Annotated in this window: 45 protein-coding genes and 8 tRNA genes (2 of these 53 only partly in view); 10 read left to right on the top strand and 43 right to left on the bottom strand. The window is 59.7% G+C overall.

Going from position 1 to position 57,671, the window contains the following annotated elements; all coding sequences use genetic code 11:
- The 23 genes from BLW70_RS15315 to leuC all read right to left on the bottom strand — a co-directional run.
- Positions 1–1,352 carry the 5' portion of a diaminobutyrate--2-oxoglutarate transaminase gene (locus BLW70_RS15315; protein WP_074880584.1) on the bottom strand. 25 nt of this gene lie to the left of the window's left edge, so 1,352 of the gene's 1,377 nt are visible here — the first part of the coding sequence; its start codon is at positions 1,350–1,352; its stop codon lies beyond the left edge, outside the window.
- 352 nt (positions 1,353–1,704) lie between these two features.
- Positions 1,705–4,128: a TonB-dependent receptor gene (locus BLW70_RS15310; protein ID WP_074875255.1), complete on the bottom strand. Its 2,424-nt coding sequence runs from the start codon at positions 4,126–4,128 to the stop codon at positions 1,705–1,707.
- Positions 4,129–4,195: 67 nt separating this feature from the next.
- Entirely contained in the window at positions 4,196–5,146 is a 951-nt protein-coding gene (locus BLW70_RS15305; protein WP_074875253.1) for a FecR domain-containing protein, read from the bottom strand.
- Positions 5,143–5,652 carry a sigma-70 family RNA polymerase sigma factor gene (locus tag BLW70_RS15300; protein WP_008145604.1) on the bottom strand — a complete coding sequence of 170 codons (510 nt, stop codon included), beginning with the start codon at positions 5,650–5,652 and terminating at the stop codon, positions 5,143–5,145. The genes BLW70_RS15305 and BLW70_RS15300 overlap by 4 nt, the downstream gene beginning before the upstream one ends.
- Positions 5,653–6,045: 393 nt before the next feature.
- Positions 6,046–6,122, bottom strand: a tRNA-Asp gene (locus BLW70_RS15295).
- A gap of 93 nt (positions 6,123–6,215) precedes the next feature.
- Positions 6,216–6,292: transfer RNA gene (locus tag BLW70_RS15290), tRNA-Asp, on the bottom strand.
- A gap of 55 nt (positions 6,293–6,347) precedes the next feature.
- Positions 6,348–6,423 (bottom strand) — tRNA-Val (locus BLW70_RS15285).
- A gap of 159 nt (positions 6,424–6,582) precedes the next feature.
- Positions 6,583–7,359 (bottom strand): SDR family oxidoreductase, encoded by a 777-nt coding sequence (locus tag BLW70_RS15280; protein WP_074875251.1) that lies wholly within the window; start codon positions 7,357–7,359, stop codon positions 6,583–6,585.
- Positions 7,356–8,567 (bottom strand): O-succinylhomoserine sulfhydrylase, encoded by a 1,212-nt coding sequence (locus BLW70_RS15275; RefSeq protein ID WP_074875249.1) that lies wholly within the window; start codon positions 8,565–8,567, stop codon positions 7,356–7,358. Before BLW70_RS15275 ends, BLW70_RS15280 begins: the two co-directional genes overlap by 4 nt.
- A 65-nt stretch (positions 8,568–8,632) precedes the next feature.
- Positions 8,633–10,138 (bottom strand): amidophosphoribosyltransferase, encoded by a 1,506-nt coding sequence (gene purF / locus BLW70_RS15270; protein WP_007905939.1) that lies wholly within the window; start codon positions 10,136–10,138, stop codon positions 8,633–8,635.
- Positions 10,139–10,179: 41 nt separating this feature from the next.
- On the bottom strand, positions 10,180–10,740 hold the full coding sequence (locus tag BLW70_RS15265; RefSeq protein WP_074875247.1) for a CvpA family protein: 561 nt from the start codon (positions 10,738–10,740) through the stop codon (positions 10,180–10,182).
- A gap of 291 nt (positions 10,741–11,031) precedes the next feature.
- Entirely contained in the window at positions 11,032–11,703 is a 672-nt protein-coding gene (locus BLW70_RS15260) for an SPOR domain-containing protein (protein WP_074875245.1), read from the bottom strand.
- On the bottom strand, positions 11,687–12,994 hold the full coding sequence (gene folC, locus BLW70_RS15255) for a bifunctional tetrahydrofolate synthase/dihydrofolate synthase (RefSeq protein WP_074875243.1): 1,308 nt from the start codon (positions 12,992–12,994) through the stop codon (positions 11,687–11,689). Before folC ends, BLW70_RS15260 begins: the two co-directional genes overlap by 17 nt.
- Positions 12,991–13,911 carry an acetyl-CoA carboxylase, carboxyltransferase subunit beta gene (gene accD, locus BLW70_RS15250; RefSeq protein ID WP_074875242.1) on the bottom strand — a complete coding sequence of 307 codons (921 nt, stop codon included), beginning with the start codon at positions 13,909–13,911 and terminating at the stop codon, positions 12,991–12,993. The genes folC and accD overlap by 4 nt, the downstream gene beginning before the upstream one ends.
- Before the next feature lie 182 nt (positions 13,912–14,093).
- Complete coding sequence (locus tag BLW70_RS15245; RefSeq protein WP_074875240.1) at positions 14,094–14,714, bottom strand: phosphoribosylanthranilate isomerase; 621 nt, start codon at positions 14,712–14,714, stop codon at positions 14,094–14,096.
- Between the two features lie 63 nt (positions 14,715–14,777).
- Positions 14,778–15,632: a tRNA pseudouridine(38-40) synthase TruA gene (gene truA / locus BLW70_RS15240; RefSeq protein ID WP_102615223.1), complete on the bottom strand. Its 855-nt coding sequence runs from the start codon at positions 15,630–15,632 to the stop codon at positions 14,778–14,780.
- 198 nt (positions 15,633–15,830) lie between these two features.
- A complete protein-coding gene (locus tag BLW70_RS15235) occupies positions 15,831–18,680 on the bottom strand; it encodes a motility hub landmark protein FimV (protein ID WP_074875238.1) in 2,850 nt (949 codons plus the stop codon).
- A gap of 207 nt (positions 18,681–18,887) precedes the next feature.
- On the bottom strand, positions 18,888–19,898 hold the full coding sequence (locus tag BLW70_RS15230; protein WP_074875236.1) for an aspartate-semialdehyde dehydrogenase: 1,011 nt from the start codon (positions 19,896–19,898) through the stop codon (positions 18,888–18,890).
- 166 nt (positions 19,899–20,064) lie between these two features.
- Positions 20,065–21,177: an aspartate-semialdehyde dehydrogenase gene (gene asd / locus BLW70_RS15225; protein ID WP_074875234.1), complete on the bottom strand. Its 1,113-nt coding sequence runs from the start codon at positions 21,175–21,177 to the stop codon at positions 20,065–20,067.
- Positions 21,178–21,245: 68 nt separating this feature from the next.
- The gene (gene leuB / locus BLW70_RS15220; RefSeq protein WP_074875232.1) at positions 21,246–22,328 is read right to left on the bottom strand and encodes a 3-isopropylmalate dehydrogenase; all 1,083 of its coding nucleotides are present in this window, start codon (positions 22,326–22,328) and stop codon (positions 21,246–21,248) included.
- Between the two features lie 61 nt (positions 22,329–22,389).
- Entirely contained in the window at positions 22,390–23,154 is a 765-nt protein-coding gene (locus tag BLW70_RS15215) for a class I SAM-dependent methyltransferase (protein WP_074875230.1), read from the bottom strand.
- Between the two features lie 137 nt (positions 23,155–23,291).
- Entirely contained in the window at positions 23,292–23,936 is a 645-nt protein-coding gene (gene leuD, locus BLW70_RS15210; protein ID WP_074875228.1) for a 3-isopropylmalate dehydratase small subunit, read from the bottom strand.
- Between the two features lie 10 nt (positions 23,937–23,946).
- Positions 23,947–25,365, bottom strand: coding sequence for a 3-isopropylmalate dehydratase large subunit (gene leuC / locus BLW70_RS15205; protein WP_074875226.1), 1,419 nt, complete (start codon positions 25,363–25,365; stop codon positions 23,947–23,949).
- A 146-nt stretch (positions 25,366–25,511) separates the two neighbouring features.
- On the opposite strand from leuC, the gene BLW70_RS15200 reads away from it, so the two are divergent.
- Together BLW70_RS15200 and BLW70_RS15195 are read left to right on the top strand one after the other, a co-directional pair.
- On the top strand, positions 25,512–26,402 hold the full coding sequence (locus BLW70_RS15200) for a LysR family transcriptional regulator (protein WP_008151271.1): 891 nt from the start codon (positions 25,512–25,514) through the stop codon (positions 26,400–26,402).
- Between the two features lie 63 nt (positions 26,403–26,465).
- Positions 26,466–29,744, top strand: coding sequence for an EAL domain-containing protein (locus tag BLW70_RS15195; protein WP_074875224.1), 3,279 nt, complete (start codon positions 26,466–26,468; stop codon positions 29,742–29,744).
- 47 nt (positions 29,745–29,791) lie between these two features.
- Here the strand turns inward: BLW70_RS15195 and BLW70_RS15190 are convergent, their stop codons facing one another.
- The 11 genes from BLW70_RS15190 to uvrB form a co-directional block, all read right to left on the bottom strand.
- Positions 29,792–30,238 carry an Hsp20 family protein gene (locus BLW70_RS15190; RefSeq protein WP_008151276.1) on the bottom strand — a complete coding sequence of 149 codons (447 nt, stop codon included), beginning with the start codon at positions 30,236–30,238 and terminating at the stop codon, positions 29,792–29,794.
- Between the two features lie 121 nt (positions 30,239–30,359).
- Positions 30,360–31,319 carry a tRNA dihydrouridine synthase gene (locus BLW70_RS15185; RefSeq protein ID WP_074875222.1) on the bottom strand — a complete coding sequence of 320 codons (960 nt, stop codon included), beginning with the start codon at positions 31,317–31,319 and terminating at the stop codon, positions 30,360–30,362.
- Between the two features lie 166 nt (positions 31,320–31,485).
- On the bottom strand, positions 31,486–31,935 hold the full coding sequence (locus BLW70_RS15180) for an acyl-CoA thioesterase (protein WP_074875220.1): 450 nt from the start codon (positions 31,933–31,935) through the stop codon (positions 31,486–31,488).
- A gap of 47 nt (positions 31,936–31,982) precedes the next feature.
- Positions 31,983–32,816: an alpha/beta fold hydrolase gene (locus BLW70_RS15175; RefSeq protein ID WP_074875218.1), complete on the bottom strand. Its 834-nt coding sequence runs from the start codon at positions 32,814–32,816 to the stop codon at positions 31,983–31,985.
- A 31-nt stretch (positions 32,817–32,847) separates the two neighbouring features.
- A complete protein-coding gene (locus tag BLW70_RS15170; protein ID WP_008028313.1) occupies positions 32,848–33,387 on the bottom strand; it encodes a TetR/AcrR family transcriptional regulator in 540 nt (179 codons plus the stop codon).
- Positions 33,388–33,571: 184 nt separating this feature from the next.
- A tRNA-Glu gene (locus tag BLW70_RS15165) sits at positions 33,572–33,647 on the bottom strand.
- A gap of 80 nt (positions 33,648–33,727) precedes the next feature.
- Positions 33,728–33,803 (bottom strand) — tRNA-Ala (locus BLW70_RS15160).
- A 53-nt stretch (positions 33,804–33,856) separates the two neighbouring features.
- Positions 33,857–33,932 (bottom strand) — tRNA-Glu (locus BLW70_RS15155).
- A 79-nt stretch (positions 33,933–34,011) separates the two neighbouring features.
- Positions 34,012–34,087 (bottom strand) — tRNA-Ala (locus BLW70_RS15150).
- A 283-nt stretch (positions 34,088–34,370) separates the two neighbouring features.
- Positions 34,371–35,852 (bottom strand): glutamate--tRNA ligase, encoded by a 1,482-nt coding sequence (gene gltX / locus BLW70_RS15145; protein WP_074875216.1) that lies wholly within the window; start codon positions 35,850–35,852, stop codon positions 34,371–34,373.
- A 147-nt stretch (positions 35,853–35,999) separates the two neighbouring features.
- A complete protein-coding gene (uvrB, locus tag BLW70_RS15140; protein WP_074875214.1) occupies positions 36,000–38,015 on the bottom strand; it encodes an excinuclease ABC subunit UvrB in 2,016 nt (671 codons plus the stop codon).
- A gap of 337 nt (positions 38,016–38,352) precedes the next feature.
- On the opposite strand from uvrB, the gene BLW70_RS15135 reads away from it, so the two are divergent.
- Both BLW70_RS15135 and BLW70_RS15130 read left to right on the top strand, forming a co-directional pair.
- Complete coding sequence (locus BLW70_RS15135) at positions 38,353–39,549, top strand: amino acid aminotransferase (RefSeq protein WP_074875212.1); 1,197 nt, start codon at positions 38,353–38,355, stop codon at positions 39,547–39,549.
- 233 nt (positions 39,550–39,782) lie between these two features.
- On the top strand, positions 39,783–39,983 hold the full coding sequence (locus tag BLW70_RS15130; protein WP_074875210.1) for a hypothetical protein: 201 nt from the start codon (positions 39,783–39,785) through the stop codon (positions 39,981–39,983).
- Here the strand turns inward: BLW70_RS15130 and BLW70_RS15125 are convergent.
- Entirely contained in the window at positions 39,980–40,210 is a 231-nt protein-coding gene (locus tag BLW70_RS15125) for a hypothetical protein (RefSeq protein ID WP_008007186.1), read from the bottom strand. The two genes, BLW70_RS15130 and BLW70_RS15125, sit on opposite strands and share 4 nt — an antisense overlap.
- Positions 40,211–40,437: 227 nt before the next feature.
- Between BLW70_RS15125 and BLW70_RS15120 the strand changes: the two genes are divergently transcribed.
- Positions 40,438–40,513 (top strand) — tRNA-Asn (locus BLW70_RS15120).
- 121 nt (positions 40,514–40,634) lie between these two features.
- On the opposite strand, the gene BLW70_RS15115 is transcribed toward BLW70_RS15120, so the two are convergent.
- Positions 40,635–42,152, bottom strand: a complete 1,518-nt coding sequence (locus tag BLW70_RS15115; RefSeq protein WP_074875208.1) for a nucleobase:cation symporter-2 family protein — start codon at positions 42,150–42,152, stop codon at positions 40,635–40,637.
- 239 nt (positions 42,153–42,391) lie between these two features.
- Here BLW70_RS15115 and BLW70_RS15110 point away from each other — a divergent pair, with 239 nt between their 5' ends.
- Positions 42,392–42,877 (top strand): hypothetical protein, encoded by a 486-nt coding sequence (locus BLW70_RS15110; RefSeq protein ID WP_074875206.1) that lies wholly within the window; start codon positions 42,392–42,394, stop codon positions 42,875–42,877.
- A gap of 3 nt (positions 42,878–42,880) precedes the next feature.
- On the opposite strand, the gene BLW70_RS15105 is transcribed toward BLW70_RS15110, so the two are convergent.
- From BLW70_RS15105 to BLW70_RS15070, 7 genes are all read right to left on the bottom strand, one after another.
- Positions 42,881–43,708, bottom strand: coding sequence for an arylamine N-acetyltransferase family protein (locus tag BLW70_RS15105; RefSeq protein WP_074875204.1), 828 nt, complete (start codon positions 43,706–43,708; stop codon positions 42,881–42,883).
- A 112-nt stretch (positions 43,709–43,820) separates the two neighbouring features.
- Positions 43,821–44,615, bottom strand: coding sequence for an exodeoxyribonuclease III (locus BLW70_RS15100; protein WP_074875203.1), 795 nt, complete (start codon positions 44,613–44,615; stop codon positions 43,821–43,823).
- A gap of 99 nt (positions 44,616–44,714) precedes the next feature.
- Complete coding sequence (locus BLW70_RS15095; RefSeq protein WP_074875201.1) at positions 44,715–47,285, bottom strand: bifunctional diguanylate cyclase/phosphodiesterase; 2,571 nt, start codon at positions 47,283–47,285, stop codon at positions 44,715–44,717.
- A 652-nt stretch (positions 47,286–47,937) separates the two neighbouring features.
- Positions 47,938–49,344, bottom strand: a complete 1,407-nt coding sequence (locus BLW70_RS15085; RefSeq protein ID WP_074875199.1) for a DUF1254 domain-containing protein — start codon at positions 49,342–49,344, stop codon at positions 47,938–47,940.
- Between the two features lie 142 nt (positions 49,345–49,486).
- Positions 49,487–51,058 (bottom strand): sensor domain-containing diguanylate cyclase, encoded by a 1,572-nt coding sequence (locus tag BLW70_RS15080; RefSeq protein WP_074875197.1) that lies wholly within the window; start codon positions 51,056–51,058, stop codon positions 49,487–49,489.
- A 233-nt stretch (positions 51,059–51,291) separates the two neighbouring features.
- On the bottom strand, positions 51,292–52,083 hold the full coding sequence (locus tag BLW70_RS15075; RefSeq protein ID WP_074875195.1) for a lipopolysaccharide biosynthesis protein: 792 nt from the start codon (positions 52,081–52,083) through the stop codon (positions 51,292–51,294).
- Between the two features lie 205 nt (positions 52,084–52,288).
- Positions 52,289–54,037: a L,D-transpeptidase family protein gene (locus BLW70_RS15070; protein ID WP_074875193.1), complete on the bottom strand. Its 1,749-nt coding sequence runs from the start codon at positions 54,035–54,037 to the stop codon at positions 52,289–52,291.
- Between the two features lie 81 nt (positions 54,038–54,118).
- Here BLW70_RS15070 and BLW70_RS15065 point away from each other — a divergent pair, with 81 nt between their 5' ends.
- The 4 genes from BLW70_RS15065 to copC all read left to right on the top strand — a co-directional run.
- Positions 54,119–54,823 (top strand): murein L,D-transpeptidase catalytic domain family protein, encoded by a 705-nt coding sequence (locus tag BLW70_RS15065; protein WP_074875191.1) that lies wholly within the window; start codon positions 54,119–54,121, stop codon positions 54,821–54,823.
- Between the two features lie 110 nt (positions 54,824–54,933).
- Positions 54,934–56,631 (top strand): copper resistance system multicopper oxidase, encoded by a 1,698-nt coding sequence (locus BLW70_RS15060; protein ID WP_074875189.1) that lies wholly within the window; start codon positions 54,934–54,936, stop codon positions 56,629–56,631.
- A gap of 11 nt (positions 56,632–56,642) precedes the next feature.
- Positions 56,643–57,530, top strand: a complete 888-nt coding sequence (locus tag BLW70_RS15055) for a copper resistance protein B (RefSeq protein WP_074875187.1) — start codon at positions 56,643–56,645, stop codon at positions 57,528–57,530.
- Between the two features lie 55 nt (positions 57,531–57,585).
- On the top strand, positions 57,586–57,671 hold the 5' end (the start) of the coding sequence (copC, locus tag BLW70_RS15050) for a copper homeostasis periplasmic binding protein CopC (protein ID WP_074875185.1). The gene runs 286 nt beyond the window's last position; only the first 86 of its 372 coding nucleotides appear in the window; its start codon is at positions 57,586–57,588; its stop codon lies off the right edge, out of view.

Raw genomic sequence — 57,671 nt, 5'->3', positions numbered from 1 at the left:
GCCGCCATTGCATTATCAAAACGCTGGATGACTTGCTGGCATTGTTCATCGTCGATAATCAAGGGCGGCAACAAGCGGATGACATTGCCCTTGCGACCGCCGCGTTCCAGCAACAGGCCTTGTTTGAAGCACTGTTGCTGAATGGCCACGGCCAGCGCCGGGTCCGTCGGGAAATGCCCGTGGCGATCAGCCGACTGGCGCTCATCGACGATCTCGATGCCCAGCATCAGGCCACGACCGCGCACTTGGCCGAGGGCCGGATAATGCGCCTGCAACTCGACCAGTCGGTCCTTGAGCCACTGGCCCTGGCGCTCGGCCTGGGCGGCGAGGTTTTGCTGTTGCAGCACTTGCAACGTGGCCAGCCCCGCGGCCATGGCCATCTGGTTGCCACGGAACGTCCCGGCGTGATTGCCTGGCTCCCAGGCGTCGAATTCACGACGGATGCCCAGCACCGCCATGGGCAAACCGCCACCGACCGCTTTCGACATGACGATCAGGTCCGGCTCGATGCCGGCGTGTTCGAAGGCAAACATCTTGCCGGTGCGACCGAAACCGGTCTGCACTTCGTCGAGGATCAGCAGGATGCCGTGCTTGCGCGTCACCTCACGGATCGCCCGCAGCCAGCCCGCCGGGGCACAGTTGACCCCGCCCTCACCCTGCACCGCTTCAAGGATCACCGCCGCGGGCAGTGACACGCCGCTTTCAACATCTTCGATGAACTGGGTGAAATAGTGGGTCAAGGCCTCGACCCCGGCCTCACCGCCAATGCCCAGTGGGCAACGGTATTCGTGGGGGTACGGCATGAACTGCACCCCGGGCATCAGGCTGGCGATGGCATTTTTCGGCGCCGTGTTGCCGGTCAGGGCCAGGGCGCCGTGGGTCATGCCATGGTAGGCCCCGGAGAAACTGATGATGTTGTTGCGCCCGGTATAGGTCTTGGCCAGTTTCAGCGCAGCCTCCACCGCATCCGCCCCGGACGGCCCGCAAAATTGCAGGCAGTAATCGCGGCCCTGGTTCGGCAACAGGCTGAGCAGGGTTTCGCTGAAAGCGTCCTTGACCGCGGTGGTCAGGTCCAGCGTGTGCATCGGCAGGCCTGAGGCGAGGAAGCTGTCGAGGCTGGCCATGACGGCCGGATGATTGTGCCCCAGGGCCAAAGTGCCGGCGCCGGCCAGGCAGTCGAGGTAAGTATTGCCCTCGACATCGGTCACCCAGAGCCCGTGCGCCTTGGCAATGGCCAGCGGCAACTTGCGTGGATAACTGCGTACATTAGATTCGAACTTGCTTTGTCGAGCCAAATAGTCGGCATTGGTCTTTTGCAAAGGATTAGAGTGCAATACGCCATCATTCAACATCGCTTCACCCTCGTTAAATTCGATATGCAACTTATTCTCATTTGAGAGTTGTTGCAACTAATTCTTACTACCGATTTGGACATTTACATATAGCGATTTGAACTACTTTAAAAATAATCAGGCACGCAAAAAACCAAGTTAATAAACCTGGTATGAATTCCGGAAGTGCCATTGTCTGGCCATGATCTTGTAATGTTACTGACAACTTATATATAGGCTATCGACAAATAGCGACTTATACGCAAGTGTCTTGATTGTTCATTAACTGAGGGTGTGCATATGTCCTTCCTCTATACGAATCAGGTCATCCAACAATGGCGCCCCGCTCCCTGGGGCGCATGACACGGGTGAATCAGAAGTCGACGGTCGCCGAAAGCAGGTAGGTGCGCGGGGTCGACAGCGTCAAGCCAGGCTCGCTGTCATCCGAGGCTCCGGCCGAACTCCAGTAGCGCTTGTCCGCCACGTTCTCGACATTGGCACGCAGGGTGATGTTCTTTTCCTCGACCTTGAACGCATAGCGTGCGCCCACGTCGAAACGCTCCCAGGAGTCGATTTCCTTGTTGTTGGACTGGTCCAGGTACTGCGAGCTGGAATAGATACCGCGGCTGGTCAGGGTCAGGCCCTGTACAGTCGGCACGTCCCACTCGGCGCCCAGGTTGACGTTGTATTTCGGTGTGGCCGGGGCCCGGTTGCCGTCGAAGGTGCCATTGGTGGTGTCATTCAACTCGCTGTCGATGTACATGACGCCGCCGAGCAGGCGGAAGCCATCGAGTGGCTCACCGAACATACTCAGTTCCACACCCGTGTTCTCACGCTTGCCGTTGGGGCCGAAGACGCGGGTCGTGGCGTTGGTCTCGTAGGCCGGCTGCTTGATGCGGAACACGGCGGCGGTGACGGCGAACGCACCGGCGTCGTACTTGGCACCGACTTCGACCTGGCGGCTGATGAACGGCGGGAAGATCTGGTCCTCGTTAATCGAGGTCGACGGCGCGATCTTGCCTTGGCTCAGGCCTTCCATGTAGTTGGCATACAGCGACAGCTTGTCGGTTGCCTTGAACAGGATGCCGCCCGACGGCGAAACCTTTTCCTCGTCGTAAGCGGTATCGCCTCTGACGTTATCGGTCCAGTCGTCAACCTTCACGCGCTGCCAGCGGGCGCCGAGGGTCAGCAGCAAGCGGTCATCGAAGAAACCCAGGGTGTCGGACAACGCCACGCCGGTGGACCGGTTCTCGGTATAGACCTCCGAATCCTGTCGCGTGGGCCTGCCAGGCGTTGGTGTTTCAACGGGGTTATAAATGTTGCTGTTGCCCGCGGCATAACGGGCGCCGCCATTTTCGAAGTCCATGTAGTAATAGCTGGCGGCCAGGTTGACTTCATGGCTTACCGGGCCGGTACGGAACCAGTTGCGCACACCCGCCGTGGCCGTGCGGACATTTTCGTCACGGGTGAAGTCACGGGGTAGAACGCTGAAATTGCCGGCGTCGTTGATGACTGAAACGGCATGTCGGAGGAATTCATGGTTACTTTTGCGCGCGCCCACGCCGCCGTACAACATGACGGAGTCGTTGACATCGAATTCAGCGTTCACCGTGCCGAACGTGTCGTTGGTGCTTGCCTTGCTCCAGGGCTGCGCATAGTTGCGGCGCACATCGCTGGCATGCGGCACCTGCGCGTTCGGGCCAACCTGTACGCGCTCCTGCGGTGCGTCGGTATCCCGCTCGGTGCGCCCGATGTCCGTCGAGAGTCGCAGGCGTTCACCGCGAAAATCCAGGCCCAGCACGGCCATCTCGCGGTCGACATTCTGGTGATCCCATTCGGTGTCGCCGGACTGCTTCACGCCGTTGAAACGAAGACCGAACTTGTTGTCTTCACCAAAGCGCCGGCCGACATCCACGGCACCACCGACCTGGCTGTCGGAAGCGTACATACCGGTAAACGAAGTGATAGGTTTGTCGGTCGCGCGCTTGGGCACCACGTTGATCCCGCCGCCCACGCTGCCCCGCGGCGAGATGCCGTTGATCAGCTGGGTCGGGCCCTTGATGACATCGACGCGGTCAGCCATCTCCATGTCGATCGTATAGGTCGGCAGCACGCCGTAGAGGCCGTTGTAGGAAACATCACTGTTGAACAGGCTCAACCCTCGAATGGTGAACTGCTCATAGCGCCCACCCGCCGGGTTGGTGACACGAACCGAAGGATCGCTGGCGATCAGGTCGCCCAAGGTACGCGCCTGCTGGTTTTTGACCACCTCGCTGGTGTAGGTGGTCATGCTGAACGGCGTTTCCATAAAGTCTTTCGAGCCCAGCAAGCCTTGCGACCCGCGACGCGCGACCTGGCCGCCGACATACGGATCACCGTGCTCCGAGTCAGTGGCACCGACAATCGAGGTGGCGCCCAGTTGCAGGCTGCCGCCTTCTGGCGCCGGGGTCAGGATGTACGCCTCTTCACCCACTGGCTGCAGTTGCAGACCGGAACCCTGCAACAGTCGGGCAAAGCCCTCCTCGACCGCATACTCGCCGGAAAGACCAGGGCTGGTGCGACTGCCCACCAGCGCCGGGTCCACCGACAGATTGACCCCGGCCAGACCGGCGAAACGGGTCAGCGCTGCACTGAGGCTTCCTGCCGGCACCTGGTAACTGCGTCGAGGCGCGTCTTCGGCCCAACCGGCAGTGATGAACAACGGACAGGCACTCAGACTCAGCATCAGACTCAAGTGCAACAACGGGCGCAACCTGGAAGAACCCAGACGCGAATTGCAGGGCATCACTACGGGCATTGAGAATCTCTCTGATTTCGTTTCACTTGCCTTGAATGACAAGCGACTCGAAAAAAGGGGACAAGCTTCAGACATTATTTTTACGCGGCAGTAACGTGACCCAGTAACGGGTTCGTCTCTGCACTTCCAGCGGCAAGCTGGCGGCCAGCAACGTCAGGATGCGATCGGTGTCGTCCAGACGGAAACTGCCGGTGACGCGCAGGGATTCGAGCTCCGGTTCCCAGCGCAACAATCCCGGCCGATGGGTGCTGAGTTCGCGCAGAAAATCGCCCAGGGGCTGGTTCTGCGCCATCAACACGCCGTCGCGCCAGCCTGGAGCAAGCACATCGAAAGGTTCGACGCGCCCTGCCCCCATCGCCTGAAGGCTGACTTGCTGACCTGCACGCAACGAAAAGACTGGTCCGCGCAACGGCTGCAATTGCACCGCGCCTTTAAGCACCGACACCTTGCACCCTGTCTGTCCCTGGCGAACGCACACTTCGCTCTGACTGACGACCACTTGCCCGAAGTGCGTCTGGATCGTCAGTGGCGATGTGCCGGGCACCTTCAGCGCTATTTCGCCTTCCACAAGTGTCAGTCGCCGATTCTTCAGGTCGATATCGACGGCACTCGCGGTATTCAATTGCAGCGAGCTGCCATCGGCCAACTGGACTTTTTTGCCCTCCCCGGTCGCGGTCCGCAGGTCAGCGCGCCAGACATCCAGAGGTAGCTGCCGACTGATCAGCCAGGCAGTTGGCACCAGCGCCACCGCCCCCACGGCGCGCTTGAGCACCGTGCGCCGACTCGTCTGCGGCCGATCCAGGCTGGCCATGGCCAGTGCCGACGGCAGGTCGGCAAAGCGTTGACGCAAGAGCTGGGCTTTCTGCCAGGCCTGATCATGACTGGGATGGCTGTCACGCCAGCGCTGCAGATTGGCGCGATCGCGCTCGTTGGCGGCGCCTGATTCCATGAGTGCCAGCCATTGAGCGGCGGCCCGCACCACTTGCCGGGCTTCAGCCGAAGGTGGCGAACCGATCACAATTCCACCAGCAGGCAATGCTCGTAGGCTTGGGCCATGTAGCGCTTGATCGTGCGCTCCGAGACTTGCAGGCGTTCCGCAATCTCGTGATAACCCAAACCCTCCAACTGGCTCCAGAGAAACGCCCGTCGCACCGCGGTCGGCAATCCATCGAGCAATTCATCCAGGGCTTGCAGGGTTTCCAGCAGCAACCAGCGTTGCTCGGGAGACGGCACGCAATCCTCAGGCAGCAGCGCCAGCGCACTGAGGTAGGCCTGTTCGAGGCTGCGGCGCTTATAGAAGTTGGTGAGCAGTCGCTTGCCGACGGTCGCCAGATAGGCGCGGGGTTCTTGCAGGTCAGCGATGTGCTGGGAGCTGGCGAGTAAACGCACGAACGTATCCTGGCTCAAGTCCGCCGCATCATGGCCATTGCTCATGCGTCGTCTCAACCAGCTTTCGAGCCAGCCACGATGGTCGCGGTACAGGTCGTGAAAGGTTTGCGCCGCCGGCATCGCTGCATCACTCATCTAAAGGAACCCTGCGCGAAGAAATATTTTAAATGCGACTCATTCTAATTAGTGTTGATACTTCAAACCAAGCCCTTTATGCGTTTTGCCCCCAGGAAAAATTTGACTACGCGAATGAAAGACAGGGGTTTCTGCCACGCAGCCACCGGCTAGTCAGGGCTGGGCGTTTATGGCGGGATATCGTCGAGAGGAGGAAGAATTAGACACGCGGCGGCATTTGGCTGGCAGATGCAAATGCCCTTGGTTGCGAAGACAAGGAGAAAAGCCAAATCGCAGGCACAAAAAACCCCGGTCTTTCGACCAGGGTCTTTGCTATCGACTCGAAGTAGGCACTGGCTTTAGCAGTAACTTTCTTCGTAGCTCCAAGGCGTTCAGTGGGCCTTGAGGCAGATATGGCGCAGCGGACGGGACTCGAACCCGCGACCCCCGGCGTGACAGGCCGGTATTCTAACCGACTGAACTACCGCTGCGTATCGCTTTGGACTTGCGTCCAAGTAACTCGTCTGACTGAAAGCTTCGAGGCTTTCAATCTCGAACCAGAATAAACCCTGACTCGGAAAATATGGCGCAGCGGACGGGACTCGAACCCGCGACCCCCGGCGTGACAGGCCGGTATTCTAACCGACTGAACTACCGCTGCGCGTCGGTGGAGGCTTTTAAAAGCTTCCATCTTGCTTTCGCAAGACTCTCGGAAGTGGTGGGTGATGACGGGATCGAACCGCCGACATTCTGCTTGTAAGGCAGACGCTCTCCCAGCTGAGCTAATCACCCGTTTGCATCTCCGAGGCCGCGAAATTTACGCAGGTACCGAAGCTAAGTCAATACCCCGCTTGAAGTTTTTCTGAAAAAGACAAAATCATGTCATTTCCCGCAGCGCTGCCAATGGCGGTCTGCAACCTCAAGACGCCGCTGTCGCGGCCCCTGCCCGAATTACTCGCTGTAAATCATCTTCTTGGTCATGCCGCCATCGACCACGAACTCCTGGCCCGTGACGAAACCGGCGTTCTTGGACAACAGCCAGGCGACCATCGCTGCCACGTCCTCGACCGTCCCTACCCTGCCCGCCGGATGCTGGGCATGATCGGCATCAGTCAACGGTTCGGCACGGCGCGCAGAGGGATCTCGCGCATCGATCCAGCCGGGGCTGACCGCGTTGACGCGAATTTCCGGCCCGAGGCTGATGGCCAAGGCATGTGTCAGGGCCAACAGGCCGCCCTTGCTCGCCGCGTAAGCCTCGGTGTCGGGTTCCGACTGTCCGGCGCGGGTCGAGGCCAGGTTGACGATCGCGCCGCTGTGAGCGCGCAGATACGGCGCACAGTGCTTGGCCAACAGCATCGGCCCACTGAGATTCACCGCCAGCACCCGATTCCAGTACGCCAGATCGAGGCTTTCAAGGGTGATGTTGTGCGGATCGGCAACCGCCGCATTGCACACCAGCGCATCCAGACGCCCAAACTGCCCCAGCACCTCCGCGACGCCCAATGCCACCTGCCCTTCGTTCGAGACGTCCATGGCGATGAACCAGGCATTGTCGCCGAGCACCTTCGCCACTTTCGAACCGCGCACTCGATCAAGATCAGTCAGCACCACCTGCCAGCCTTCGCTGATCAGCCAGGCCGAGATCCCCAGACCTATGCCCCGCGCAGCACCCGTGACCAGTGCAACGCGGCCATTGGTGCCAGTACCCGGCGCGGACAACTCGATCACAAGGCAGCCAACCCGCGCGCCAGATCGGCTTGCAGGTCGGCCACGTCTTCCAGACCGACCGCGATGCGGATCAGGCTGTCACGAATGCCCGCGGCTTCACGCTCTTGCGGCGCCAGACGGCCGTGAGAGGTGGTGCTTGGGTGGGTAATGGTGGTTTTGCTGTCACCGAGGTTGGCGGTGATGGAAATCAGACGGGTCGCGTCGATAAAGCGCCAGGCGCCCTCTTTGCCGCCCTTGACCTCGAAACTCACGACCGCACCGAAGCCTTTCTGCTGACGCAGGGCCAACTCGTGCTGCGGATGGCTTTTGAGACCGGCGTAATGGACTTTTTCGATGCCCTCCTGCTGCTCCAGCCATTCGGCCAGTTGCTGGGCATTGGCACAGTGAGCCTTCATGCGCAGGCTCAGTGTTTCCAGGCCCTTGAGGAAGATCCAGGCGTTGAACGGGCTCAGGGTCGGCCCGGCAGTGCGCAGGAAACCGACGACTTCTTTCATCTGTTCGCTGCGACCGGCCACAACACCGCCCATGCAACGGCCCTGGCCGTCGATGAACTTGGTCGCCGAGTGCACGACGATGTCCGCGCCCAACTTCAGCGGCTGCTGCAATGCCGGGGTGCAGAAGCAGTTGTCGACCACCAGCATCGTGCCTTTGGCATGAGCGATTTTCGACAGCTCGGCGATGTCCACCAACTCCGCCAGCGGGTTGGAGGGCGATTCGACGAACAGCAATTTAGTATTGGCCTTGATCGCCGCATCCCAGCCGGACAAGTCCGCCAGAGGCACGTAATCGACTTCAATGCCAAAGCGCTTGAAGTACTTCTCGAACAGGCTGATGGTCGAACCGAACACGCTACGCGACACCAGCACGTGATCGCCGGCGCTGCACAGGCTCATCACCACCGCCATGATCGCGGCCATGCCGGTCGCCGTGGCCACGGCTTGTTCGGCGCTTTCCAGCGCGGCAATGCGCTCTTCGAACGCACGCACGGTCGGGTTGGTGTAGCGCGAGTAAACGTTGCCCGGCACTTCACCGGCAAAACGTGCGGCTGCGTCGGCGGCAGTACGGAATACGTAGCTGGAAGTGAAGAACATCGGATCACCGTGTTCGCCTTCCGGCGTGCGGTGCTGACCGGCGCGTACGGCCAGGGTATCGAACGCTACGCCTTCGAGGTCGCTGTCCAGCCGACCGGCATCCCAATCCTGACTCATGCTGTCACTCCTTGCCTTGCTCTTTTTAGTAGATACAAAACCGGCCCCTCAGGGCCGGTAGTTACTTAGTTGTTATACAGATCAATGATCGCACTGACTGCCTGCGTCTTGACCTTGGAGGCATCGTTACGGGCCTGCTCGATCTTGTTCAGGTAAGCCTCGTCGACGTCGCCGGTGACGTACTGGCCGTCGAACACCGCACAATCGAACTTCTCGATCTTGATCTTGCCGCCACCGACCGCTTCGATCAAGTCAGGCAAGTCCTGATAGATCAACCAGTCAGCGCCGATCAGATCAGCCACGTCCTGGGTCGAACGGTTGTGCGCGATCAACTCGTGAGCGCTCGGCATGTCGATGCCGTAGACGTTCGGGTAACGAACGGCCGGTGCAGCGGAGCAGAAGTAAACGTTTTTGGCGCCGGCTTCGCGGGCCATCTGGATGATCTGCTTGCAGGTGGTGCCGCGAACGATGGAGTCGTCCACCAGCATCACGTTCTTGCCGCGGAATTCCAGCTCGATGGCGTTGAGCTTCTGGCGCACGGACTTTTTCCGTGCGGCCTGGCCCGGCATGATGAAGGTCCGGCCGATGTAGCGGTTCTTCACGAAGCCTTCGCGGAACTTGACGCCCAAGTGGTTCGCCAGCTCCAGGGCCGCGGTGCGGCTGGTGTCCGGAATTGGGATGACTACGTCGATGTCGTGGTCCGGACGCTCGCGCAGAATCTTCTCGGCGAGTTTCTCGCCCATGCGCAGGCGGGCCTTGTAGACCGACACGCCGTCGATGATCGAGTCCGGACGCGCCAGATAAACGTGTTCGAAGATACACGGCGTCAGGGACGGGTTGGTCGCGCACTGACGGGTGTGCAGCTTGCCGTCTTCAGTGATGTAGACCGCTTCGCCCGGCGCCAGGTCGCGAATAAGGGTGAAACCGAGCACGTCCAGGGACACGCTTTCGGAGGCGATCATGTACTCGACGCCTTCGTCGGTGTGACGCTGACCGAAGACGATCGGACGGATGCCGTGCGGGTCGCGGAAACCGACGATGCCGTAACCGGTCACCATCGCCACGACCGCGTAACCGCCGACGCAACGGTTGTGCACGTCAGTCACAGCGGCGAACACGTCTTCTTCGGTTGGCTGCAACTTGCCGCGCTGGGCCAGTTCGTGTGCGAACACGTTGAGCAGCACTTCCGAATCGGAATTGGTATTGACGTGGCGCAGGTCAGATTCGTAAATCTCCTTGGCCAGCTGTTCAACGTTGGTCAGGTTACCGTTGTGCGCCAGAGTGATGCCGTAAGGCGAGTTGACGTAAAACGGTTGGGCTTCGGCCGAAGTCGAACTGCCCGCGGTCGGGTAACGCACATGGCCAATGCCCATGTGGCCGACCAGGCGCTGCATGTGACGCTGATGGAACACGTCACGCACCAGGCCATTGTCCTTGCGCAGGAATAACCGGCCATCATGGCTGGTCACGATACCGGCAGCGTCCTGGCCGCGGTGCTGGAGGACGGTTAGCGCGTCATACAGCGCCTGATTGACGTTCGACTTACCGACGATACCGACGATGCCACACATGCGACGCAACCCCTACTTAATGGATCTGAACTGAACACAACTCACTGAGGCGTTTTGGCCATCGGCAAGAGGTGCTCCTTGAACGGTATCTCAGCGGGTACGCTGATACCACTGGCAAGCCACTGACTGCTCCACCCGAGAATCAGGTTTTTGGACCAGTCTGCAACCAATAGAAATTTTGGCACGAGCTGTGACTCTTGCCACCACCCGTCCTGCTGTACCGGCCCCAGGCTCAACAGCCCGACCGCCACGACCACCAGCAACACGCCACGCGCGGCACCGAAGGCCATGCCGAGGAATCGATCGGTCCCGGATAGCCCGGTGACGCGAACCAATTCGCCGATAAGATAATTGATCATCGCGCCTACGATTAACGTGGCGACAAACATGATGGCACAGCCCGTGATCACACGGGCCGACGGCGTTTGGATGTATCCGGCGAGGTACTCGGACAATGAACCACCGAACATCCAGGCGACGACTCCTGCGATGATCCAGGTCACCAGCGACAGTGCTTCTTTGACGAAGCCGCGGCTCAGACTGATCAATGCGGAGATGGCGACGATTGCAACGATCGCCCAGTCAACCCAGGTAAATGGCACAGTGCAGCCTACAGACGGATAAGGCGGCGCATTTTAGCAGAGCGCATGGCTATCGGTAAGCTGCGATTGTCAGTGCATTTCAAATCGACGCGATAGTTTTAGCCCCTATCGAGCTGCACTCGTCCTTGTAGCCGCTGGCGAAGCCTGCGTCCGGCTGCGCAGCAGCCGTAAAATCGGGCAATTCGGTCTATCCGGCATACCGTGCAAGCAGGGTTTACGGCTGCTTCGCAGACCGGACGCAGCCTCGCGGGGCTCGACATCTGCTACATCGAGCCGGGGATTGGCGTTTCGTTAGCCACGCTCAGGCTGGAAACGCACCACAAAACCCTTGAGGTTCTGCTGGCGGCTCAACAAGTCACGCAGACGATCGGCTTCCGCCCGCTCGATCAGCGGCCCGACAAACACCCGATTCTTGCCATCGGCAGTTCGAATGTAGGCGTTGTAACCCTGGCTGCGCAGGGATTTCTGCAGGCTTTCTGCACTGGCACGGCTCGACAGGCTGGCCAGTTGCACCGACCAACTGACCGACAGGCCATTGGCATCGACGCGGCTTTGAGTCGTGTCCGGCTTGCCCGGTGCAGCCGTGATGGGCTGGCCAGGTGCAACCGTTGGCTTGTTCGCCGGAGCCGGCGCTGGCGCCACAGTTGGCGCGACCGGTTTGGCGGCAGGCGCAGGCGTCACCGGTACAGTCGGGGCAATCGCTGTCGACGGTGCTTCTTGCTGAGCGATTTCTTCATCACTCGGCACAGGTTCCTGAGGCAGCGCTTGCGGTTCAGGCACCGCCACCGGCTCGACCTGAACTTGCGGCACCACCGGCGCTTGCGGCGCAGCCGGGGCTTCGACCGTCACTTGACGCTGTTCATCCTGGCGGGAAAACAGCATCGGCAGGAAAATCACCGCCAGCGCCACCAGAACCAGGGCGCCGACCATGCGCTGTTTGTATGCCTTATCCAGCAATGCCATTTGCCGCTTCCTCCGTGGAGCGCCGGGACAACCATTCGAGGGCCTCGGCGACACAATAAAATGATCCGAACAACAGAATCTCGTCGTCGCTCGTTGCCAGCGCGCATTGCCCTTCCAGGGCGGCCGCCACGCTGTCATAAGATGTTACCGAGGCGCCAAGGTTATGCAACGCTGCGTGCAAATCGGCAACCGGGCGTGCTCGCGGCGAATCCAGCGGCGCGACGGCCCAATGCTGGACACTAGCACTCAATTCACCGACGACACCATCCAGATCCTTGTCTGCCAACAGTCCGAACACTGCCAAACGCTTGCCGGCCGGTGCACGGCTGGCCAGACGACGAGCCAGATACTCTGCCGCATGGGGGTTATGCCCCACATCCAGCAACAGGTTCAGGCGCTTGCCCTGCCAGTCGAACTGACGGCGATCGAGGCGACCGACCACCCGAGTGGCTTTCAGCGCTTCAATAATGTGTGCATCCACCCAAGGCAACCCGAGCAACAGGTAAGCCTGCAACGCCAGCGCGGCGTTTTCCATCGGCAGATCGAGCAACGGCAGATCATGCAGCTCGACAGCACGCCCTTGAGCGTCAAGACCGCGCCATTGCCAGTTGTGATCGGTGATACCGAGGTCGAAATCGCGCCCACGCAGGAAAAACGGGCAATTGAGCTCGCGCGCTTTATCCAGCAGGGGTTGTGGAGGATTCAGGTCGCCACACAGCGCAGGCGCGCTCTGGCGGAAGATGCCGGCCTTTTCGAACGCGACGGATTCACGGGTATCGCCCAGATAGTCCGCGTGATCCACACCGATGCTGGTGACCAGCGCCATATCGGCGTCGACCACATTGACCGTGTCCAGACGACCGCCCAACCCGACTTCCAGCACCACCGCATCGAGACTGGCGTGTTGAAACAGCCAGAACGCCGCCAGGGTGCCCATTTCGAAGTACGTCAGGGAAGTGTCGCCACGACCGGCCTCGACCGCAGCAAAGGCTTCGCACAGCTCAGCGTCAGTGGCTTCGATGCCATTGACCTGCACCCGCTCGTTGTAACGCAGCAGATGCGGAGAATTGTAGACACCGACGTTCAGACCCTGCGCCCGCAGCAACGAAGCCACGAATGCGCAGGTAGAACCTTTGCCGTTGGTGCCGGTGACCGTGATCACCCGAGGCGCCGGCTTGCCCAGTCCCATGCGGGACGCTACCTGCTGCGAGCGCTCCAGGCCCATGTCGATGGCCGAAGGGTGCAACTGCTCAAGGTAGGCGAGCCACTCGCCAAGGGTACGTTCGATCATAGGTTGGCGGGCACCGGTGGGACCACGATTGGCTCGATTGGCGCCGCGACGAATTGCGGTGTCGGCAGACCCATCATTTGTGCCAGCAGGTTGCCCAGACGCGGACGCAGTTCCTGACGGTGAATGATCATGTCAATCGCACCGTGTTCAAGCAGGAATTCGCTGCGCTGGAAACCTTCCGGCAGTTTTTCGCGAACGGTCTGCTCGATAACGCGCGGACCGGCGAAGCCGATCAGGGCTTTGGGCTCACCGACAATCACGTCGCCGAGCATCGCCAGACTGGCGGAAACACCGCCGTAGACCGGGTCGGTCAGTACGGAGATGAACGGAATGCCTTCTTCACGCAGACGCGCCAGCACCGCAGAGGTCTTGGCCATTTGCATCAGGGAGATCAGGGCTTCCTGCATCCGCGCACCGCCGGAAGCGGAGAAGCAGATCATCGGGCAACGATTTTCCAGCGCGTAGTTGGCGGCGCGAACAAAACGCTCGCCAACGATGGCGCCCATCGAACCCCCCATGAAGGAGAATTCGAAAGCTGCCACCACAACCGGCATGCCCAGCAAGGTGCCGCTCATGGAGATCAGGGCGTCTTTTTCGCCGGTCTGCTTCTGCGCAGCGGTCAGGCGATCCTTGTACTTCTTGCCGTCGCGAAACTTCAGACGGTCAACCGGCTCCAGGTCCGCGCCCAGTTCGGCACGGCCTTCAGCGTCGAGGAAGATATCGATGCGGGCGCGTGCGCCGATACGCATGTGGTGGTTGCACTTGGGGCAAACGTCCAGGGTCTTTTCCAGCTCCGGACGATACAGCACAGCCTCGCAAGACGGGCATTTGTGCCACAGACCTTCAGGCACCGAGCTCTTCTTGACCTCGGAACGCATGATCGAAGGGATCAGTTTGTCTACTAACCAGTTGCTCATGCTTTCTTTCTCCAGTACCGGCGGCCCGAACGCTCTGGTTCGCAGCCCCGCGTATGCCCTTGAGCTAAATTCATATGTGTGGCGATGATCGATGGGTTGCCGGGTCAGTGAAGCGTGACCTGCGTACACCCCAAAAACCCTCAGCCATGCCTGTGGACGGCGGCAGTGTGCCAGCCGTCACATCAGCTTCCGCGTACCGCTTTAATGAATGCCTGAATCTTTGCGTGATCCTTGATGCCCTTGCTCGCCTCCACCCCGCCGCTGACGTCCACGGCATATGGCCGAACCCTTGCAATCGCTTCGGCGACGTTGTCCGGCGTCAAGCCACCCGCCAGGATGATCGGTTTGCTCAAGCCTTGAGGTATCAGAGACCAGTCAAACGCTTCACCGGTTCCGCCGGGCAGGCCTTCAACGTAGGCGTCGAGCAGGATACCGCTGGCGCCTGGAAACGCATCGCAGGCGGCCGCGATGTCGTCACCGGCCTTGACCCGCAGCGCCTTGATGTACGGACGGTGCCAGCCTTCGCACTCCGCCGCGGTTTCATCGCCATGGAACTGCAACAGGTCCAGCGGCACGGCGTCGAGGATTTCTCCCAACTCGCAGCGGCTGGCGTTGACGAACAACCCGACAGTGGTCACGAACGGCGGCAACGCCTCGATGATCGAGCGCGCCTGCTGAAACGTCACGGCCCGAGGGCTTTTGGCATAGAACACGAAACCGATCGCATCAGCCCCGGCCTCAACCGCCGCCAACGCATCTTCCATGCGGGTAATCCCACAAATCTTGCTGCGAACGGCCGACATGTCGATAGAACCCCAAGGTAAATCCGAGAAAGTCCCGGATGGTAACAAAAGCGTTCGAGGGCGTCAGCCGTCAAGTTCCGAGAAACCGGTCAGGAAGTGCGGCCCGATGTAACGCTCGGGCAATTCGAACTCGTCGCGGTACTCGACCTGCACCAGGTACAGGCCGTACGGGTGCGCCGTCACCCCACCGGAACGACGAATACGACTCTCCAGCACTTCTTTCATCCACTCCACAGGACGCTCGCCAGCACCGATGGTCATCAGCACGCCAGCAATGTTGCGCACCATGTGATGCAGGAAGGCGCTGGCGCGGATGTCCAGCACGATCATCTTGCCGTGGCGCGTGACGCGCAGGTGATGCAGCTCCTTGATCGGCGACTTGGCCTGACACTGGCCGGCACGGAACGCGCTGAAATCGTGGGTGCCGACCAGGTACTGCGCGGCCTCGGCCATGCGCTCGACGTCCAGCGGACGGTGATTCCAGGTGATTTCTTCGTTCAGGTGCGCCGGACGGATCTGGTCGTTGTAGATCACGTAGCGATAGCGCCGGGCAATAGCCTTGAACCGCGCATGAAAATGCGCCGGCATGACCTTGGCCCAGCTGACACTAACGTCGTGAGGCAAATTGATATTGGCGCCCATGACCCAGGCTTTCATCGAACGCTCGACCTGAGTATCGAAATGCACCACCTGACCGCACGCATGCACGCCGGCATCCGTACGTCCGGCGCAGAGCAGTGACACCGGTGAGTCGGCGACTTTGGACAAGGCCTTTTCAAGCGTCTCCTGCACGGTGAGTACACCGGAGGCCTGACGCTGCCAGCCGCGATAGCGCGAGCCTTTGTATTCAACGCCCAACGCGATCCGGAAAAAGCCCTCGGCCGCCAGTTCGGCGGCCGGATTATCTATATTTGCCAAGGAGTGACAGCCTGCTGATGTACGCAAAGGCGGGCATTATAAGGCTGTCAGGCAGGGACGCCAGAGGCGTATGTTTTTTGTGGCCTGACGTGTCGGGGTTGATCGTTCCCACGCAGAGCGTGGGAACGGGCTGTCGTGGACTGAAACAAAAACGGCAGCCTCAATGGGCTGCCGTTTTGTTTACGCCTTACCGATCAATCAAGCCAGACGCGAAAGCATTTCGTTGGCTTCGCTCTTCTGACCCGCATCCCCCTCAGTCACCACTTCATTGAGGATGTCCCGGGCGCCGTCGGCGTCGCCCATGTCGATGTAGGCCTGGGCCAGATCGAGCTTGGTCGCCACTTCGTCGGTGCCGGAAAGGAAATCGAATTCCGGCTCGTCAGCGGCGGAGGCCATGGCGTCTTCCGCGGTGAAACTCGGCTCGCCAAGACTCTGGGACAGGCGATCGAGCTCGGCGTTGACGTCTTCCAGTTCGGCTGCAAACGCGTCCGGAGCGTCTGGCGCATCCATTTCGTCAGCCAGCGACAGGTCGAAATCGGCTGGCAGCTCCAGATCGTCCAGCGCAGCTGCAGGAACAGCCGGCGCTTCAGCGACAGGCAAGTCCAGGTCCTTGACGCCGTCATCCAGGCTCAACAGGAAGTCGTCTTCGGCCAGGGTCGCCGGCGAGGCATCCCCACCAAGATCCATATCCAGGTCGAAGTCCGACAGGTCATCGAGGTTTTCCTTGATGTCGGTCTGCTGCTGCAACACCGACTCGAAGCTCAGGTCGTCGTCCAGCGGGAATTCGTCCAGATCTGCCGCAGCCACTGGTGCCGGTACAACCACTGCCGGCGAGGCAGTTTCCAGATCATCCAGGCTCAAATCGAAGGCACTGTCGAGATCATCGAGTTCAGGTTCAGGTTTTTCTGGCGCTGGTTCAGGTGCTGGTTCGGGTGCTGGTTCGGGTGCAACCTCTGCCGCCGAGGCCGTTTCCAGATCATCCAGGCTCAAATCGAAAGCACTGTCGAGATCATCGAGTTCCGGTTCTGGTTCTGGCTCTGGCTCTGATGCAACCCCTGCCGCCGAGGCAGTTTCCAGATCATCCAGGCTCAAATCGAAAGCATTGTCGAAGTCATCGGGCACTGCCGGCGCCGGCGCTTCTGGCTCGTCCAGCAGTAGATCCTTGACGTATTGCGCGTCCAGTTCGGCAGCGATCGCAGCGGCTGCGATACCACCGGCTGCCGCAACGGCCATGGCCGGGAAGCGGCTCTTGAGTTTTTCGACCTGAGCAAAGTTGTCGCCATTGGCCACCAGTTGGCGTTCCTGGGCAACGAATGCATCGCGGTCACCTTGCTGACCGTAGACTTCCATCAGCTTGAGGCGCAAGTCGCTGCGTTGCGGCTCTTGCTTGATTCCGTCTTCCAGCAAGGCGGCCGCCTGATTCAGACGACCGGCAGTGATGTGCGACTGCGCCTTGCTCAATACATCGTCATTGCGCTCGCCAGCAGGCGAAACCAATGGCGCAGCGATCGGCGGCGTCACCACAACCGGAGCAAACACCGGCGCGGGTGCAGGGGCTGGTGCAGGCGGTGGCGTTGGCGCGGTAGCGAGCTTCACGCTCGGCGGCGGCACTTCCAGGTCATCAAAGATGCCTTTTGGCAGGTCGAGTTCAGCGGAGAACGCCTGCTCCTCGGCCAAATCACGGGCCATGCGCAAATGCTTTTCGGCTTCTTGCTGGGCTTTGCGGCGACGCGCCAGCAACAGCAGCAGGAACAGCGCCACCACGGCGGCGCCCCCTGCCAGACCCAGCAGCCACGGATTGGTCAGCAGCTCTTTGAATTGCTGATCGTCAGAGGCTGCCGGCGTTGGCTCGACAGGCTTCTCGGCAGGAGGCGCAGCGTCCTGGGGAGCAGCCGCTTCTGGCGCAGGTGCAGGCGCTGCATCAGGATTGGCTGCGAGCTCGGCTGACATTGCCGGAGCGGTCGCATCGGATGCCGGCGTACCCGCCGCGCCTTCAGCCTGCAACTTGGCCAGTTGATTGTTCTTCAGCTCGATCAGGCGTTGCAGCTTGTCTAGCTGACTTTGCAGATCGGTCATGCGGCTTTTCAGTTCGGCGTTGTCACGACGGGTCGTGTCGAGGCTTTCCTGAGTCACGGCCAGCTTGTTGCTCAAATTCTTGGCATCACCCGCAGCGCCTTTGCCACCGGCCTTGCCGGCCTCGGCAGAGACCAGGCTCAGCTTGTCTGTCGCTGTTTGCGACGAAGGGCCTTCACCGCGAGCGCGTTTGGTGGCATCGAGCTGCTGCTGTCCGGTCCCGGGCTTCGCCACGTAGCGACGACCCTGACGCCACGCGGTGTTCTGCGCGGAGACTTCGGCAATGGCTTTCGGTTGCGGCAGGCTGGTGCTCTGTGCCTGATCCGGCAGACGCAGCACCTGACCGGCTTTCAACCGGTTGATGTTGCCGTCGATAAAGGCATCCGGATTCAACGCCTGGATGGCCAGCATGGTTTGCTGGACCGAGCCGCCATTGCCCGTCTTCTCGGCGATTTCCCACAGGGTATCGCGCGGCGCGGTGGTGTATTGGGAGGGTTTGGTGCCACCGGTCACCGGAGCGGTGACGGTTTGCGTCGGAGCAGGTTGCGCAGCCGCATCAGCGGTTTGCGGCGAGAACTTGGACGGATCGAGCAGCACGCTGTAATCGCGCAGCAGGCGACCGTTGGGCCACATCACCTGAACCAGGAATTTCACCATGGGTTCGGAGAGTGGCTTGCTGGATGTCACACGCAAGATGCTTTTACCGCTGGCATTGAGCACCGGGGTAAAGGTCAGGTCATTGAGAAAGGCCTGGCGATCAACGCCGGCCTTGGCGAAATCTTCGGGCGAAGCCAGGCTCGGCACCACTTCGGCAGCGGTGAGTTCCTTGACGTCGAGCAACTCGATTTCTGCCACCAGGGGTTGGTTCAGCGTCGACTTCAGGGTCAATTCCCCGAGCCCGAGGGCATGCGCCATACCGGAGGACAGCGCCGAGGCGGCCGCTATTGCTAACACCAGTTTGCGAACTTGAACCATAGCCTCATCCTTTGTTTGAACATTCCTCGGCCAGCGAGAAGGTGTTGATAGTCGCTGCCGTAAGGCATTGCGCGCGGCGGCGAAGAGTCATCGCGCGCGATCATTTCATTCATGCCACGCAAAACCCCGCAGGGAGCCCGCCTTCAGCAGTCCAGCCAAGCATAGCGCCCGACTGGATTCATTCGACAAATTGTTGCCAAGTATCTTTTACAGCAGGCCTTTTATCAACAATTCAGCCACCTGCACAGCATTGAGCGCTGCGCCTTTGCGTACGTTATCTGACGTCAGCCACAAATTAAGTTCCGACAGGTCGTCGATCCCGTGGCGAACCCGACCAACGTAGACCACGTCCTGCCCTACCGCATCACCTACCGGTGTCGGGTAATCGCCGGCTTCCACCAGCTCGATACCGGGCGCGTCTTCCAGGGCAGCGTTGACTTTTGCCAGGTCGATGTCGCTCGATGACTGCAAGGTCACGTTAAAGCTATCGCCAAAAAACACCGGGGCTTGAATGCAAGTCACGGAAATCTTTAATAAAGGCAGCGCCATGACCTGACGCAGCTCGCGTACCAGGCGTTTTTCCAGCAGCGTGTGACCCTGTTCATCAGGCTTGCCCACTTGCGCCAGCAGGTTGAAGGCCATCTGCCGATCAAAGAACGTCGGCTCCAGCGGACGCACATTCAGCAGCTCGGCTGTTTGCCGCGCCAGCTCGGTGACGGCTTCGCGGCCCTGGGCGGAGACGGCCAGGCTGGCGGTCAAATTGATCCGTTGCAGATCGAGCAAACCGAGCAACGGCGCCAGCACGACCGCCAGTGTGGTGGCCGAAGGGCTTGGACTGCTGACCTGGAACGGCTTTTTCAAACCGGCCAGCACCTGGGCGTTGGCTTCAGGCACGACTTGTGGCGCCTGATCGGCCGGCAAGGCGCCGGACAAGTCGATCAACGAACAACCGGCGGCGGTGGCACGCGAGGCGAAACTCAGGGTTACCGCCGGGCCGGCAGCGAAGAACACCAGCTGGACTTTGCTGAAGTCGAACTCATCGACCTCCCTCACCCGCACGTTCTTGCCGCGAAACGGCACCGAATGCCCGGCGGATTCGCTGCTGGCGAGCAGGTGCAGATTGCCGACCGGGAAGTCGCGCTCTTCGAGAATCTGCACGAGCGTTTCGCCGACAGTACCGGTGGCGCCGATCACGGCAATATCAAAGGACTGGCTCATGGTTCTACCTCTGGCGAAACGGGGGGAGCGGCACTTTACCGGGTGGTTGGCATGCAGGCAATTCACACCCACCCCGATCGCTCCCACACTCTGCGTGGGAACGATCGGCAGGAACAAAAAACCCGTGCCTCTTTCAAGGCACGGGTTCTTTTATGACTTCAACCGATCAACGCTCAAGCAGGATCCGCAGCATGCGACGCAGCGGTTCGGCCGCGCCCCACAGCAGTTGGTCGCCGACGGTGAACGCGCCGACGTACTGCGTGCCCATGTTCAGCTTGCGCAGACGGCCAACCGGCACGTTCAGGGTACCGGTGACCTTTGTAGGGCTCAGCTCCTGCATGCTGATTTCGCGGTTGTTCGGCACCAGTTTGACCCAAGGGTTGTGCTGGCTGATCAACCCTTCGATGTCAGCGATCGGCACGTCTTTGTTCAGCTTGATGGTCAGCGCCTGGCTGTGGCAGCGCATGGCGCCGATGCGCACGCAGATGCCGTCCACCGGGATCGGGCTCTTGAAGCGACCGAGGATCTTGTTGGTCTCGGCCTGGGCTTTCCACTCTTCGCGGCTCTGACCGTTCGGCAGTTCCTTGTCGATCCACGGGATCAGGCTGCCGGCCAGCGGTACGCCGAAGTTCTCGGTCGGGTACGCGTCGCTGCGCATGGCTTCGGCAACACGGCGGTCGATGTCGAGGATCGCGCTGGCCGGGTCGGCCAGTTGATCGGCGACAGCGGCGTGGGTCACACCCATTTGCTTGATCAGTTCACGCATGTGCTGCGCGCCGCCACCGGAGGCCGCCTGATAAGTCATGGCGCTCATCCACTCGACCAGACCCGCCTCGAACAGACCACCCAGGCCCATCAGCATCAGGCTGACGGTGCAGTTGCCGCCGATGTAGTTCTTGGTGCCCGCGTCGAGCTGCTGGTCGATGACCTTGCGGTTAACCGGGTCCAGCACGATGACCGCGTCATCCTGCATGCGCAGGCTGGAAGCGGCGTCGATCCAGTAACCCTGCCAGCCGGCTTCGCGCAGCTTCGGGAACACTTCACTGGTGTAGTCGCCACCCTGGCAGGTCAGAATCACGTCGAGGGTTTTCAGCTCTTCAATGCTGTAAGCGTCCTTGAGCGGAGCAATGTCCTTACCCACGGACGGGCCTTGGCCACCGACATTGGAAGTGGTGAAAAACACCGGCTCGATAAGATCGAAATCCTGCTCTTCCAGCATCCGCTGCATGAGCACGGAACCGACCATACCGCGCCAACCGATCAGACCTACACGTTTCATCGCAACTACACCTTCTTCAAAAGTGGGCCGCTGCCTTCATGGTTGAAAGTTGCAGCGGGCCAAAGAGATTACAGATTCCGCAGCGCGGCGACTACTGCGTCGCCCATTTCCTGCGTACCGACTTTAGTGCAACCGGCCGACCAGATGTCGCCCGTACGCAGGCCCTGGTCCAATACCAGACTGACGGCCTGCTCGATGGCATCGGCCGCATCCTGCAGATTGAAGCTGTAACGCAGCATCATCGACACCGACAAAATGGTCGCCAACGGGTTGGCGATACCTTTGCCAGCGATGTCCGGCGCCGAACCGTGGCACGGCTCATACATGCCTTTGTTGTTGGTATCCAGGGACGCCGAGGGCAGCATGCCGATGGAACCGGTGAGCATCGACGCCTGGTCGGAAAGAATGTCGCCGAACAGGTTGTCGGTGACGATCACGTCGAACTGCTTTGGTGCGCGCACCAGCTGCATGGCGGCGTTGTCGACGTACATGTGGCTGAGTTCGACTTCCGGGTAATCCTTGGCCACTTGCTCGACGATTTCACGCCACAGTTGACTGGACGCTAACACGTTGGCCTTGTCTACCGAACACAGTTTCTTGTTACGAACCATGGCCATGTCGAAACCGACACGGGCAATACGGCGGATTTCGCTTTCGCTGTACGGCAGGGTGTCGTAAGCCTGACGCTCGCCGTTTTCCAGGGTGCGAACGCCACGTGGCGCGCCGAAGTAGATACCACCGGTCAGTTCACGGACGATCAGGATATCCAGGCCAGCCACGATTTCAGGCTTCAGGCTCGAAGCCTCGGCCAGTTGCGGGTACAGGATCGCCGGACGCAGGTTGCCGAACAGGCCCAGTTGCGCACGGATTTTCAGCAGGCCGCGCTCAGGGCGGATGTCACGCTCGATGGTGTCCCATTTCGGGCCGCCCACGGCGCCCAGCAATACAGCGTCAGCTGCGCGTGCACGGTCCAGGGTTTCGTCAGCCAGCGGCACGCCGTGCTTGTCGATGGCAGCGCCGCCGATCACGTCATGGCTCAGCTCGAAGCCCAGGCTGTACTTGTCGTTCGCCAGCTCCAGCACCTTGACCGCTTCGGCCATGATTTCCGGGCCAATACCGTCACCTGGGAGAATCAGAATCTGCTTGCTCATGCTTTCCTCATGTCATCAGTCGGTGCGCCCTGGGGCACACCCGGAAAAATTGGTTTGACGCTTACCTTTCAGCCATCAGTACCAACACATCGGTACTGAACGAGCCATCAGCCTCGATTTCAAAATATTCGCGTACTTCATTGCCCATCGATTGCTGCAGCTCGAGGATTGCCGCGCGCATCACTTCTGGGGTGCGCATGCGCTCGACCCAGGAGGTGTACTCCAGACGCAACCGTTGACGAGTGGTGCTGCGGGTATGCAACCCCGCTTCGCTGACCTGACGCAACCACTCACCGGCGGAATAATCGCGCACATGGCTGGTGTCGCGCAGCACTTCGACGCTTTGCAGGTAAGTGTCGAACAGCGGACTGCCCGGTGACAACACGTCGATGAACGCCGCCACGCCGCCCGGCTTCAGCACCCGGCGAACCTCTCGCAGGGCCAGGCCGAGATCGCTCCAATGGTGCGCCGAATAACGGCTGAAGACGAAATCGAATTCGCCATCGGCGAAGGGCAAGTGCTCGGCGGCGCCCAGCACGGTGGACACGTTGGTCAGGCCGCGATCAACGGCAGCACCGGCCACCACGTCGAGCATCTGCTGCGACAAATCGTAGGCCACCACTTCCTTGACCAGCGACGCCACGTGAAAGCTCACGTGACCGGCGCCGCAGCCCAAGTCCAGCACTCGGGCATCGCCCTGCCCTGCCAGTTCAGCCTGTAGCAACGCAAATTCGGTGCCCTGAGCGTGTACGGCGCTGCTCAGGTAGGCCGAGGCTTGTTCGCCGAATTGCTTTTGTACGACTTGGCTGTGGGCGGTGCTGGTCATCGTAATGTCCTGATATTTGTGTTGTCTGGGCTCCCGTCATCGCGAGCAAGCTCAGCTCCTACAGGGGATCTGTGGCACTCACATAACCTGTGGGAGCCGAGCTTGCTCGCGATGGCGTAATTACGCCTTACGCAGAATCAAACGTCGCGAAACAACCACGGCTGGCTCGCACGGTGTTTGGCTTCAAACGCCGCAATCGCTTCGTGATCCATCAATGTCAGACCGATATCGTCGAGGCCATTCACCAGGCAGTGTTTACGGAATTCGTCCAATTCGAATTTGTAGACCTTGCCATCCGGACGGGTCACGGTCTGGGCTTGCAGGTCGACCGTCAACTCGTAACCCGGATTGGCCTCGACTTGCTGGAACAACTCATCCACTTCAGCGTCGGTCAAGATGATCGGCAACAAGCCGTTCTTGAAGCTGTTGTTGTAGAAGATGTCGGCATAGCTCGGCGCAATGATGCTGCGAAAACCGTACTCTTCCAGCGCCCACGGCGCGTGTTCACGGCTGGAGCCGCAACCGAAGTTCTCGCGGGCCAGCAGCACGCTGGCGCCTTGATAACGCTCGGCGTTGAGCACGAAGTCCTTGTTCAGCGGACGCTTGGAGTTGTCCTGGTAGGCATAGCCCACGTCCAGGTAGCGCCATTCGTCGAACAGGTTCGGACCAAAACCGGTGCGCTTGATCGACTTCAAGAACTGCTTCGGAATGATCTGGTCGGTGTCGACGTTGGCACGGTCCAATGGCGCGACCAAACCGGTGTGTTGGGTAAAAGCTCTCATGTGCGGTTCCTCAGATCAGTTCGCGAACGTCGATGAAACGACCGTGGACGGCAGCCGCCGCGGCCATGGCCGGGCTGACCAGGTGCGTACGGCCACCGGCGCCCTGACGCCCTTCGAAGTTGCGGTTGGAGGTCGAGGCGCAATGCTCGCCCGACTCCAAGCGGTCCGGGTTCATCGCCAGGCACATCGAGCAACCCGGTTCACGCCACTCGAAACCGGCTTCGAGGAATATCTTGTCCAGGCCTTCGGCTTCGGCTTGCGCTTTCACCAGGCCCGAGCCCGGCACCACGATGGCTTGCTTGATGGTCGAAGCGACTTTACGGCCCTTGGCGATCACCGCCGCAGCGCGCAAGTCTTCGATCCGCGAGTTGGTGCAGGAACCGATGAACACGCGGTCCAGTTGAATGTCGGTGATCGCCTGATTGGCGCTCAAACCCATGTATTTCAAGGCGCGCTCGATGGAACCGCGCTTGACCAGGTCCATTTCCTTCGCCGGGTCCGGCACGTTCTGATCAACCGCCAAAACCATCTCGGGCGAAGTGCCCCAGCTGACTTGCGGCTTGATCTGGGCAGCGTCGAGCTCGACGACGGTGTCGAACACGGCATCGGCGTCGGACACCAGGTCTTTCCAGGCTTCGACCGCCATGTCCCATTCCGCACCTTTCGGGGCAAATGGACGACCCTTGACGTAAGCCACGGTTTTTTCATCGGCAGCCACCAGGCCAACACGAGCGCCGGCTTCGATGGACATGTTGCAGATGGTCATGCGGCCTTCGACGGACAAATCGCGAATGGCGCTGCCGGCGAACTCGATGGCGTGGCCGTTACCGCCGGCAGTGCCGATCTTGCCGATGACGGCGAGCACGATGTCCTTGGCGGTCACGCCGAACGGCAATTTGCCTTCGACCGACACCAGCATGTTTTTCATTTTCTTGGCCACCAGGCATTGCGTGGCGAACACGTGCTCGACTTCGGAAGTGCCGATGCCGTGGGCCAATGCGCCAAACGCGCCGTGGGTCGAGGTGTGCGAGTCGCCGCAGACCACGGTCATGCCCGGCAAGGTGGCGCCCTGCTCCGGACCGATCACGTGAACGATGCCCTGACGCACGTCATTCATCTTGAATTCGGTGATGCCATATTCGTCGCAGTAGTCATCAAGGGTCTGAACCTGCAAACGCGAGACCTGGTCGGTAATCGCTTCGATGCCGCCCTTGCGATCCGGGGTGGTCGGTACGTTGTGGTCCGGGGTCGCGATGATCGAATCGACGCGCCAAGGCTTGCGCCCGGCCAGACGCAGGCCTTCGAAAGCTTGGGGCGAAGTCACTTCATGGATGATGTGGCGGTCGATATAGATCAGCGACGACCCATCGTCGCGCCGTTTCACTTCATGGGAATCCCAAAGCTTGTCGTAAAGCGTTTTGCCGGCCATCAGACGGTCCTCATCAGCGTATTTCTATGCCCTGGATTTTGAAAAACTCAATAACCCCTTGGCTTGTGAGGTCGATCCTAGGGGGTTACATTAAATAACTCAAATTCATATTTTTCATGCTTTGGATAACCAACTGGAATACAGCAATGGACCTCGCCAACCTCAATGCTTTTATCGCGATTGCCGAGACCGGGAGCTTCTCCGGCGCTGGCGAACGGCTGCACCTGACGCAACCGGCCATCAGCAAGCGCATTGCCGGGCTGGAACAGCAATTGAAGGTGCGTCTGTTCGATCGCCTGGGCCGGGAAGTCAGCCTGACTGAGGCCGGACGCGCCTTGCTGCCGCGGGCCTATCAGATCCTGAATGTGCTGGACGACACCCGCCGCGCGCTGACCAACCTGACCGGCGAAGTGACTGGCCGCCTGACCCTGGCCACCAGCCACCACATCGGCCTGCACCGCTTGCCCCCCTTGCTAAGGGAGTTCACCCGACGTTACCCGCAAGTGGCGCTGGATATTCAGTTCCTCGATTCGGAAGTGGCCTACGAAGAAATCCTCCATGGCCGCGCCGAACTGGCGGTCATCACCCTGGCGCCGGAGCCCCACGCACTGGTCAAGGCCACGCCGGTGTGGGACGACCCGCTGGACTTCGTGGTCGCCCCGGAGCATTCGCTGATCAGCCACGGCCCGGTCAGCCTGGCGGACATTGCCCTGCACCCGGCAGTTTTCCCCGGCGGCAACACCTTTACTCACCACATCGTCCGGCGCCTGTTCGAAGCTCAAGGCCTGACGCCGAACATTGCCATGAGCACGAATTATCTGGAAACCATCAAGATGATGGTCTCGATCGGCCTGGCCTGGAGCGTGTTGCCGCGCACTATGCTTGACGATCAAGTGGCGCGAATACCTTTACCAGGCATACAACTCACTCGCCAGCTAGGCTATATCCTGCACACAGAAAGGACACTATCGAATGCGGCGCGAGCCTTCATGGCCTTGCTGGATGCACAAATCGATCTGCCAGGGACTCTCGGCTAAGCTGTGCTACGTCTATAGAGCTTCGAGTCACTGACCTGACCCCCACTCAGCCAAGGCTTGCCAATGCCGAAATCTGTTGACCGTATTCCGCCGATGCCGCGTATACAAGCGCTTGACCCAAAACGGTCCGAGCAGAGTTGGGAGAGCGCCCCACAATTGCTGGCCGCCCTCAACGGTGCACGACTGGGCGCCTGGTATTGGGACATCGAGCGTGGGCAGATCAGTTGGTCGCGGGGGACCCAGGCGCTGTTCGGCTTCGATCCCCGGCAACCGCTGCCGGCGGATCTGGAATACCTCGACTTGCTGCCGCCAGAGGATCGGGCGAAAACCATTCGCGCCTTCGACGCGGTGATCGCCGGCGCCCCGCTGGAACAGGCGATGCATCACCGCATTCGCTGGCCCGACGGCAGCCTGCACTGGCTGGAGATCAACGGCAGCCTGCTGCCGGACAAACACGGCCGGCCACGCATGATCGGCGTCATCCGCGAAATCACCCACCAGCGTCAGCGCGAACAGGCGTTGACCAGCTCAGAAAAACGCTTTGCCACGCTGTTCCACCTGTGTCCGAACATGGTCCTGCTGACTCGCCAGGAAGACGGCCTGATCAGCGAAGCCAACCAGTATTTCGAAAGCCTGTTTGGCTGGCCAGTTCAGAACGCTATTGGTCGTACCACCCTGGAGCTGGGCCTCTGGGTGCATCCGGAACAACGGACGCAACTGGTCAAAGCCACCAAGGCCAAGGGCGAACTGATCAACATGGAGGTGCAATTTCGTGCCAGCAACGGCCAGATCCACGACGGCATCCTCAGCGCACAAAAAGTCGAGCTCGAAGGCCAGCCGTATCTGCTGAGCACGTTTCTGGACACCACCGAACGCAAAGCCGCCGAGCTTGCCCTGAAAGACAGCCAGGAGCGCCTCGACCTGGCGCTGGATTCGGCGCAACTGGGTACCTGGGACTGGCACATCCCCAGCGGCATGCTGTACGGCTCGGCGCGCGCCGCCCAGCTACATGGGCTGGAAGCCATACCTTTCCATGAATCCTTCGACGAGTTTTTCGAAGGTGTGCCCGACGAAGAACGCGGCTCCATGCGCGATGCCTATCGCAGCCTGCGAGAAGGCCCGGCCGGCAATTATCAACTGACCTACCGCGTACAACTGCAGGACGGCAGCTCACGCTACCTGGAAAGCCGCGCCCGACTCTATCGCGACGAAAACGGGGCCCCGCTGCGCATGGCCGGCACCCTGCTCGACATCACAGATCAGGTGGAGCGGGAGCAACTGCTGGTGGCGTCCGAAGAGAAGTTCGCCACCCTGTTTCAGGTCAGCCCGGACCCGATTTGCGTGACCCGTCAGGACACCGGTCAATTTATCGAGATCAACTCCAGCTTCACCCAGACCTTCGGCTGGAGCGCCGCCGACGTGATTGGCCGCGGCGCCGACGAAATCGGTCTATGGGACGCTTCGGCACAAAGCCTGCGACGCATCGAGCAGGTCATCCGCGAACAGGGCCTGAACAACGTGGCGATCCTCGTCCAGCACAAAGACGGACAAGCCCTGACCTGCGTGATTTCCAGCCGCCAGATCAGCGTCGGCGACCAGCCGTGCATTGTTACCACCCTGCGCGATATCACTCAGCAGCAACGCTCGGAAGCTGCGCTCAAGGCCAGCGAAGAGAAGTTCGCCAAGGCCTTCCACTCCAGCCCCGACGCCATCACCATCACCGAGCGCGACACCGGGCGTTATCTGGAGGTTAACGATGGCTTTTGCCGCCTGACCGGCTACCGCGCCGATGAAGTGGTCGGCCGCACGGTGTACCAGGTCGGCATCTGGGCCGAGGAAAAACAACGTTCAGCGCTGCTCGCCGAACTCCAGATCAAGGGCCGGGTACTTCATCAGGAAATGCTCGGGCGCAATAAACGCGGCGAGTTGCTGACCGTCGAAGTCTCGATAGAACCAATTACCCTCAACGAAACCGCGTGCCTGCTGCTGACCGCGCGGGACGTCAGCCTGCTGAAAAACGCCGAAGCGCAGATCCGTCACCTGGCCTACCACGACCCGCTGACCAACCTGCCCAACCGCGCCCTGCTGATGGATCGCCTGAGCCAACAGATTGCCTTGCTCAAGCGCCACAACCTGCGCGGCGCCCTGATGTTTCTCGACCTTGATCACTTCAAGCACATCAATGATTCGCTCGGCCATCCGGTGGGCGATACCGTGCTGAAAATCATCACCGCGCGCCTCGAAGCCAGCGTGCGCATGGAAGACACCGTCGCGCGTTTGGGCGGTGACGAATTCGTGGTCCTGCTCAGCGGACTCGAAGGCTCGCGCAACGAGGTCAGCGAACAAGTCCTGCAACTGGCGGACACCTTGCGTGAACTGCTGTCGGAGCCGATGTTCCTCGACGGACAACGCCTGCAAGTAACCCCAAGCATCGGCATCGCGCTGATTCCCGATCACGGCTCAACCCCGACCGACCTGCTCAAACGCGCCGACATTGCCCTCTACCGGGCCAAGGATTCTGGCCGCAACACCGCGCAGATGTACCACAACACCATGCAGAAGGCGGCGAGCGAACGCTTGCGCATGGAAACCGACCTGCGCCTGGCCCTTTCCCGGGGCGAGTTCCGCGTGCATTACCAACCCCAGGTCGACGCCCGAAACGAGCGCATCGTCGGCGCCGAAGCACTGGTGCGCTGGAACCATCCGGAACTCGGCGAGCAATCGCCCACCGAGTTCATCAAGGTGCTGGAAGACAGCGGACTGATTCTGGAAGTGGGTACCTGGATCGTCGACGAGGCCTGCAGCGCCTTCAAACAACTGATCGCCAACGGCCTGGTCGATCCGCTGGACTTCAGCCTGTGCGTCAACATCAGCCCACGGCAATTTCGCCAGAATGACTTTGTCGAACGCATCGAACACAGCCTCGTCAGCCACGGCCTGCCCTGCTCGCTGCTGAAACTGGAAATCACCGAAGGCATCGTGATCCAGAACCTGGAAGACACCATCAACAAAATGCGCAGCCTGAAAAAGCTCGGCGTGAGTTTCGCCATGGACGATTTCGGCACCGGTTATTCCTCGCTGACCTACCTCAAGCGTCTGCCGGTCGACACCCTGAAAATCGACCAATCGTTCATCCGCGACGCCACCACCGACCCCAACGACGCCGAGATCATCCGCGCCATCGTTGCCATGGCCCGCAGCCTGGAGTTGAAAGTGATTGCCGAAGGGGTCGAGACGCCGGAACAGCTGGAATTCTTGCAGGGGCTGGGCTGCCATTTCTATCAGGGGTATTTGCACAGCCCTCCGCTGCCGGTGGAGGACTTCCAGAAACTGCTCAAGTGACGGGCACAAAAAAAGGGCGCCGATGGCGCCCTTTTCATTGCCCTGCCTCAGTGCTGCAGCGCAGGTTTTTGCGTCCCGTTGATCGGGATGCGTTTGGCTTTCGCCTCTTCCGGAATTACCCGCAACAGGTCGATGCTCAACAAACCGTTGCTCAGACCGGCGGCCTTGATTTCGATATGGTCCGCCAGACGGAAGGACAGTTTGAAGGCACGCTGTGCGATGCCCTGGTACAGATAGGTGACGTCTTCGGTCGCGTCACGTTTGCCGCCACTGATGGTCAGCACACCTTTTTCCACTTGCAGCTCCAGGTCTTCTTCCTGGAAGCCGGCGGCCGCTACGACGATGCGGTATTGGTCGTCGCCGTGTTTTTCCACGTTGTAAGGTGGATAGGTGCTGCCTGGCTCGTTGCGCAGGGCGGTTTCGAACAGGTCATTGAAACGATCGAAACCGACCGAGGAACGGAACAGTGGCGCCATGGAAAATGCAGTACTCATGATTCAAATCTCCTGAAACATATCAGCAAGTTTTTTTGTCTCCGCGACCCGGATTCGGCATCGCGTAATCCTTAAATAAGGACCGCTGATTGCTTTTCAAGAGATTATTTTCAGATTTTTTTCAGGCGGCTTCGGACACCTGCAAGCCCAGTAAACGCGAGACCTGATCCAGTTCGGTCTCACGACGCAGCACGGTAAACAGCTCGACCGCTTCGGGATAATTGCGGGTCAGCATCGCCAGCCACTGCTTCAAGCGACCCGGCGATTGGCGGGCTGTCATCTGCGCCTTGGCTTGCAGCCAGAAGTCCTGAATCAGCGGCAGCAATTGGGCCCAGGTCATCTCGACGACGTCCTCACCGGCCCGCGCCATTGCGATTTGCCGTGCCAGGTCCGGGCGCGAAACCAGGCCGCGACCGAGCATGATGTCCTCAACGCCGCTGATTTCACGGCAACGACGCCAGTCTTCGACGCTCCAGATGTCGCCATTGGCGAACACCGGCACCTTGACCACATCCTGCACCCGGGGGATCCACTCCCAATGGGCCGGGGGCTTGTAGCCGTCAGTTTTGGTCCGCGCGTGAACCACGATGTGCGCCGCGCCACCTTCGGCCAGGGCCGTGGCACACACTAGCGCACCGTCCGGGCTGTCGAAACCGAGGCGCATCTTGGCAGTCACCGGAATGTGCGCCGGAACGGCACGGCGTACGTGTTCGACGATCCGGTTCAGCAGCTCAGGCTCTTTGAGCAGGACTGCGCCGCCACGGGACTTGTTCACGGTCTTGGCCGGGCAGCCGAAGTTAAGGTCAATGACCTCGGAGCCCAGTTCGCAGGCCAGCGCGGCGTTTTCCGCCAGGCATACCGGATCGGAACCGAGCAGTTGCACCCGCAGCGGCACGCCGGATGCGGTGCGGGCGCCGGTCAGCAGTTCCGGGCCGAACTTGTGGTAATAGGCAGGCGTGAGCAGTTGATCGTTGATCCGAATGAACTCGGTCACGCACCAATCGATACCGCCCACACGAGTCAGCACGTCCCGCAGGATGTTGTCGACCAACCCCTCCATGGGCGCCAAAGCAATTTGCATGAAAAACACACTCAACGAAAAACGTGCGGCAGTTTACTGGATTGCGCGAGGAATCTGCAGAACATCGCAGATTCCCCTGTAGGAGTGAGCCTGCTCGCGATAGCGTTGTGTCAGCCAACAGTGATGCTGCTGATGCACCGCTATCGCGAGCAGGCTCGCTCCTACATTAGATTTTGGTTGTATCCAAGACTTGCAACGCGGGGCCGTAGCCCTCGATGAACTCCGCCGGCATGCGCTTGGGCTTGCCGGTCGACAGTTCGATGCAGACGAAGGTGGTCTGCGCCCGCAGCAGCGTGGTGTTGTCGCTCGGGCGCTTCAACTGGAAGTGCCGGGTCATTTTCAGGCGTTGGTCCCAATCGACGATCCAGGTCGCCAATTGCAACTCATCGCCTTCATAGGCGGCCGCGAGGTAATCGATCTCGTGCCGCACCACCGCCATCGCCCGATCCAGCCGACGATACTCGACCAGGTCCAGGCCAAGCCGCTGGGAGTGGCGCCAGGCACAGCGTTCGAGCCAGGTCACATACACCGCGTTGTTCGCGTGACCCAACCCATCGATGTCCTCTGCGCCGACTTCCAGGTCAATGATAAATGGCGTTGCCCGATCCCAGCCCATGCCCCACTCCCGGTCAGAAAATTTTCACCGGGGAGTGTAACGGATGCTCAAGCCGATTGGCGCGATTGCAGACTGCGACCGGCGAGCAACGAAAGAACGCCTTCGATCACCCGAGGGTCAGCCAGCACCCGCTGATGACCACCCTCTTGCAGGCGCAACAGACGGCTGTCAAACCAGGCCTCGTTGATCAGCTGCGATTCCTTGACCGGAACGTAGCAGTCATCTTCGGCGTGAACGATCAGGCCGGGCATGTCGAGCTGATAGTGCGCGACATCCAGTGCCGCAGCGCGCATGCCGACGTCTCTTTCGACCTGACGTATGAACGCCGAACGGGCTTTCGGTGGCAGCCGTACATAGCGGGCGAAACCGCGCAATACGCCGAGTATTCGCGCCGGGGCCGCGATAGTGACCAGGGTTTCAGTACGCAAGCCCAACTGCACGGCGAGCATGGCACTGGCACCGCCCATGGAGTGGCCGATGACGGCTTGCAGCGGTGGCAACTCGGCAGCGGCCTCAAGCATGGCCCGGGCGAACAGCACCACATTGGCCTCGCGACCCGGCGAGCGACCGTGGGCCGGACCGTCCAGCGCAACCACCGTGTAACCGGCATCGACCAGCGCGGTGATAAGGCTGGCGAATTGAGTCGGCCGGCCTTCCCAACCGTGCATCAGCAACACCGCGGGGCCTTGCCCCCAACGCAGCGCCGAGAGACCGAAGCGCAGGGTGATTCGCTCGGACTTCGCCAACAGCGGCAATTCCCAATCACGCGGCGGCAGTTCTCGCGGTGTCATGAATGCCAATCGCATTTTGCTCGCGACCAGTTTCGGTGCGAACCAGCCCAAGGTGCCATTAACGCCACGAACCCACTTCAACGTGCTCATCGCTCTCACTCCTCAGGCCAATGCCTTTAGGTCACAGCACCGCAGACTTGGCGGCGCGCAGCAATCGATCGGACAATTCTCCTGGCCCCAACGCGCGAGCCAAAGCCAAACCACCGACCATCAGAGCCATATCGGCAAGGGCCTTGTCGGTGTCTTCCGGGCTGGCCGCCAACTGCGCGACCATCATTTCCACATGCTCGTTCAACGCCACGCGAAACGCGTCCGGCAGACGCCCCAGCTCGCCGACAGAAGCCGGAATCGGGCAGGCTGACTCAGAGGAATCACGGTGTTTGCGTGACAGATAAAACGCAGCAACCAATGCGCGACGTTCTTCGCCGGTCAATTCGGCATCCATGTCGGCGATCAAGCCACGGCGATGACCGAGCAACTGCTTGAACGCTTCCAGCATCATCGCGTCCTTGCTTTCGAAGTGCGCGTAGAAACCGCCGACGGTCAGGCCGGCCGCCCCCATCACTTCGCCCACGCTCGGTTCGGCCGGGCCACGCTGAATCAGCGCTGCGCTGGCAGCCTTGAGGATGCGTTCGCGGGTTTGAGCTTTTTTATCGTTCATCGTTGCCTCCGAATATTACGACTAGAATATTATTCTCATAATAATTTTACGCAAGTCGTGGTTGTGACCGCTGGTCTGAAGAACAGTTTGAAAGAAATAGGGGGATTTGGCCAAACGCCAGACAAACAAAAGGGCCATTCAATAATTGAATGACCCTTATAAAATCCCGCAGAGCGGGTAATCGTGGCGTCCCCTAGGGGACTCGAACCCCTGTTACCGCCGTGAAAGGGCGGTGTCCTAGGCCACTAGACGAAGGGGACGCAAAACCTTCTATACAACTGATCAGTGCTGAGAGCTGATCGATTCAAGGCCGGTGTGGCCAGACCTTGAACTGTAAAATTGGTGGAGCTAAGCGGGATCGAACCGCTGACCTCCTGCATGCCATGCAGGCGCTCTCCCAGCTGAGCTATAGCCCCGGATTTTTCGCCTCGCGGCGGAGCGACATCTTGCAACATCGCTTCTGTAAAACTGGCGTCCCCTAGGGGACTCGAACCCCTGTTACCGCCGTGAAAGGGCGGTGTCCTAGGCCACTAGACGAAGGGGACGCAAACCCTTCTATACAACAGATCACCGCTGAGTGGTGATCGCTTCAAGGCCGGTGTGGCCAGACCTTGAAGTGTAAATTGGTGGAGCTAGACGGGATCGAACCGTCGACCTCTTGCATGCCATGCAAGCGCTCTCCCAGCTGAGCTATAGCCCCTCATCGCTGAGGACGGGGCGAATCTTAATGGCGCATCGGAAGGCTGTCAAACTTATTTTTAAAATATTTCAAAGTTTTTTGCCGACATAACAATCACTTACCGCCCTCCCCCGTAAATCCGGGGGTGTTTCCATCCGTGTAGCGGCTGCCGCAGGCTGCGTTCGAGAGCGTAGCGCTCGCAATCCGGGTGCCCCGCCCTTCCGGGAAGATTGCGCGGCGGCCATTGGGGCCGCTACGCAGCCCAACGCAGCCTTCGGCAGCTGCTACGCGGGAACGGAGTGGATCAGGCGATGTTGCCCAAGAGTTTTTCCCACTCCTTGTTTTCCTTCTTCGACACGCCGCCCAGCAAGTCGATCGCCTGGCGCAGACGGAAACGGGTCAGGTCCGGACCCAAGATCTCCATCGCATCGAGCACCGACACCGAACTGGCCTGGCCAGTGATCGAGGCAAACATCAGCGGCATGGCGTCACGCAATTTCAGTTCCAGGGATTCGACCACCGCCTGAATCGTTGCGGTGATGCTGTCCTTCTCCCACTGACGCAGGCTTTCCAGCTTCCACAAAATCAACTGCATCAACTGACGAACCTGATCGCCCGACAGCTTCTTGGATTCGAACAGCTTGGCGTCCGGGTTCACGCCACCGGCGAAGAAGAAACCGGCCAGCGGTGCAACCTGGCTGAAGGTTTCGACGCGGCCCTGCACGTGCGGCGCGATCTTCATCATGTATTCCGGGTTCAGCGCCCATTTTTGCAGGCGCGAAGCGAACTCTTCCACCGGCAGGTCGCGCAGCCACTGACCGTTGAGCCACGACAGTTTCTCGATGTCGAAAATCGGCCCGCCGAGGGAGACGCGGCTCAGGTCGAAGTGATCGACCATTTCCTGCAGCGAGAACTTCTCGCGCTCGTCCGGCATCGACCAGCCCATGCGACCGAGGTAGTTGAGCATCGCTTCCGGCATGAAGCCCATGCGCTCGTAGAACGTCACCGAGGTCGGGTTCTTGCGTTTGGACAGCTTGCTCTTGTCCGGGTTACGCAACAGCGGCATGTAGCACAGCTCGGGTTGTTCCCAGCCGAAGTACTCGTACAACAGAATCAGTTTCGGTGCCGAGGGCAGCCATTCTTCGCCGCGCAGGACGTGGGTGATGCCCATCAGGTGGTCATCGACGACGTTGGCCAGGAAGTACGTTGGCAGACCGTCGGTCTTCATCAGCACTTGCATGTCCATGCGATCCCACGGGATCTCGACGTCGCCACGCAGCATGTCCGGCACCACGCAAACGCCTTCGCTCGGCACTTTCATGCGGATCACGTGCGGCTCGCCAGCGGCCAGGCGACGCGCGACTTCTTCCTTGGACAGCAACAACGCACGGCCGTCGTAACGCGGGGTTTCGCCGCGGGCCATTTGTTCGGCGCGCATCTGGTCGAGTTCTTCAGCGGTGCAGAAGCACGGGAAAGCGTGGCCCATTTCGACCAACTGCTGGCAGTACTTCTGATAGATGTCGCCACGCTCGCTCTGACGGTAAGGACCGTGCGGGCCGCCAACATCCGGGCCTTCGCTCCAGTCGATACCCAACCAGCGCAAGGCGTCGAAAATCTGTTGTTCGGACTCGCGAGTCGAACGCAACTGGTCAGTGTCTTCGATCCGCAGGATGAACTCACCGCCGTGCTGCTTGGCAAAGCAGTAGTTGAACAAAGCGATGTAAGCGGTACCTACGTGGGGATCCCCGGTAGGCGATGGCGCGATGCGAGTGCGGACGGTGGTCATGGCAAGTCTCGAAATGAAGATAAAACAAAGGGCGAATGGTAACAGGCGTTGCCCGCCCGGCTCCAGTGAGCAGGGCATTTAAGCCAAGGTTTGCACCATTGACCCTGTGGAGCTTGCCCGCGAAGAGGCCAGTACGAGCGCAGCAAATCAGACGGTGATCAACCGCTCACGCAACTTGCCAATTTCATCGCGCATCTGCGCCGCCGCTTCGAATTCAAGATCCCGCGCCAACGCGTACATCTTCTCTTCCAAGGCTTTAATGCGCTTGGCGACTTCCCCCGGCGAACGCAATTCCGCTTCGTACTTGGCGCTTTCCTCGGCGGCCTTGGCCATGCCTTTGCGTTTTTTGCTGCGCGAACCCGGCACGGTGGCGCCTTCCATGATGTCGGCAACGTCCTTGAACACGCCCTTAGGCGTGATGCCATTGGCCAGGTTGAAGGCAATCTGCTTGTCGCGACGACGCTCGGTCTCGCCGATCGCCCGCTCCATGGAACCGGTGATGCGATCCGCATAAAGAATCGCCCGACCATTGAGGTTGCGCGCCGCCCGGCCAATGGTCTGGATCAGCGAGCGCTCGGAACGCAGGAAGCCTTCCTTGTCCGCATCGAGGATCGCCACCAGCGAGACTTCCGGCATGTCCAGGCCTTCACGCAGCAGGTTGATCCCCACCAGCACATCGAAGGTGCCCAGACGCAAGTCGCGGATGATTTCGACCCGTTCCACGGTGTCGATGTCCGAATGCAGATAACGCACCCGCACGCCGTGGTCGGCCAGGTAATCGGTCAAATCTTCAGACATGCGCTTGGTCAACGTGGTGACCAGCACCCGCTCTTCCAGCGCCACGCGCTTGCCGATTTCCGAAAGCAAATCGTCGACCTGGGTCAACGCCGGACGGATTTCGATTTGCGGGTCCACCAGGCCAGTCGGGCGGACCAGTTGCTCGACCACGCGACCGGCGTGCTCCGCCTCGTAATTGCCCGGCGTGGCCGAAACAAAGATCGTCTGCGGGCTGATGCTTTCGAACTCATCGAAGCGCATCGGCCGGTTATCCAGCGCGGACGGCAGGCGGAAACCGTATTCCACCAGCGTCTCTTTACGCGAACGGTCGCCCTTATACATGGCGCCAACCTGCGGCACGCTGACATGGGATTCGTCGATCACCAGCAGGGCATCGGCCGGCAGGTAATCAAACAAGGTGGGCGGCGCTTGGCCGGATTCGCGACCGGACAGGTAGCGCGAGTAGTTTTCGATGCCGTTGCAGTAACCCAGCTCGAGGATCATCTCCAGGTCGAAACGGGTGCGCTGCTCGAGGCGCTGGGCCTCAACGAGTTTATTGTTGGAGCGCAAGTATTCCAGGCGTTCCTGCAACTCGACCTTGATCCCTTCGACGGCATCCAGCAGGGTTTCTCGCGGGGTGACGTAGTGGCTTTTCGGATAGAACGTGAACCGCGGCAGCTTGCGGATCACTTCACCGGTCAGCGGATCGAAGGCGGACAGGCTCTCGACTTCGTCATCGAACAGCTCGATGCGGATCGCTTCGAAATCGGATTCCGCCGGGTGGATATCGATCACATCGCCGCGGACCCGGAAGGTCGCACGGGCAAACTCCATGTCGTTGCGGGTGTATTGCAGGTCTGCCAGGCGACGCAGCAACGCACGCTGATCGAGTTTGTCGCCGCGATCCACGTGCAGCACCATCTTCAGATAGGTTTCCGGACTGCCCAGACCGTAGATGCACGACACCGTGGTGACGATGATCGCGTCTTTGCGCTCCAGCAACGCCTTGGTCGCGGACAATCGCATCTGTTCGATGTGATCGTTGATCGAGGCGTCTTTCTCGATGAACGTATCCGATGACGGCACGTAGGCTTCGGGCTGGTAGTAGTCGTAGTACGAAACGAAGTATTCGACGGCATTGTTCGGGAAGAATGCCTTGAACTCACCGTACAACTGCGCGGCCAGGGTCTTGTTCGGCGCCAGGACCAGGGTCGGACGCTGAATCTGGGCGATCACATTGGCGATGCTGAAGGTCTTGCCCGAGCCGGTCACACCGAGCAACGTCTGGTGCGCCAGCCCGGCTTCGATGCCCTCGACCATCAGGCGGATGGCTTCCGGCTGATCGCCGGCGGGCTCGAAACGGGTGACTAGCTGGAATTCAGACATGAAAAAACCTCTGGGTTCGCGCCTGTCCGGGTGAGCCGGGCAGCAACGGAAAGACCGCAAACGACCGATGTCGCCCGAGGAAAAAACTGGATTGTGCTCAATGTGGAGCCGATTGCCCTCGCTTTCAAGGCAATCGTCCTACATCAGGTAAAACCTTTGACGGTGCCAATCGACTAACGGTCGAGAAATAATCGGAAAAACTTACCGCAAAAGCCGAATCGTCTGTCGCCATTAATCGCAGATGGCCTCTATACTAGCTCCCCGTTTGTGCACCGCTCTAGTGCATTCGGCTGGAGCGCGACACGTCCCTCCATTTTCCATTCAGAGCCGCCGCAAAATGAGCCTGTTCTCCGCTGTCGAAATGGCACCACGCGATCCAATCCTGGGCCTCAACGAAGCATTCAACGCCGATACCCGTACCAACAAGGTCAACCTGGGGGTCGGTGTTTACTGCAACGAGGAGGGGCGAATTCCACTCCTGCGCGCCGTTGTCGAAGCCGAGACGATTCGCGTCGCTCAACACGCATCCCGTGGCTACCTGCCAATCGACGGTATTGCCGCCTATGACCAGGCCGTGCAAAAACTGCTGTTCGGCAATGACTCGCCGCTGATCGCCGCTGGCCGCGTCATCACCACCCAGGCCGTTGGCGGTACTGGCGCCCTGAAAATCGGTGCCGACTTCCTCAAGCAACTGCTGCCGAACGCCGTCGTGGCGATCAGCGACCCGAGCTGGGAAAACCACCGCGCGCTGTTCGAAACGGCCGGTTTCCCGGTGCAGAACTATCGCTACTACGACGCCGCGACCCATGACGTGAACCGTGCTGGCTTGCTGGAAGACTTGAACGCCCTGCCGTCCGGCTCCATCGTCGTCCTGCACGCTTGCTGCCATAACCCGACCGGTGTGGACCTGAGCCCGGCGGACTGGAACAACGTGCTGGAAGTCGTCAAAGCGAAAGGTCACGTACCGTTCCTCGACATGGCCTACCAGGGCTTTGGCGATGGCATCGACGAAGACGCCGCTGCCGTGCGCCTGTTCGCTGAATCGGGCCTGACCTTCTTCGTCTCCAGCTCGTTCTCCAAATCGTTCTCGCTGTACGGCGAGCGCGTGGGCGCCCTGTCGATCGTCAGCGAATCGAAAGAAGAAAGCGCGCGCGTGCTGTCGCAAGTCAAACGCGTGATCCGCACCAACTACTCCAACCCGCCGACCCACGGTGCAAGCATCGTCGCCGCTGTACTGAACAGCCCGGAACTGCGTGCCCAGTGGGAAGAAGAACTGGCTGAGATGCGTCTACGGATTCGCGGCATGCGCATCCAGATGGTCGACCTGCTGGCGAAAAACGCGCCACACCGCGACTTCAGCTTCGTCGGCCGTCAGCGCGGCATGTTCTCCTACTCCGGCCTGACGGTTGAGCAAGTGACCCGCCTGCGCAGCGAGTTCGGCATCTACGCCCTGGACACCGGTCGCATCTGCGTGGCTGCACTGAACCAGAGCAACATCGACGTCGTGACCAAGGCCATCGTTGCGGTGATCTGAATCGCCCGGTGATACGAAAAACGGGAAGCCACATGGCTTCCCGTTTTTATTGGCCGCAGATAAATCTCAAAGCAGCTGCTGCGCCCTTTAAACTCCACACAAATTAAATGTGGGAGTGAGCCTGCTCGCGATAGCGGTCTTTCTGTCATATAGATACAAGATGTGCCGCCGCCATCGCGAGCAGGCTCACTCCCACAGGTTTTATGTACACCCGAGAATTTTTGAGAACCCACATGAAAAACGATGACCTACGCGCCGACCGCGATGAGCTGGACCACTTCGTGCCCCGCACCCCGGCCAAACGCGGTAATAACCTGGTGATGCAAGTCGCTGCCGGCGTGTTTCTCGGCGGCCTGGCCTTATGGCTGGTGCAGCTGGCCGCAACCATGCTGTACGCCAAACTGGCGCTCGCTACAGTGACCTTCGGCGGTTAAGCCAGTTCGGTTGCCCGCTGGCTGGCAGCGTCGTCATAGGCGACGTAGAGCGATTCAGCGACCTGGCTTTTGATGGCCTTGGTGCTTTCCAGGCCCAGGACAAAACCTTCGGCCTTGCCACCGGCACGGTTCAATTCATCAGCGGTGCTGGCCTGAGTGATTGCGTCGAACAGTTTTTCGGCGTGCGGGCCGACGCCTTTGGGCAGGCTGATCTGAGCGATGCTCATGCGAACACCCCGTTGTGGCGAGGAGTGGTGGTTGGGTGATTCATGGCGCGTACCTTTTCGGCGAATGGCCGGCAGCGCGTGTAACCACTTCCGGGCCGCCATGGTAGACCTCTGAAGCGGTTCTGGTAACCGCCCGCGGTCGATAAACCACCGCCCGTCCCCATGAAGCCGTCAAATTGCTCACAGGTGCTTGACTTCTCTTTTTGAATCAGTAACATACACGCCATTCCGCGATAGCTCAGTTGGTAGAGCAAGTGACTGTTAATCACTGGGTCCCTGGTTCGAGTCCAGGTCGTGGAGCCAGACAGCAATATCGAAAAGCCCCTGAATCGAAAGGTTCAGGGGCTTTTTTGTGGCTGATGGAAAAACAAAAAAAACCGATCTGTCTCTTCAACAGATCGGCCTTTTTCAGCGAGTGTCGGCGTCAGACATGCTCACTGCTTTTTGCATGCATCGCCCGCGGCTCTGCATGCTCATGGTCCGTCTCCACCACCGGAATCTCATTCCCGTCGCAGTCACGCAGCTTGCCGTCGCTGAAATAATCCCCTTCGCGCAACGCTGCCAGATCCTGATATCGCAGGACGCGCTCAGTGCCGGCCGCGAACACCGACTGCTGATCGGAGTTACCGGCAGTGAGGTGGTTGAAGGTCAGGTTCAGCACGATGGCCATGATCGCCGACGAGCTGATGCCCGAGTGGAAGATCGTGGCGAACCAGCTTGGGAAGTGGTCGTAGAAAGTCGGTGCAGCGATGGGGATCATGCCAAAGCCGATGGAGGTGGCAACGATGATCAGGTTGACGTTGTTGCGGTAGTCGACCTTGGACAGCGTACGAATACCGCTGGCGGCCACGGTGCCGAACAGCACGATACCGGCGCCGCCAAGGACAGAAGTCGGTACAGCGGCGATGACGCGGCCCATAAACGGCAGCAAGCCGAGGATCACCAGAAACAAACCGCCGGTAGCCACCACGAAGCGGCTCTTGATCCCGGTCACTGCCACTAGTCCGACGTTCTGGGCGAAGGCACTTTGAGTGAAGGAACCGAAGATCGGCGCGAACATGCTCGACAGCATGTCGGCACGCAGACCGTTGCCCAGGCGTTTGGAGTCGACTTTGGTGCCGATGATTTCACCCACCGCCAGAATGTCGGCCGAGGTTTCCACCAGCGTCACCATCACCACGATGCACATCGACAGGATCGCGGCGAAGTGGAAGGTCGGCATGCCAAAGTGGAACGGCGTCGGGAAGCCAAACATCGGGCCTTGAGTGACGGACGAGAAGTCAGCCATGCCAAGGAACACCGCAATCACCGTACCGATGACCATCGCCAGCAGGATCGACAAGCGGGAGATGGTCGCGCTGCCGATCTTGCTCAACAGCAGCACCAGCACCAGCGTCACCGCTGCCAGACCGATGTTCGCCATGCTGCCGAAGTCCGGGGCATGGCTGTTGCCACCCATGGCCCAACGTGCAGCCACCGGCATCAGCGTCAGGCCGATGGTGGTGATCACAATGCCCGTGACCAGCGGTGGGAAAAACTTGGTGATTCGCGAGAACACCGGCGTAATCAACAAGCCGATCAACGACGCGGCAATCACCGCCCCGAGAATCGATTGAAACCCGCCCTCCCCGCCACTGCTGACAATTGCCACCATCGTCGCGACACCAGAGAACGACACGCCCTGTACCAGCGGCAATTGGCAACCGAAAAACGGTAAACCCAGCGTTTGCAGTAATGTCGCCAAGCCCCCCGCAAACAGTGAAGCAGCAATCAACAAACCGATGTCCGCCGGCGAGAGCCCGGCTGCCTGGCCGATGATCAAAGGCACCGCGACGATGCCGCCGTACATGGTCAGAACGTGTTGCAGGCCGTAAGCCATATTCGCGCCGATCCCGAGATTTTCGTCCTCGGGCCGTTGGTGTGAAACATGGGGCGTTTTCATGGTTGGGGGGTTCCCTGGTTTTTGTTATGCGCACACTGTATGCAAGACTCAGGACAAATGTCTATAGAGTTGTATACAACTAATCAGTCAGATTATGGACACATGGCCATTCCAAGCCCGCGAGACTCATCGTCGGCAAGCCCCTTGAAGCCAAAACCTCCCGACAACATGACGCAACGCAAGACGTGCACTACCTTGATAGAGGTACGCTCTTTTTGAGACCACGATAGGAAATCGATATGAGCAAGGCTGACCAACTCGCTGCGAAACTGAAGCAAACCCAGCAGTCCAGTGCCGACGCGACACACTGCGCCGATCAGCAGATCGACAGCTGGCCTGCACAGGTTTACGAGCTGTACCACCTCGTCGAAGCCTGGCTGGCACCGCTCAGCGAAGCCGGCCTGAACATTCGGCGAGTGCCCACGCACGTCTTCGAGCGTCATCCCGACGGTGAGACCTATGACTACGCGATCGACCAGTTACTGATTGAAGGCAATCACCACAGCATCACTTTCGACCCTGTCGCTCGTTTCACCGAGGATGGTGCCGGGCGGATCGAGATCCACACTCAAGGAAAAGCGCTCTCGATGCTGCGAACCGTGAACGAACACGGCGAGACACAGTGGTGGCTGCAGGCGATCGATCAATCCGGGCAACAACCGGATGCGATCGCCATGACCGAAGACACCCTGCTGTCGGTGATGCAGGAGGGGCTTGAGCTGTGAGGATCAGGGTTGTTGAATCAGCCTCTCAATAACCCGACGCAACGTCACCTCCCGCGGTACCCGAATGTCGAATTCGTTGCGCAACAAATCCATCAATTCGTCCACATCAGCCACCTGCCGCCGTTCAGTCTCACGGCCGATCCGATGAATTGCAAAACTGCCGTTGTTCAGCGTGCGGCGCCACCCTTCGCCGGTGCGCGCCACCATCAGCTGCCTGGCGAACGGCGATTCCGGATGGGTCGAGACATACCAGTTGCCAACGGCGTAATCGATGTCTTCCTGGCGCTGCAAATCGAAAATGTACATCGCCCGCCATTCTCCGGCGACGTTGGCGCGCAGGGTGTAGCCATCCTCGTGCTGCTCGATGCGATACGGTTCGTGAGGTGTGAACTGTTCGGCCCGGGTATCGAGCATCAGCGGTGCGGTGGGCACCATGCCGCCGAAGCCGACGTCGGTGATGTAACGCACGCCGTCCAGCGTCACCAGGCTCAAGCGATGTGTGCGGGCGGTCCATGCGCCTTCGGGTTGGCCCATGACCACTCGGCCGGAGATGCCGCGAGCATCGAAGCCAAGCGTCTGGAGCAAGGCCAGGAACAGATTGTTGAGTTCGTAGCAGTACCCGCCACGACCATCGTGCAGGACCTTTTGCTCGATGGACGGCAGGTCGATGAGCACCGGTTGTCCCGACAACGTATTGAGGTTCTCGAACGGGAACGCGCCGGTGTGGCGCAGCTGAAGCTGGCGCAGGGTTTCCAGGGTCGGCGCGGGAGGCGCGTCGAAGCCCAGGCGCTGGAGGTACAACGCAAGATTGCCCAGATGTGGCTCACTCATTGCTCAGTCCTTATGCAGGGGGGGCCGGATCTCTCCGCTGACAGGCGCCATGTATAAGGGAAAAAGCGGTTCGACCGACAATTGATTTAGCCAATCGCCACACACTTCAAACTCAACGCCGCTTACGCGGACTCAATCGAATCCACGCCGGTGCGTGATCACTCGCGTGGGGCTCGTTGCGAACCCAGGCATCCACTCCGCCCTCCTGCAAATAAGGGCTCAGCGCCGGATTAAGCAACAGATGATCGATGCGCAGCCCCGAGTTCTTTTGCCAGTGCTGGCGAAAATAATCCCAGAAGGTATAGAGCCGATCCTGCGGATACAGATGGCGCAAGGAATCGGTCCAGCCCTGGGCCAGCAGGCGCTGATAACACTCGCGGCTTTCAGGTTGCAGCAACGCATCCTTCAGCCAGGATCGCGGGTTGTAAATGTCGAGGTCGGTGGGCACCACGTTGTAGTCACCGGCCAGGACCACAGGATGCTCGCTGGCCTGAAGCGTCTGCGCGTAGTGGATCAGCCGTTCGAACCACGCCAGCTTGTAATCGAACTTCGGCCCCGGCTGCGGGTTGCCATTGGGCAGGTACAGGCAGCCCACCAGAACCCCATGCACGGCGGCCTCCAGATACCGACTATGGGTGTCGCTATCATCGCCCGGCAGGCCTCGACGACTCTCCAGCGGCTGCGCGTCCCGCGCCAGAATCGCCACGCCGTTCCACGACGACTGTCCTTGCCAGAGCGCGCCGTAACCCGCGGCCTCAAGCTCGGCGGCGGGGAACGCACTGTCGACTGATTTGAGCTCTTGCAAACAGGCGATGTCTGGCTGCTCTCGCTCAAGCCAGGCCAGCAAGTTCGGCAGTCGGGCGCGCATGCCGTTGACGTTGAATGTCGCGATTTTCAGGTTTTTCATGGGCCAACGCTCACAACGCAGGGTCGATATCCAGTTGTGACCGAAGGTGCGTGCTGGCAGTTGCCTCTACGGGCGAGTCAGGCGACTAAAGGCGCGGCCCTACACGGGAAACTCGTCATGCGATGCCTTCAGCAATGGCAGCAACGCCTGCTTTTCCATAGGTCGACTCAAATAGAAGCCCTGCACCTCATGGCACTGGTCCGAGATCAGGAAGTCCAGTTGCTCGAGGGTCTCGACGCCTTCTGCGGTCACGGTCAGGCCCATGGCTTTGCCCAGGTTGATGATCGCCTGCACCACGGCGCGGTCATTGCCGCCGCCGCTCATGGACGAGATGAAACGCTTGTCGATCTTGATCCCGTCGAACGGGTACGTGCGCAGGTAACCCAGGGACGAATAGCCGGTACCGAAATCGTCCATGTTCAACCGCACGCCCAGCTCCTTGAGCGCATTCATGGTCGTCAACGCGCCCTCCACATCGATGAGCATCACGTTTTCGGTGATCTCCAGCTCCAGACGACTGGCCGGTAAACGGCTCTGGATCAAGGCCTCCCTGACGTCCTCCACCACATCGCTGCGGGCAAATTGAACAGGCGACAAATTGACCGACACCATCAACGCACCAGGCCAGGTCAGGGCCGTTTCACAGGCTTCGCGCAACACCCAGCGCCCCAAAGGCACGATCAGGTCAGTCTGCTCGGCCAAAGGAATAAACTCGTCGGGGCTCAGCAGCCCCTGCTCCGGATGCTGCCAGCGCAGCAACGCTTCCACCGAGACCACCTGCTTGCCGTCCATGTTGTAGCGCGGCTGGTAGTGCATCAGGAACTCGTTGTTCTTGATCGCCCGGCGCAGGTCGTTTTCCAGTTGCCGACGGTGCTGGATCTGATCGTTCATGTGCGGCGCAAAGTAGCACCAGGTCCTCTTGCCGTCGGATTTAGCCTGATACAGCGCAATGTCGGCACACCGGATCAGTTCATTGGGAATGTGCCCCTGACGCCGACTCAAGGCCACACCGATGCTCGCGCCGATGTGCAGCGTGTGATGCTCGTAATGAATCGGCTGCTGCAGGCTTTCGAGCAAACGCTCGCAGAACCGGTCGATTTCAGCGTGGCTGTCCATGCCGTTGAGCACCAGCACAAACTCATCACCACCGAGCCGCGCGACCAGATCGATGTCCCGCGTGCACTCGCGCAATCGGGTGGCCACTTCCAGCAATACCGCGTCGCCTGCCGGGTGACCGAGGGAATCGTTGATCGGCTTGAAGTTATCCAGATCGATCATCAACAGCACCAGCGCTGCCGAATGCTCTTTAAGCGCCAGGGCCTCGTCGAGGAAACGCGCCAGTTTGTTGCGATTCGGCAGCCCCGTCAGGGCATCGTGCAACGACAGATGCTGGATCTGGGCATGGGCGGCGACTTCATCGGTGATGTCGCTGGCCGTCCCGCGATAGCCCACTACCGCGCCCTTGCGATGGATCGGTCGTGCCGAAACCCGGCAGATACGCTGTTGCCCCGACTGATCGCGATAGGAGCAGCGCAGATGGCTGACGGGCTGTTCTTCATTGAGCTTATGCAGCCACCGCGACAAGGGCAGCGTGTCGCAATTGAGCAGTTGCCCGATGTCCCGCCCTATCCATTGCTGATCGGAAAAACCGGTGACGGTGGCGAAACGTCCTGACAGATAAGAGATGCAATGTTTGTCATCGATTTCCCAGATCCAGTCGGAAGCAGCCTCAGCCACTGCACGAAAACGTTCTTCACTGGCCTCCAGCGCCTGGTTCGATAAATCGAGGCTGGTGTAGCTCGCATCCACGTGCCCGGACGTGCGCAAGACATACCGGAAGAAATAAGCCGTTAACAACGCCAGCACCAACAGCGCGCTGCCCAATGGCGGCAGCAACGACCAGAGCAACTGATGACCCGGTTGCTCAAGTCGGGAAACCAGGCTGTAGCCAGTGTCCGCCAGCGCCACGGCCGGGCTGCCGGGCGCGATGGCGTTATCCGGCGTCAGGTTTAAATCATGCAAACCGTAATCGGTGCTCAGGGTGCTGAGCTTGTCAGGGCTTAGTTGGTCGACAAACACCAGCACCGAGGTGCTTTGCGGATCGACCGCCGGCCTATCGTCATTGGGAACGATTGCAGCAGCCGTCAGCAATGCCGGCTTGCCCTCGAACAGCGTGAACTGGCTGATCGGGTCAATGAGGCTTTCCTGACGCTGGACTGCTTCTATCAGTGTCGCCATGGATGCCGAAAGATAGGTGGTCGCCGCCTCCTGTACCTGAAGCCCACGCACCACGGCGTATTTGGTTTGCTGACGATCGACCACGAAGACACCATCGTAGTGATCGATGCTGAACAGGGTTTTGCCCAGGTTCTGCTCGACGTAAGCCCATTGCACATCAACCTTGCCGTCCAAATGGTCGTAGGCGCTCGTCCAGTTTGCATAACTGGCGATGTAGTTTTTCGAGGCGGTGATGCGATTTTCCAGCGCACGCTGGGTGTAGAAAGTGGTCTTGGCCAGGTCCTGCGCATCCAGCCGTCCGGCAATGTTGAACAAGGCCAACAACGCGATCAGCACCCCCAGAACAAACAGCAGGCCGACGACAAACACCAGGTTACGGGTTATCGGCGTATGACGGGGAGCGGTGACGGTGGTTACGGCGGTCATATCCATGCACTGGGTCCTGTGAATCGATTGCCTGATCGGGATGCGACGCTCGCAATGCTTTTTTACCAACGCACTCGCCGAACGTTCACTGAACATAGCAGCCATGCTGGGCCCTGGCGCCTCGATAACGCAACCCATTGCAGCAATTGAAGAACCGTTGACACAACCATCGCCAATCGACGGCTGCTGCCCTGTAATTGCACACCAGCCACTCGTCAACCAGCCGGCACCCACCGCCCTGCCCTTCATACCATCATCAGGTAACGACTCATCTTTGGAGGCGCATCCTGATGACCATCAAAATGACTTCGCTGTTACTGGCTGGAGTGCTGTGCGCCCTGTCCGTCGGCATTTTTGCTGCCCCAGGCGATGGCGCTCATGCGAAGGGTAGCCAATCGGGCTCATTCGGCGGCTCGACCATGGCGCCCAACAATAACCCTGGCCAACCCTCGAACGATCAAAACACTAATCGCGGCAATAGCGGATCGGGCTCGTCGGATAGCGGAAACGGTGGCAATGCCGGGAACAGCGGTTCTGGCGCGGGAGGTGGCACGGGCGCGGCAGGCGGTGGAACAGGCGGTGCCGGCGGTGGGACGGGCAGCTGGACGCGTAAAAACAGCCGATGATCGTCGGCTGCTTTTAGGCCTGAAACGCGCAACTAGGTTGGCTTGACCGGTGGCGGATTCCACTTGCCGTTCAAAACCTCGGGCTTGGGCCCATACAAACGCATGGTCAGGTTGAAACCGCCCTTCGGTGCCGGCAGCCAATTGGCTTCAAGGTCCTTGCCGGGGTTTTCGTGCTGGAGGTAGATGTCCAGCGAACCGTCGGCATTAGTCTTGAACGGCATCCAGCTACTGACTGCAAAGCGGTTGAGCGCATTGCCGACCTGGAAACCCTCGGGGTCGTACAAGGTGATCGACCAGAAAGCGTTTACCGGTGGCGTTTCACCCTTGTCGAAATGCAGCACGTACTTGTTCGAGCCATCGAGTGGCTTGCCTTCGACATCGCCGATGTTCAGCGGATAAATCGCATCCTCGGGCAAGTTGGCACCGAGCCCGATCTGCGCAACGATCGCGCGCTTGAGGTAGTAGTTGCCATAGACGCCCATGGTGTCGGTGTTCATCGACCAGCCGTTGACCACACGAGCGAGGGTTGGAACCTTCCACGTCATCAGCGCCTGCGCGTCCTTGGGCACGGTCTGCAACGCTGCTTGGATTTCAGGGTCCAGCGCCTTCATGTCGAAGGATTTTCCGGGCTCGATACCGATACGCTTCATCTGCGCCAGGATCGGTTGATCGCTGATGTGCGCAGGATGCACCTTGAGCAATTCGGCGGCGTAGGCGAAGTAGTCCGCCGCCGACATTGAGTCGACCTGAATCTTGGGCGGGGTCTTCATATCCACGGCCGGGTCAATGTTCACGCTGACCGGTTCGGCGCTTTTACCCAGCCGGGACAACGGTGTCACCGTATAGCCAGCCTGAATTTTGTGTACCGCCGCGTAGTCCGCGGCGCCGTCGGTCTTGGTGCGGCCAATGACCCAGACAAAGGGCGTGGGCGCCGGCAGATGGTTCAGTCCGGCTGGCACCGTCCCGGTCCAGCCCGGCGGCGTCACCAAAAACTGCCCCGCCTGGGTGCCCGTGGTGCGCCAGCCCGGTGAGGCGAACACATCGGTCCACATGTCGAGCATCGGCAGCAAGTAAAAACGTCCGGCCGTATCGGGCGCTGCGATCACCAGCGGTTCTTCGGTCAAATCCAGCCAGGCAATGGAATACAAGGTGTCGAAGTTCGAACGCACCACTCCTTTGAAATCCGCAGGCGGATACTGCGGAACGCTGACAAACATATTCATCGGACCTTTGCCGAATTCCTTGCCAGGTTCGATATTGGTGAATTGCTTGCGGGTAATGTCCATGGTCAACAGCGGGTACAAATAAAGGTAGGCATCCACGCCGATGGCGTGTGCTTCTTCGGCTGTGACTTTCGATTGAGCCTGGCTGGCGAGCGGAAAGACGACGCTGGCTACTACGGTTAGAGCAACGGCTGTCAATGCTTGAGTAATCAACATTCTAAGATCATCCGTGCGGTGGGAAGACCTGCCGGGATCGACAGGGTTACCGCAACTCTAGACGATCAATCGAAGGGGATCTGACAGGCAGACAGCCGGCTGGCCGCGGTGTTGCGCGGGTGAAACACCCTCGATAGACAGCTCAACGATCCGAACGCAGCAGTGCCTCGACACCACCCTCCATCGACAGCACCGCCGAGCGGTTTCGCCCCGAATGCTTGGCTTGATACAGCGCTGCGTCCGCGCGTTCGATAAACACTTCCATGCTGTCCCGCCCCGTCGGCACAAACGAGTAACAACCCAGGCTGACCGTCACGAAGCCCGAGGGCGAACCGCTGTGGAGGATGTTCTTGTCCATGACGCTGCGGCGGATCTGCTCGGCAATCACCATCGCGCCGTGAATGTCGGTGTCGGGCAGCAATACCGCAAACTCTTCACCGCCATAGCGCACGGCCAAATCGGCCTTTCGATGGCAGCAGCTTTTCACCGCCCGCGCCACTTCAGCCAGGCAATGGTCCCCCGCCACGTGGCCATAAGTGTCGTTGTAGCGCTTGAAGTAATCGATATCGAGCATGATCAGGCTTAGCGAACTCGACTGCCGGGCGCCTCGGCTGAATTCGATGTCCAGCGCGCCCTCGAACAGCCGGCGATTGCCCAGGCCGGTCAGGCTGTCGTGGGTCGCGATCAGCTTCAGGGCTTCCTTTGCCTTGCGCAAATCCGCCTCGACCTGTTCGCCGACACGCACCTGATAAAGGAACATCCAACCGAACAGCCCTACGCCCACCACCACCAGGGCAACGATGACTGTGGAGCGAAATGCCGTGTCGTACCAATCCTTGAGAATCGCCTCCCTGGACGAGGCGGCAGACACGACCAACGGATAAGCGTCGAGCTCACGGTAGCCATGCAACCGCACAACACCATCGAGCAGCGAGCTGAACATCGCGTTCCCGGCAGGCGCGTTGGGCAGCAATTTCTCGAAGATCTCGCCCTTGGCCAGTGATGTGCCAATCAGCGACTCCACAAACGGGCGGCGCGCCAGCAGCGTTCCGTCGGTCAATGCCAAAAACATCGAACCGTTGCCATCAATGCTGAAGCTTTTGAAGAACTGATCGAAGTACGCCATCTTGATGCCGGCCAACAAGACGCCCTGGAAATTGCCATTCCTGTCGTTCACCCGTTTTGATACCGGAATGATCCATTCGCCGTTTCCTCGACTGCGAATCGCCGGCCCGATGTGCGCCAGGGAGGAGACGTTCTGCTGGTGGAACTTGAAATAATCGCGATCCCCCACACCGGCTCCGCGTGGCAGCTCGTCGAAAGAGGTAACGATCCACTGTCCCTTTTGGTCGAACAGAAATATCCCGTGCAATTGATGCAGTGCCTGCACCCGCCGGGCGAATGTTTTCTGCAAGCGTGCCTTTTGCGGCGCACCGAAACCGTCAACCTGAATCCAGTCGGCCAGACTGGTCAGCACCAGTTCGGCTTGCATGAAGGTGTCTTCAGCTTGTTGCGCCATGGCCCGTGTCAGGTTTGTAGACGCCACTTGCGCCAAGGCCAGGTCATGCCGGCGCGACTGCTCCAGTTGCAGGTACAGCAAACCGCACAGGCTCAGGCACACGACTGCGATAAACAGTACCGCTGCTTTGCGCAAAGGTAACCGCTTCAACGTGACGCCAGTGGCGTTGTGCGGATCGTGAAGAGGGATAGACAAAAGCTCGTCCTGTAAGGGTAAGGCATGGGTATCACCCCAAAACCCTTATTTTTTGTGAGCTTAGTCTACGAGGGGGTGGCGGGCAAATGCCGTTTGGCTAGCCGTCGCATCGCACTGTGCAAATGCGCCCGAGCTGGCGCATTTTCTGGTATGCCCGCGGGGCAACCTCCCAGACATAATCACCCAACAAAAAAACAGGCGCCTCGCGGGCGCCCATTAAGTACGAATTACCTTCAGATCAACTTGTCGATCTCATCCAGCGTCACTCGGGGAATGAGTTCGCCGGGAATCCGTGAGGAACTGGACAGGTTGTAGACCCGAAAATCTTCACTCACGACGTACTTCGACAAGATCTCGAACGACGGCAGGATTCGCGTATAAAAATGCTGATCGAGCAGGCATGGCGAGGCGACCGTGTCGGCCCCTTCATAAAACCGGCTTACAGACTGATTCAAATCGACGCCTACCAGAAACACCTTGGTAAACCCCACGTGATAGGCAATCTGTAACGCCAGATAAGCCACCGTACGAGCATCAAAAAAACCGCGTTTAAGGTTCTTGCTGAAACCAAGGGTTCTGTTACGGCCATTTCCAAGTTTGCGACTTCTGACGAGTTCTTTATCGGCCCTGAAAACCAGGTCCGTCCAGGAGAGCTTGGGGGCTCGGCCGAGTAAATACAGTTCGCCTTCAGGCGGGACCGTCGTATGCCAGATGTGCTCTTGCCACAGCGCCACCCGCTGGCTGATGCGCATGGCCTCTGAAAACAGTTCGGGTTGTTGCCTGGAAAAGCCTTGATCCGTACAGGCATAAAAGAAAGGCTTGATACCTGTCCCGGAGAACATGGAAATGGCGCCGTTCATTGTGATCATCGGAACGTTCGCAAACTTTTCCAGCGGAAAATCCTTGGCGGACGCCCCCGAAGCAATGATAAACACGGCACCTTTCTGGATGTTGCGGCACTCATCGAGGTCATGCCCATTAAGCATGCCTGTATTGAGTGACGGTTTTTTTTGCGCAACATCCATCTTCAATTCCCTATCCCTTCACATCAATGATCGGCGGACTTTTTTTGCATTGTGATAGTTTTCAACAGGCGAGCCAACCTTTTGGCTTCCCCATTCCCTGAATCTGCGACGGAGCGCAAAGGTTGATGCAGAGCGCTTGCAACGTCAGTGCATCGATGACCTGCCGGTTACCTACGGATAGCACACCTCGCCTGTTTCAGGATCATTACCGGTTTTGCCCCGTCGCGACCGCGGAAGTTCCTGCTCGTCGCACATCCAGGACGGGCAGTTCCGAAGGCTGATTGAGCCCCCGCAGTACCGCGGAGTCATAGCCGTATACATCAGGTTTAAACATCACTCGACCATCACTACTCAGATCCACCGTCCAGTAAGCCAACAGCACCGGCACTTTGACAGGAAGCCTGATGTTTTCGGTCTTGCCGTTAGCCAGCTGGGCCCGTATTGCGGCGCTGTTCCAACGAACCGGGTCATTGAACAGTAGCTCTACCAACTGCAGTGGATTCTCCACTCGTATGCAGCCTGAACTGGTGGCACGGCGCGATTGCGCAAACAGCTCACGATGCGGCGTGTCGTGGAGATAAATCGAATATTCATTGGGAAACCGAATGACCACTTGCCCCAGTGAGTTATCCGGCCCCGCATCCTGTCGCAGCGTGATACCGCGTGCGTTATCCCAGTCGACGGTCGACGGATCGAGCACATTCCCCTCTCGATCAAGGGCTCTTATTCGGTTGGCGGCCAGGTAGCCGGGATCTCTTCGTATCTTCGGCAGCATGTCTTTGACGAGGATGGTCGGTGGTACGGTCCAGGTGGGGTTGAACGTTACGTAAGTGATCTCGGATTGAAACACCGGCGTACTGCGAAACGGCTTACCGACCTGAACCCGGGAACGCCATATCGCCTTCCCGTCGCGATAAAGCGCCACCTTGTAACCCGCAATATCAACGATGACAAAAGTGCCCTGAAGTTTGTACAGCAACCAGCGCGCGCGCTCCATGTTCACCCGGACCTGGTCTATCCGTGCTTCTACGGGCACATTCAACGCCGCCAGTGTCGCGGCGCCCGCCACGCCGTCCGCCCCCAGGTATTGCTCGGCCTGATACTTTTTCACTGCTGCGATGACGCTGTCGTCGTAGTCAGTGCGTGGGCTCTTCGATGGGGCCAGATAACCACCCGCCACCAAGCGTGCGCGCAACTGCGCGACAGCGACGTCATCCATGCCTGGCTTGAGCGATTGGCCTTCGGCAATCTTCGGCCAGCCACCCGCGTCCCGAACCTTGCGCAGTTGCGCCAGTCCGACGCGCAGGCTGCGGTAAACCGCCTCTTGTGGCGGTGCTTCGGCGAAAGCGCGCGCCACGTCATGCGCATCGAGCGCGGCGAACAATTTATGCATGTCTCCACGGGGATCGGCACCCACAGGGTCGAAATTCCAATGAATGTCCAGACGCGAAGGGTCAACCTTGCCGCGCCGCAATTGCAGCAACGCCGTGACAAAGGTACGGGTGGCTGCGATATCGAACGCCGCCCGTTGCGCCACTGTTGGCGCTGCTGCCTGCATCGACGCCCGGGCATTCGCCAATTCCTCGATATGAAAGTCGGCAGGGTCCAACCCATCGGCCTGGGTCTCGCTCAGGCTTTTCAATAACTGGATGACATCGCGGTCGTTGGCCCAGGCCGAGCGGTAACCCCGATGCATGTAAAAATCCATGACCACACGACTCGGGTCCATCCGTTGATGGCCACGGGAAGTGAGCAAGGGAGGAAACGATGAGCTCAAGGGCTCAAGTGCCGCCTGAATCGTTTGAGCGACGTAATCGTCAGGTGCTGCGCCATTTCTGCGGATAGCAGCAGATACCCCCTCAATCGGCGAGGTTTCTGCAATCGCTGCGCCGCTGATCAGAAAGCCCATAAAAAACATGCGGCTTATGACGAATAACCTTGTTAACTGCCCCATGGATAATCCTTAATCGCCCCGTATTCAACGGCTAGCATCCTGCACACTGCTAGACTCGAAACATTAATGTGAGATTTACATATGGCGCTAGACCGCTTTTGTTTCCTGTTCTCGGCCCTGCTGCTGACGTCAGTTTCAGTACCGGCAGCCTACGCCGATTCGCTTGAAGCCGCGCTGCTCAAAGCAGCACCTGGCGCCAACGCCAAAGTCATCGGGCTGGCCGTACGCGCGACTCAATGCAGCTTGGCCCAAGGTAAAGCGCCTGTCCAAAGACTTGCTGTCATCGACTACTCACTGCCTTCGACCGAACAACGGTTGTGGGTGTTCGATCTGAAGAAACGTAAATTACTGTTCCACGAACTGGTCGCCCACGGTCGCAACAGCGGCGAGAACATGGCGGTCAAGTTCTCCAACCAGAATGAAAGCTTTGCCACCAGCCTGGGTTTGTATCGGACCCAATCGAGCTACGTCGGCCAGAACGGGTATTCCTTGCGCATGGAAGGCCTGGAGCCGGGGTTCAATGACAAAGCGTTCGAGCGAGCGATCGTTATTCACGGGGCGCCTTATGTCAGTCCGGTTCTTGCCCGAACCAATGGCCGGATTGGTAGAAGCCTGGGGTGTCCGGCGGTGCGGCCAGCAATTGCGCATAAGTTGATTGATTCAATGAAAGATGGGCAGTTGTTGTTTTCTTACTATCCGGATCAGCGCTGGTTGAAGTCGTCTTCGTATATCAATTGCGGGGGCGGCACCGTGGCCACAACATCAACGCCCGGTACACGCCAATAAATACGGCATGAAACTGTCAAAAATGTAATCTGCGCCTCAGCCTGCTGAAAGGCGCCGCCCATTAGCCTTGTCACCAAGCACTCTCCACGCTGACGGACCAGGAAAACGGCATGCATTCCAACACAACAAGACGCACCTTCGTGAAGGGCCTGGCCGCAGGCGGGCTCCTTGGCGGCCTCGGGTTATGGCGCACACCTGTCTGGGCGGTCACCAGTCCCGGCGAGCCTCAGGTGCTGGCAGGCACCGATTTCGACCTGTTCATCGGCGAAACCCCGGTCAACATCACCGGTAATCCGCGCACCGCGATGACCATCAACGGCGGTATTCCCGGCCCCCTGCTGCGCTGGCGCGAAGGCGACACGGTGACGCTGCGGGTAAAGAACAAACTCAACGCCAACACCTCCATTCACTGGCACGGCATCTTGCTGCCAGCCAACATGGACGGCGTGCCGGGGCTGAGCTTTCACGGCATCGAGCCGAATGGCACGTACGTCTACCAGTTCAAGGTCCGGCAGAATGGCACTTACTGGTACCACAGCCATTCCGGTTTTCAGGAACAGTCCGGCGTTTACGGGCCACTGGTGATCGATGCAAAGGAGCCGGAGCCTTTCCAGTACGACCGCGATTACGTGGTGATGCTGACCGACTGGACCGATGAAGATCCGGTCGGCCTGATGAAGACGCTGAAAAAGCAATCCGATTACTACAACCACAACAAGCCCACCGTGGGTGATTTCATCCACGACGTCAGTGAGAAAGGTTGGGGTTCCACGGTCGCCGATCGAAAAATGTGGGCCGAAATGAAGATGAACCCCACCGACCTGGCCGACGTCAGCGGCGCAACTTACACCTACTTGATGAACGGCCAGGCGCCGAACTCGAACTGGACGGGTGTGTTCCGGCCGGGCGAAAAGCTGCGCCTGCGCTTCATCAATGGCTCCGCCATGACGTATTTCGACGTGCGCATTCCCGGGCTGAAAATGACGGTGGTCGCTGCGGATGGCCTGCACGTCAAACCGGTGAGTGTCGATGAGTTTCGCATTGCGGTGGCAGAGACCTTCGATGTGATTGTCGAGCCCACCGAAGCGGCTTACACCTTGTTCGCCCAGTCGATGGATCGGACTGGCTTTGCACGCGGCACGCTCGCAGCGAAGGCGGGGTTATCCGCGCCGGTACCGCCGCTGGACCCTCGGCCGCTGGTGACCATGGATGACATGGGCATGGGCGGCATGGATCACGGCAGCATGGCGGGCATGGATCACAGCGCCATGGCCATGCCCGGCATGCAGTCCCATCCCGAGACGGAAAAAGACAACCCGCTGGTGGACATGCAAGCCATGACTACCGCCCCCAAACTCGACGACCCCGGCCTTGGCCTGCGCAACAACGGGCGGCGTGTCCTGACCTATTCCGACCTGCGCAGCACCTTCGAAGACCCGGACGGTCGCGACCCGAGCCGTACCATCGAGCTGCACCTCACCGGCCACATGGAAAAATTCGCCTGGTCGTTCAACGGCGTGAAGTTCTCCGACGCCGAACCTGTGCGCCTCAAATACGGCGAGCGGGTTCGGGTGGTGCTGGTCAACGACACGATGATGACCCACCCGATCCATCTGCATGGCATGTGGAGCGACCTCGAAGACGAGAACGGCGAATTCATGGTGCGCAAACACACCATCGACATGCCACCCGGTTCCCGACGCAGCTATCGTGTCACCGCCGATGCGCTCGGCCGCTGGGCCTATCACTGCCATCTTCTGTACCACATGGAAATGGGCATGTTCCGTGAAGTTCGGGTGGAAGAATGAGGCGCCTATCGATGACCAGACTCACTTCCCTCTCTTTGGCACTCGTGACCGCGAGCCTGACACTCTCTTCGGCGATGGCCGCCACCGACGACATGCAGAACATGGATCACAGCCAGATGCCGGGCATGGACCATAGCCAAATGCAAAGCATGGACGACGGCCAGATGCAGCCCGCCGCACCGACCGAAAGCCGCACGCCGATCCCGGCGCTGACCGATGCCGACCGGGCCGCCGTGTATGCCAGTCCGTCCGGCCACATGGTGCATGACACCGCGCTCAACTACTACTTCCTCGCCGACAAACTCGAATGGCAGGACGCTGACGACGGCAGCACCCTGGCCTGGGACATGTCCGGCTGGATCGGCGGCGACATCGATCGCCTGTGGCTGCGCTCCGAAGGCGAACGCACCAACGGCAAAACCGAAGACGCCGAAATCCAGGCCCTGTGGGGCCACGCCATCTCCCCGTGGTGGGACGTGGTGACCGGCATTCGCCAGGATTTCAAACCTGGCGACCCGCAAACCTGGGCCGCGTTCGGCGTGCAAGGGATGGCGCTGTACAACTTCGAAACTGAGGCCACCGCCTTCATCGGCGAAGGCGGCCAAACCGCTGCACGACTGGAAGGCGACTACGACATCCTGCTGACCAACCGATTGATTCTGCAGCCAACCGCCGAACTCAACTTCTACGGCAAAAACGATCCGCAACGGGGGATCGGTTCCGGGTTATCCAACACCGAAGCCGGCCTGCGGCTGCGCTATGAAATCCGCCGGGAAATCGCGCCCTATATCGGCGTGACCTGGAACCGCACCTACGGCAAAACCGCCGACTACGCCAACGATGAAGGTGAGGACCGCAGCGAAGCACGCCTGGTCCTCGGTGTTCGCCTGTGGTTTTAAACGCATTAACTCAACAACCAAAAAAACAACCGCTTAAAGCGGTAAGAGGCCTTGCATGCGCATGATTAAAACTACCGCCGTTGCCATTGGACTGCTCATGAGCGCGCTCGCTCAAGCGCACCCGAAACTGCTGTCCTCCAC

Source organism: Pseudomonas frederiksbergensis (genome assembly GCF_900105495.1).
Classification (GTDB): Bacteria; Pseudomonadota; Gammaproteobacteria; order Pseudomonadales; family Pseudomonadaceae; genus Aquipseudomonas; species Aquipseudomonas frederiksbergensis.
This window is presented reverse-complemented; position numbering and strand designations above follow the sequence as displayed.

Excerpts from the sequence above, each read along its gene's own strand:
- BLW70_RS15235 (WP_074875238.1), bottom strand. The coding sequence starts at position 18,680 with ATGGTTCAAGTTCGCAAACTGGTGTTAGCAATAGCGGCCGCCTCGGCG.
- BLW70_RS15310 (WP_074875255.1), bottom strand. The coding sequence starts at position 4,128 with ATGCCCGTAGTGATGCCCTGCAATTCGCGTCTGGGTTCTTCCAGGTTG.
- accD (WP_074875242.1), bottom strand. The coding sequence starts at position 13,911 with ATGAGCAACTGGTTAGTAGACAAACTGATCCCTTCGATCATGCGTTCC.
- BLW70_RS15260 (WP_074875245.1), bottom strand. The coding sequence starts at position 11,703 with ATGGCATTGCTGGATAAGGCATACAAACAGCGCATGGTCGGCGCCCTG.
- BLW70_RS15195 (WP_074875224.1), top strand. The coding sequence starts at position 26,466 with ATGCCGAAATCTGTTGACCGTATTCCGCCGATGCCGCGTATACAAGCG.
- BLW70_RS15275 (WP_074875249.1), bottom strand. The coding sequence starts at position 8,567 with ATGAGTCAGGATTGGGATGCCGGTCGGCTGGACAGCGACCTCGAAGGC.
- BLW70_RS15245 (WP_074875240.1), bottom strand. The coding sequence starts at position 14,714 with ATGTCGGCCGTTCGCAGCAAGATTTGTGGGATTACCCGCATGGAAGAT.
- BLW70_RS15190 (WP_008151276.1), bottom strand. The coding sequence starts at position 30,238 with ATGAGTACTGCATTTTCCATGGCGCCACTGTTCCGTTCCTCGGTCGGT.
- BLW70_RS15055 (WP_074875187.1), top strand. The coding sequence starts at position 56,643 with ATGACCAGACTCACTTCCCTCTCTTTGGCACTCGTGACCGCGAGCCTG.
- BLW70_RS15060 (WP_074875189.1), top strand. The coding sequence starts at position 54,934 with ATGCATTCCAACACAACAAGACGCACCTTCGTGAAGGGCCTGGCCGCA.
- BLW70_RS15130 (WP_074875210.1), top strand. The coding sequence starts at position 39,783 with ATGAAAAACGATGACCTACGCGCCGACCGCGATGAGCTGGACCACTTC.
- BLW70_RS15075 (WP_074875195.1), bottom strand. The coding sequence starts at position 52,083 with ATGGATGTTGCGCAAAAAAAACCGTCACTCAATACAGGCATGCTTAAT.
- BLW70_RS15200 (WP_008151271.1), top strand. The coding sequence starts at position 25,512 with ATGGACCTCGCCAACCTCAATGCTTTTATCGCGATTGCCGAGACCGGG.
- uvrB (WP_074875214.1), bottom strand. The coding sequence starts at position 38,015 with ATGTCTGAATTCCAGCTAGTCACCCGTTTCGAGCCCGCCGGCGATCAG.
- BLW70_RS15065 (WP_074875191.1), top strand. The coding sequence starts at position 54,119 with ATGGCGCTAGACCGCTTTTGTTTCCTGTTCTCGGCCCTGCTGCTGACG.
- BLW70_RS15215 (WP_074875230.1), bottom strand. The coding sequence starts at position 23,154 with ATGACCAGCACCGCCCACAGCCAAGTCGTACAAAAGCAATTCGGCGAA.
- BLW70_RS15095 (WP_074875201.1), bottom strand. The coding sequence starts at position 47,285 with ATGGATATGACCGCCGTAACCACCGTCACCGCTCCCCGTCATACGCCG.
- folC (WP_074875243.1), bottom strand. The coding sequence starts at position 12,994 with ATGATCGAACGTACCCTTGGCGAGTGGCTCGCCTACCTTGAGCAGTTG.
- leuC (WP_074875226.1), bottom strand. The coding sequence starts at position 25,365 with ATGGCCGGCAAAACGCTTTACGACAAGCTTTGGGATTCCCATGAAGTG.
- BLW70_RS15070 (WP_074875193.1), bottom strand. The coding sequence starts at position 54,037 with ATGGGGCAGTTAACAAGGTTATTCGTCATAAGCCGCATGTTTTTTATG.
- BLW70_RS15135 (WP_074875212.1), top strand. The coding sequence starts at position 38,353 with ATGAGCCTGTTCTCCGCTGTCGAAATGGCACCACGCGATCCAATCCTG.
- BLW70_RS15175 (WP_074875218.1), bottom strand. The coding sequence starts at position 32,816 with ATGAGCACGTTGAAGTGGGTTCGTGGCGTTAATGGCACCTTGGGCTGG.
- gltX (WP_074875216.1), bottom strand. The coding sequence starts at position 35,852 with ATGACCACCGTCCGCACTCGCATCGCGCCATCGCCTACCGGGGATCCC.
- BLW70_RS15110 (WP_074875206.1), top strand. The coding sequence starts at position 42,392 with ATGAGCAAGGCTGACCAACTCGCTGCGAAACTGAAGCAAACCCAGCAG.
- BLW70_RS15115 (WP_074875208.1), bottom strand. The coding sequence starts at position 42,152 with ATGAAAACGCCCCATGTTTCACACCAACGGCCCGAGGACGAAAATCTC.
- leuD (WP_074875228.1), bottom strand. The coding sequence starts at position 23,936 with ATGAGAGCTTTTACCCAACACACCGGTTTGGTCGCGCCATTGGACCGT.
- BLW70_RS15180 (WP_074875220.1), bottom strand. The coding sequence starts at position 31,935 with ATGGGCTGGGATCGGGCAACGCCATTTATCATTGACCTGGAAGTCGGC.
- BLW70_RS15170 (WP_008028313.1), bottom strand. The coding sequence starts at position 33,387 with ATGAACGATAAAAAAGCTCAAACCCGCGAACGCATCCTCAAGGCTGCC.
- BLW70_RS15085 (WP_074875199.1), bottom strand. The coding sequence starts at position 49,344 with ATGTTGATTACTCAAGCATTGACAGCCGTTGCTCTAACCGTAGTAGCC.
- BLW70_RS15125 (WP_008007186.1), bottom strand. The coding sequence starts at position 40,210 with ATGAGCATCGCTCAGATCAGCCTGCCCAAAGGCGTCGGCCCGCACGCC.
- BLW70_RS15105 (WP_074875204.1), bottom strand. The coding sequence starts at position 43,708 with ATGAGTGAGCCACATCTGGGCAATCTTGCGTTGTACCTCCAGCGCCTG.
- asd (WP_074875234.1), bottom strand. The coding sequence starts at position 21,177 with ATGAAACGTGTAGGTCTGATCGGTTGGCGCGGTATGGTCGGTTCCGTG.
- BLW70_RS15185 (WP_074875222.1), bottom strand. The coding sequence starts at position 31,319 with ATGCAAATTGCTTTGGCGCCCATGGAGGGGTTGGTCGACAACATCCTG.
- BLW70_RS15300 (WP_008145604.1), bottom strand. The coding sequence starts at position 5,652 with ATGAGTGATGCAGCGATGCCGGCGGCGCAAACCTTTCACGACCTGTAC.
- purF (WP_007905939.1), bottom strand. The coding sequence starts at position 10,138 with ATGTGTGGCATCGTCGGTATCGTCGGTAAGTCGAACGTCAATCAGGCG.
- BLW70_RS15230 (WP_074875236.1), bottom strand. The coding sequence starts at position 19,898 with ATGAGCCAGTCCTTTGATATTGCCGTGATCGGCGCCACCGGTACTGTC.
- BLW70_RS15100 (WP_074875203.1), bottom strand. The coding sequence starts at position 44,615 with ATGAAAAACCTGAAAATCGCGACATTCAACGTCAACGGCATGCGCGCC.
- leuB (WP_074875232.1), bottom strand. The coding sequence starts at position 22,328 with ATGAGCAAGCAGATTCTGATTCTCCCAGGTGACGGTATTGGCCCGGAA.